Source organism: Vreelandella zhaodongensis (assembly GCF_013415115.1).
GTDB classification, from domain to species: Bacteria; Pseudomonadota; Gammaproteobacteria; order Pseudomonadales; family Halomonadaceae; genus Vreelandella; species Vreelandella zhaodongensis.
The window spans coordinates 1-55,229 of the sequence record NZ_JACCDD010000005.1 but is presented as its reverse complement, the minus strand read 5'-3'; the positions used below and the strand labels follow the sequence as shown (position 1 = coordinate 55,229).

The window sequence follows — 55,229 nt, the reverse complement described above, 5'->3', positions numbered from 1 at the left end:
TTGCCAATGTTGGCCGCTAAAGGGCTTGGTCACTTATGGGGTTCGCGGGATACGCTCGATATACATGTCCACACTAAACTCGGTGTCGCACTTTTCGGAGGAGCCAGTGATGGCGGCAGCACTGTCGGTAGTGGGGGTGGCAGCCAGAGGGATGTGCCCTTCGCCAGCCAACAGTCCCGAGGTGGGGTCCAGGCCTATCCAGCCTGCTCCAGGTAAAAAAACCTCTGTCCAGGCGTGTAGGTCAGCGCGGTCAACGTCTTTGCTATGTGGGTCATCCACGCCTTTTTCATCCACACCTTTTTCATCGGCGGCAAGCTGAATCAAATAACCGGATACAAAGCGAGCGGCTAGCCCTAAATGGCGACAGATTTGCACCAGCAGCCATGCGCTGTCACGACAGGAACCCCTGCCCAGTGTCAATGTCTCTTCACAGCTCTGCACGCCGGGCTCCAGGCGTAACAAGTAGCTGATGTCGTTGTTGAGACGCTGGTTCAGGGCAACCAAAAAATCAACGCTGTTAATAGGCTCTCTAGGAATCTCTTTAAGCCACTCGCTTAGCCGAGGGCCCGCCTCGGTGGCCTCAAGGTAAATCCATAGTGCTTTGCTAAGCTCCCCGGGATAGGCGAAAGGGGTTCTTTGGGCGAATTCTTCCAGAAAAAAATCAAATGGGTTAATCATGGCCATCGACGCAGTGAGCTTGACCGTGATAATCAGTTCGTTACGTGGTTCGGGAAACACGATGCGCGCATTAAAGTTACCAAACGGGTCTTGCTGCCAGTTTAAAAAGTGATCTTCTCCAGAAACGGCAAGTGAGTAATCATCAATATGAGTCCGACATTGGGGGGCAGGGCGTAGACGAGCAATGTGGGGTGACAAATTTACTGGCCGATCAAAACGATAAGTCGTTCGGTGGTGTAAGGCAACACGTGTGGGCATAAGTCACTCTCTAAGGTAAGTCTATGAAACCTCTGATTAACGATGGCGCTTGACTATACTACGTTCAAAATCGCCTCGTGCGCGAAATGCTCATTTGCAGCCCGTAAACTTGAACGCGAGCATGGTCTTTTGTTCGTTGATTTTGCCTTGTCTGATCTGCGCCCATCACATTAAACAGAGGCTCTCTATAACAAACGATCCGCCTTTAAGAAGCCTCGGTTAAGAGAGGTAAGTAACAGAAGTATCGTTGTAGTTAGGTTTTTTTTCAGCTGCAAAATTCACTAAGCCGTTTAAGAAGTGTGAAAAAAATAAAATGCACCATTGGTGTTAGTTGTGCGCGCTATTTTGGTGCTTTTATTTGATGTTTTAAGTTGAACGCCAAAGTGTTAAATAAAAGCAACTATTAAGCAGGAGAGTCGCTTTGGGGGCTCGTCAAGATAATTCTCTTAGCGTTGAAATAGCGAAAAATATGGTATGTATTTTGCGTGCTTATATGTGCAAAGAACTGCGTAGTTCGCGCGGGGGTAGGCCTGCACTACGTTAGAGGAAGTTACTACTTCCACCATATGCGCCAGGAGAGCGCCCATGAGCCAAGTGAATTGGAATAACTATGCGTGCCGTGACTATTACGATGAGTTACTAGCGGCGCCAGGCAAACCACGTGCCTCGGCTGATGAGCTGTGCAATATGTTGGCAAGGTTTAGTGCGGAAGAGTTAGCAGAGCGTAAAACAGCTGCCGAAATTGCTATCAGGACCATGGGGATTACGTTTACTGTTTATTCGGAAGGCGCCATGATTGATCGTGCATGGCCCTTTGATATTGTTCCACGCATCATTTCTGCCAACGAATGGCGTAAAACCGAAGCCGGTTTAAAACAGCGCGTGCAGGCGCTTAATCTTTTTATTGATGATCTTTATCATGATCAAAAAGTAGTTAAAGACAAAGTGTTACCCGCTGAAGTGTTGGCTCAGTCGGCTAACTTCCGACCCCAGTGTGTCGGTGTTAATCCTCCCCATGGTATTTGGGCGCATATTTGCGGATCAGACTTAGTGCGTGGTGGTGATGGCACGCTTTATGTGCTGGAAGATAATTTGCGCATCCCCTCGGGTGTGTCGTATATGCTTGAAAATCGCAACGTAACCAAGCGCGTGCTGCCTGAGTTATTTGCGTCTGGCAAAATTCTTCCCGTGGATGATTACGTTGCCCAGCTATACGACATGTTAGCGTCGATGTCGCCACGCCCCGGCGATGACCCCCAGGTGGTGGTGCTAACACCAGGTATCTATAACTCTGCCTACTTTGAACACGCCTACCTCGCTCAGCAAATGGGTGTAGAGCTAGTGCAGGGTAGCGACTTGCTGGTCGATGATGACGACGTAGTGTATATGCGCACGGTTGAAGGGCTGCGTCGCGTTGATGTGATTTATCGTCGTGTAGACGATGAGTTTCTTGATCCTGAGGCGTTTAATCCAGACTCAATGCTTGGGGTAGCGGGGTTAATGCGCGCCTGGCGGGCGGGAAAAGTGGCACTTGCCAATGCACCAGGAGCAGGAGTCGCCGACGATAAAGTCGTTTATGCCTTTGTACCTGAGATCATTCGCTACTATCTCGACCAAGAACCATTGCTGCCAAACGTGCCTAGCTATTTATGCATGTTTGAAGATGATCGCAACTATGTGCTGGAGCACCTGGATGAACTGGTTGTGAAACCAGCGAATGAGTCTGGCGGTTATGGCATGTTGATCGGCCCACGCTCCACTAAAGAGACCCGCGATGAATTTGCTCGGTTGATTAAAGCCAACCCGCGTAACTATATGGCTCAGCCTACCCTGGCACTTTCCACCACTCCCACGCTGGCGAATGGCTTGCCGCAGCCGCGCCACGTAGACCTTCGCCCGTTTATTCTTTCCGGCCCAGAAACCCATGTGACCACCGGTGGTTTAACTCGGGTTGCTCTGGTGGAAGGCTCTCTGGTGGTGAACTCTTCCCAAGGTGGCGGCAGTAAAGATACCTGGATTGTTGAAACCGACGAGAACGCGGCGGCTGCCGCTGAGCAGGAAGGAGTCTAGCGCCATGCTGTCACGCGTAGCTGAAAACCTCTACTGGATGGCGCGTTACATCGAACGGGCCGAAGACACTGCTCGGCTACTGAGCGTCAATAGCCACCTAATGCTGGATTTGCCGCGCCATTTACCCCTGGGCTGGGCGCCGCTGATTGAAATGACCGGCACGTTGGAAGCATTTAATGAGCGCCATTCAAGCTTTGATGAACGTAGCGTGGTGCACTTTTTGTGTGCCGACTCGCAAAATGGTAGTTCTATTTTGGCTGCCTTAGCGAGCGCCCGAGAAAACCTGCGTACTACCCGCGATGTCGTGCCGAGGGAGATCTGGGAAGAGGTCAATCAACTCTATCTTAGTGTTGCAGAGCATGCGGAAAATGGCGTTAGCCCACGGCGGAGAGATGCCTTTTTGAAAAGCGTGATTCGTGGCTGCCAAACATTAACAGGTTTAATCGAAGGGACACTCAGTTACGGCCCTGCTCGAACCTTTATTAAACTGGGACGCCACTTAGAGCGTGCGGACATGACCACCCGCATTGTTGATGTTCGTTCAGCTAGCCTGCTGCCGCAAAATCCCGAAGAACTGCTGCCATTTGAAAATCTGCAATGGATGAGTGTGTTGAAGTCGCTCACCGCCTATCAGATGTATCGCCAGCAAGTCCGTTTGCGGGTGCGCGGGCCCGATGTACTGCGTTTTTTACTGCAAGATCCTAACCTTCCACGCTCTATCGCTTGCAGTTTGGAAATGGTGGGGCACGAGCTTCAGCTGTTACCCAGGCAAGATCGCGTGGCAGCAACGGTATCGCTTGTACGAGCAGATGTGGTGGACGCCGACATTCAGGCACTAGCCCATTCACCAAGCAAGCTGCACGCCTTTGTGGATGAGCTGCAGATTGGCTTTGCTGCAATTCACGACACCTTAAGCGCAACCTACTTTGTTAATAGTGACGGGCTCCCTCGGGGGCAGATCCAGTCGCAAAACCACGCAGGAGAGAGCGATAACGATTAATTATTACGTTTGGGGATGAGTCATACTCAACCATTAGAACTGTTTTAGCCGCTGTCGCTGCGCCATGTGGTGTTGCAGCGGCAGCAACCACCTCTCCTATGTGCCCTTTCTATTGTTGCCACTCCTTTGCCCGAGTTGTTGTCATTATCATTGTTCCGCCTTGACTCAGCTCTGAGTGAGCTCAGTCGTGTCCGTGGTGTTAATCTTTATTAATCGACATGTTGACGTTTACGTCAACTTGCTGATATACCCTGGGGTTCATATTTGCGTCTCATAACAAACACAACGATGAGGAAGGTAGTCATGTCCGTTCGTGAAATCCCCATGTATATCGATGGCCAGCCAGTCATGTCGCAAAGCCAGGATTGGCGAGATGTAGTAAACCCTGCCACCCAAGAAGTGGTTGCCCGAGTGCCATTTTGTACCGCTGAAGAAGTGGAACGTGCGGTAGCCAGCGCCAAAACAGCCTTTAAAGAGTGGCGCAAAGTGCCGCTTGGCAAGCGCATGCGCATCATGCTCAAGCTTCAGGCGCTGATACGCGAAAATACCGCTGAATTAGCCGCATTGATTACGGAAGAGCACGGTAAAACTCTGCCTGATGCTGAAGGTGAAGTGGGGCGCGGTTTAGAAGTCGTTGAGCACGCTTGTTCTATTACATCGTTGCAGTTGGGTGAGCTGGCTGAAAATGCCGCTAATGAAATCGATGTTTATACCATGCACCAGCCGTTGGGCGTTGGCGCGGGCATTACCGCCTTCAACTTCCCGATTATGCTGCCCTGTTTTATGTTCCCGCTAGCCATTGCAACGGGAAATACCTTTGTACTGAAACCGTCTGAGCAAGATCCCAGCTCCACGATGCGCCTGGTTGAACTTGCCCATGAGGCAGGCATACCAGCAGGCGTTCTGAACGTAGTTCATGGCGGCCCCGATGTTGCCAACCAGATCGCCGACCACCAGGATATCAAGGCACTCTCGTTTATCGGTTCGACCCATGTTGGGTCCTTGCTTTACAACCGCGCCGCTGCTGCAGGCAAGCGTATGCAGTCGATGATGGGAGCTAAAAACCACTGCGTTGTTATGCCGGATGCCAACCGCAGCCAGGCGATTGATAGCCTACTTGGCTCAGCGTTTGGTGCCGCCGGTCAGCGCTGCATGGCTAACTCGGTTGTCGTGCTAGTAGGCGAAGCCCGTGAGTGGCTGAAAGATATTGAAGAAGGCGCGCGTAGCATGAAAGTGGGTCCAGGCACTCAGCGCGATGCAGACCTAGGGCCGCTTGTCTCTCCCCAGGCCAAAGAGCGCGTTGAGCGCTTGATTACGGCGGGTGAAAAAGAGGGCGCTAAACTGCTGGTGGATGGCCGTGGCTGTACGGTAGATGGCTATCCAAACGGTAACTTTGTCGGTCCAACGCTGTTTGCCGACGTTACCGCAGAAATGACGGTGTACCGAGAAGAAATTTTTGGCCCGGTGCTGTGCGTGGTCAATGTGGAAACGTTGGATGAGGCGATCGAGTTTATCAACGCTAACCCTAACGGCAACGGTACGTCGATATTTACCAATTCAGGCTGGGTAGCACGGCGCTTTGAAACGGATATCGATGTTGGTCAGATTGGTATCAACGTGCCGATTCCTGTGCCCGTCGCTTACTTTAGTTTTACGGGGTCGCGAGCTTCCAAGCTTGGCGACCTGGGGCCGAACGGCAAACAGGCGATTACGTTCTGGACGCAAACCAAAACGGTCACCGCCCGCTGGTTTGAGCCAGAAAATGTATCCAGCGGTATCAATAGCACCATTTCGTTGAGCTAACCATGCCCCCAGCTATGGGGGAGAGTACAAAGCCCTGCTGTTTGCGGGGCTTTTTTGATACATCACGGATCAACTGTCTGAAAGCATTAGCTATGTGAGAATAAAGGCAGGCTTTTTTTTAAAAGCTGCTCGATAGGGCCTAGCTGGCTGGCATGTAGCACCAAAATCGTTGGCACTGTTTCCGACTGAGGTTGGGGAGTCAACAGCGCAAACTCACCTTCTTCGATATGGAATTCGTGAAGTTCGCATAGGCCATTGGGTGTTTCGCACTGAGAGCAGCGATAGTTATCGTCTTCGCCGTAAACCAGACGATGATACATCTTGAAAAGCGTGTAAAGCGCTAAGCCGCCTGGCAGCGTAGGCCAGCGAGCAGGCGTATTGCGCGTTGCTTCATTAACGGCGCTGTCTTCAGTCTTGGAGTGGGCAAGAATATTAGCTAACGGTGCCTCAAGAAGCGAGACGTCATGGGCCGGTAGAGGCAGGCGTTGCTGAGAAGCCAGGGAGAATTCGTTGGTTATCCGGTGTAACTCATCCAATGAGGTCAAAGGGTAGTCAATGTGCTTTAAATCGTGTGGCTCGAAACTCCCGTTTTCCCATCCATGAATTACTCGAAGAGTCACTTGCGACTGTTGCAACGGCTGTGCCAAAAGGGCGTGCAACATTATCCGAATATGTAGCTGTCGCTCATCGGTGTCGTTCTTGAACGCACTGTAGGGGTCAGCAAACAGCGTATGCAGGCGCCCAGGCGTATGCTCTTTGGCTTCGGAGTAATGCATTTGTTGTCCCTTTGAGTTGCCGTTTAACGCGTTCATTGCGCGGCTTATATGTTATTGAATAGCTTAGAGTATGGACAGCGTTAGCGGTGATTGAAAGTCACTTTGTTTAGTATTTTGTTACGGATTCGCAATACCCAGCAACGCGCATGTTGAACCAAACAAAAATTAAAACCTAAAACCAGAAAAAGAGGTATAACGATGACCAACCCACTTAGCCGCTTCCATGTGCCAGAAACGCTTGATGAACTGCCTGACGATATCCACGATGCGATACTGAACGTTCAAGAAAAAGCTGGGTTTGTGCCTAATGTGTTCTTAATGCTGGCTCATCGTCCCGAAGAGTTTCGTGCTTTTTTCACCTACCACGATGCCCTAATGGAGCGAGAATCCGACACGCTGACTAAAGCTGAGAAAGAGATGATTGTGGTGACAACGAGTGCGCGCAATCGTTGCCTTTATTGTGTGGTCGCCCACGGAGCTTTGTTGAGAATTTATAGCAAAGATCCGTTGGTGGCTGACAACGTTGCTATTAATCATGTGACAGCGGGGCTGAGTGAGCGCCATCGTGTGATGCTCGATTTTGCAATGCATTGTGGTATTGAAGTCGGTGAGTTAACTTGCGCATGGCAGGCCAGGTTAGAGCAGGTGGGGTTCACGCTTGAAGATTGCTGGGACATCGGTGCAATTGCGGCCTTTTTCGGCATGTCGAACCGGTTAGTTACCATGGCGGGTACTCCCCCTAACGAGGAGTTTTATGTGATGGGACGCCTACCGCGTTAGCATGCAAAAGACGCACACCTAGGTGTTACTCACTGACAAATTTTACTAACGTCCCGCCTTTACTAACGAGCCGCTTTCACCGAGGATAGCGGCTCCATTCACTGTCGCCAGGGGAGCCCTCACCATAATGGGCTGAGAATGCGCACTGCGCAGACCCTGGAACCTGATCCGGTTCATACCGGCGGAGGAAGCGCGACATGCCTTACCTAACGTCAGCCGTACTTGGTGCGGCGCTTTGCTGCTTTGCTTTTTTAGGCCTGCGGGCACGCTATGTACAAGGGTCGCTTGATGACTATGTCACGGCACGAAACTCTCAAACAGCGTCAACGCTTGGGTTCTCGTTTTTAGCCTCAGGCATGGGGGCATGGATTCTGTTTGCGCCGCCTGAAATTGGTGCCTTTGTTGGCCCATTAGCGCTTGCAGGATATGCAATAGGCTCGGCTCTGCCGTTTATTGTGCTGGGGCTGTATGGCCCCAAAATTCGCCGTGCGTTGCCAGAGGGCAGAAGCATTGCTGAATTTGCCGATGCCTGTTACGGCAAGGGGGTTCGACGCTGGGTATCTCTGGTTTCCGTTGCCTACATGGGGTGTTTTTTAGCGGCTGAGCTAACGGCAATTGGCGCTATTACAGCGCTGCTTTCAGATGTGCCGCCCGCATTAGTGATTATTGGCGTTGCGCTCACTACCTTGGTGTATACGGTGATTGGTGGATTACGAGCAAGTCTTGCCACTGATCGCTGGCAGGCATGGCTCTTGCTAGCCCTGTTATTAGCCGTCGGTAGCGTAGCCATATGGCGGCTACCAACCATGCCAAATGACGCAGTAATGCCCTCAGTTCCTATCGGGAGCGCGCTCAGTGTTGCCCTGACACTAGTGATCGCAGTGACTGCCGCCAATCTGTTTCACCAAGGTTATTGGCAGCGTGTATGGGCTGCCCAGGATGATCAAAGCTTAGGTCGAGGTGCTTGGTTAGGCGGCGGAATGACGGTACTTGTCGTGATGGTGATTGGCGGTGTCGGCATTATGGCTGCCATGAGCGGTGTGTCGTTGGGAGAGCCGCCAATGCCCTTTTTTGCCCTGTTAACTGATGCGCCTATGTGGGTAGCATTGCCTGCATTAGTGCTGGCTGTAACGCTGGTGACTTCGAGTGTTGATACGCTGCAAAATGGTATCGCGTCGCTTTGGATCGGACGTGGAGAAAAAAGCCACAGTGACTCGCTAACGACCGCGCGCTGGATAACGGTGGCCATGATGGTGCCGGTGGTGCTTATTGCCTTACAAGGGTTATCGGTACTGCGACTTTTCTTGATTGCAGACCTTCTTTGCGCTGCCATTGTGGTACCTGTGCTGCTTGGCCTATGGAAACGTATGACGCCAGTTGCGGCGATTGGTGGCGGTATGGCGGGGTTAGTGGGGGCAATACTGCCCGGTTGGATAAGCCAGGGCAGTATCAGCGCAGGCATTGTGGCAGCTTCGTTTCCTGGCAGTATACCTACTCTAGGGCCTTTTCTAGGGGCGTTGCTGGCGTCTATTGTCGTCAGTGTGACGCTGGCGTACCTGCTTGGTGCTCGGAGTGTCAGGCAGTAACAGTGGCTGATAAACGGCGTAGCCTTAGGGCGAGTAGTGCCAATCCAGTACCGATGAGTAGCCATAAACTTACTAATAGAAGGGGAAAGGCCTGTTCGCCAAAGGCATCAAGCAGCAGGCCGGTTAGTGATGGCACAATGAGTGCACCGCTGCCAGCCGCGATAAAAATAGCCCCTGTCGTTCGCCCGCGCATGCGCATGGTTTGATTGCCTAATGCATAAAGCGTGGGGAAAATTGCTGAGGCCGCTAAGCCAAATAGCAGTGCTCCCAGGCTTAACGGTAACCAGCTGAAAGAAAGCCCTATCGCAGTAATAAGCCCAACCGATAAGCAGCTACATAAAATATGCCAAGGGGTATAGCGACGTAGTAGTGGAATGGCCAGCAGGCGACCTGCCGATAACGCCAGCCAAAAGAGTGTGACCAGTAACGCCGCCTGGCTGAGCGGTATCCCAGTAAGTACACCGTAAGCGGCTACCCAGCCTGCGAACGTGATTTCGATACCCACATAAAGTGAGAAGAGCAGCATAAATAGCCCGAGTAGCAGTGGGTCTTGGTATTTTTGGTTTTGTTGTTGGTCGGTATTCGTGGTGGCGGTAGGTTCCGTTGGGCTGGAGAAGCGAGAGAGTGGCCACAGCATGCTCACAACAGCTAGGCCAACCAGCCAAAACGTCCAGTGGAACTGCCCTGTAAGTGATAGCACGGCTACTAATAGCAGCGGTGTCAGCATGTTACCCAAGCTAAAGCAAAAGTGCAGGGCACTCACGTTAGGGCCCGCCGCGTCACGGTGTAACCAAAGCAGCAGCGTATTACCACCTGCATTAAGCGAGACTTCAGCAAATCCAAGTAACATAAAGACGCCAATAAGCAGCAGCAACAGCGGGCTTAGCGGCGCAATAGCTAAGCCTAGCGCCGCCAATATCCCCATCCCTATTAATACGTAATGGCCATTGAAACGGTCCATTAAAAGCCCTGTCACGAAGGCGCCGCTCATATTTCCCACGGCACGTGCGGTAAAAAGAATGGCAATTTGGCTCATTGAGGAACCGCTAGCCTGGGCTAAGTGAGGAAGTGCCGGACCCAGAAGGCCCCCAGTCATGCCAATGGCAACAAACAGCCCAAAATACGTCCAGGTGAGACGACGATGATAGGCTGAAGGGAAGTGAAGCATACCTTTCCTTAGTGATAAACGATTAGGGGTGAACGAGGTCAGTGAGCAGTGAATACTGGCAAAAGTTGCCTCACGTGCATGTGGTTTAAGCGTGACTGTGGCATCCTCGCAGGCGACCAACGACTTGCAAACAACCTGGGAGCCACCTTTATGACCATTATGATCATTGGCCTGCTGATTTTTCTTGGTAGCCACTCTGTAAGAATTTTTGCTGAGAACTGGCGTCAGCAGCAAATAGCGAAATATGGTGAAAATACCTGGAAGCTGGCGTATTCCGCAGTATCGGTGATTGGCCTGGCGATCGCAATTTATGGCTTCGGCCAGATGCGTTTAAACCCGATATACGTCTGGTTTCCGCCAATGGGATTACGCCATGCGGTAGCGCTCCTTATGATACCTGCGTTTATTATGTTGGTGGCGGCTTACATGCCTCGCAATGCTATTAAAGCAAAGCTTGGTCATCCGATGATGCTGGCCGTCAAAATTTGGGCATTTTCACATCTGCTGGCTAATGGAAGGCTGGGCGATATTATCTTTTTCACGGCGTTTTTAGTGTGGGCAATTCTGGCCTTTAAAGCAGCTAAAAAACGTGACCGCAACACCCCGCCAGCCACTACCGCCACGTCTGTTCCGGCAACGTTAGCAACGGTAGGAATTGGCCTTGTGGCTTATGTGATTTTCGCACTTTATTTACACACGGTCGTTATTGGAGTGCCTGCATTTGGTTGAGATTGTTAATAAATATTAATGTCATCGACAGTTGGTAGCCGTTGATAGCGTTATATTTTTTAGCTCTTCCATGGCACTGGAAGTTTGTTATTGTCAGGCAGGTTCATCCAGCGTTTTTCATAGGAGCCGAGCTATGGTTGGAACTGCCTCTCAAGTGCCGAAGACAATGTCAGCCATGCTATTAACAGGTCATGGTGGTGTAGAAAAATTACAATATCGGCAGGATGTCCTAACCCCTAAGCCTGGGCTGGGGCAGGTGCTGGTGCAAGTAACGGCAACGGCTAAAAACAATACTGATCGAAAAGCGCGTGAAGGGCTTTACCCTACTAAAGGGAAAGAGGAGGTCACATCGTTTGCGATGGGAGGCTCGCCCACATTGACGTTTCCTCGCATTCAAGGCGCCGATATCGTGGGACGCGTGGTAGCTGTCGGCGATGGGGTGGAGACCTCTCGCATTGGTGAGCGAGGACTGCTCGATTTTAATATCTATGCGGATGAGCGTCGCGATATCAATTTGACGCCAGATTACTACGGCCATGGAGCAGATGGCGGTTACGCCGACTATGTGGTGGTGCCTGCTGATCAGTTTCACCATGTTCCCAACCCTGAGCTGCAAGATGCAGAGCTCGCCGCGATGGGCATGTGTTCTTATCAAACGGCTTATCACATGATGACCTCCGCCAACGTAAGTGCTGGCGAACGTGTGCTGGTCACAGGCGCCAGTGGTGGCGTAGGCACGGCCTTGATTCAACTGTGTCGGATTGTGGGTGCTATTCCTTATGCCGTTAGCCAATTGGATAAGGCCGATGCGCTTCTTACGTTGGGTGCTGAAGCGGTCATCGACCGCGGTGACTTATCGACGTTTGTTGAGCGTGTAATGGCCGAAACCAACGGTAAACCGATAGATGCAGTAATGGACTTGGTCGGTGGTCAGATGACAGACCTGTTTATCGACACCATGATTGTCGATATGCAGGGGCGTAGCAGTTATCCGCGGCTTTCCATTGCAGGTGCAAGCGGCGGCAATCTCAGCGAGATGATGTGGACTCGGATCTACCTCTACCAAGTACAAATTTTTGGTGTTTCCCACGGCACCCGTGAAGAAGCTCAGCAACTGATTGAATGGATTCGCAGCGGAGCATTAAAGCCGGTGCTGCACGCGGCCTTTAAGCTTTCCGACCTGCACAATGCTGAGCGCTACTTTGTGAACCGTGGCAGTAACTACTTGGGCAAAATCGTTATTGTTCCCGATGCGCAGTGGGGAACACATGGCGAACCGTTTGCCCTTACCTCTGCCTAGGAGTAGCACTTATGAAGGAACTGCATACAATCCAGTTGATGGATACCCATGCGGGTGGCGATGTTAGTCGTATAGTGACGGGCGGTATCGACGTACTGCCTGGTGCCACGGTGCGCCAGCAAATGGAGTATCTGCGTGATCATGCCGATGGCCTACGGCGGCTGCTGTTGGAGGAGCCATATGGTATTCCGGAGATGTCAGTAGACCTACTGGTGCCCGCAACACATCCGGACGCTGTAGCGGGCTACATCATTATGGAAGTGATGGGATATCCGATTTACTCCGGCTCTAATACGTTATGTACGGCCACCGCCGTGTTGGAAAGCGGGCTTGTCCCCAAGCAGGAAGGGGTTCAGCGCTTTAAATTGGAGGCGCCCGCAGGTTTGGTGCAAATTGAGGCACAGGTTCGCAATGGAGTAGTGGAGTCAGTTACCTGTGAAGGCCTGCCAAGCTATATCGATACCTATCGCGACACTATCCAAGTACCTGAAATTGGCACAGTCACTTACTCTGTTGCCTACAGCGGCGGCTTTTACGCGTTGGTAGAAGCTGAAGAACTGGGCTTTCGATTAGTTCGTGAGGAAGAGCAAGCGTTGGCCGCCTGTGCTTATAAAATTGTTGAGGCGATACAGGCGCAGCGCGGTTTTTCCCACTATACCCTAGGGGATGTGGGGCCATTGCCATTTTTGCACTTTATGGGGCCGGAAGAGAAAGTGGCAGAAGGCTATATTCGCTCGCGTTCAACAACCTATGTACATCCAGGCGTTATTTGTCGAAGCACTACTGGCACGGGTACCTCCGCGCGGTTGGCGCTGATGAACTACGAAGGTCGGTTGAAGCTAGGTGATAAATTAGAAACAGTGTCACTGCGTGAAACAGGGTTTATCGGCACTTTCACCGGCACACACCAAGAAGGCGCGTATCAAGTGGTGCATAACACCACGACTGGCCGTAGCTATGTGCTGGCAGAATCAAAGATCGTGATTAACTGCGATGACCCGATTGTGGCGTGTGGCGAGCTACAGCATATTCTGAGCGACCGGCATACTGGCGAAGTCTAACGCATCTCCTGGCGTAATGTGACGACATAGCCTTCTTGCTCAATTCTCTTCCATACCGGGGCCTTCTCGGCCTCGGTCATACTGCCCCAGCAGGCAATTTCATCTAGCGTCCGACCACAGCCTTGGCACAATGAAGAGGCCGGTTCAATATTGCATATCTGAATGCAGGGCGACAGCGGGCGGGATGAGACGTTGGCCATGGTGACGAACTCAATGCAATGGTGAAAAAACGACACTCGGTGGAAATTAATCGGTGCACACTTTATGAGATTGGCACTTTACCACGCAGCGACTTCGTTTTTCCTTTACGGGTTTTGTGGTCTACACGACGGCGCTGAGAGCCTTTGGTGGGCTTAGTAGGCCGACGTACCTTCTGCTGCTTGCCTGCACTTTGAATCAATACTTTTAAACGCGCTAGCGCATCTTCTTTATTCAATTCCAGAGTGCGATAACTCTGGGCTTTGATAATCACCACGCCCTCTTTACTAATACGCTGATCAGACAGCGCCATTAATCGCTCTTTGTAAATTGGCGGTAGCGTAGAGCTTTGAATGTCAAAACGTAAATGGACCGCAGAGGAAACTTTATTGACGTTCTGGCCACCCGAGCCTTGAGCTCTAATCTGAGTGATATCGATCTCCCAGTCCGCTATCGTCACGTTACTTGAGATAGTGAGCATTCAGTTCCTCTATGTCGCATGTGGCTCGTAAGGCTAGCACACTTAGCCCAGAGGAACCGACTTTAGGCGTATGACCTGCCACCTGACTGACAGTGACTCTATCGCGTTGGCGTGCCTCAAGGTCTGCATAAGCAGCGCTGCCACCGGTTTGGTTGATGGCATTCACCTCAGACAGACGAGTATTGCCGCTTTTCACATGTACATGTAGTAGCGGTTTACTACCCGCTGCGTAACAGCGCTTGCTACTCTCATCTAACACGCTAAGCGCGTGCTCTGCACCTCTACGAATAACGACAAGGAGAACTGAGATGAGCAGCAAACGTATTTTAATGATTACCGGTGACTTTACCGAAGATTACGAAACCATGGTGCCTTTCCAGGCACTCATGGCGGTTGGGCACCATGTTGATGCGGTATGCCCTGATAAGGCGTCTGGCGATACGGTGGCCACGGCGATTCACGACTTTGAAGGTGACCAAACGTACACTGAAAAACCTGGGCATCGCTTTGCGCTAAACGCCGATTTTGCCAATACGAATCCTGCTGACTATGACGCCTTAGTGATCCCAGGTGGCCGCGCACCGGAATACTTGCGCCTAAACCAAGACGTGCTGGCGATGGTGAAGCACTTCTTTGACACCCAGAAACCGGTCGCTGCCATCTGTCATGGCGCGCAGCTGCTGGCAGCTGCGAAGGTGCTAGAAGGCAAGCAGTGCTCAGCTTATCCTGCTTGTCAGCCAGAAGTGGAGCTTGCCGGTGGCCACTTCGCAAATCTGGAGGTCACCGAAGCAGTAACGGATGGCAACTTGGTAACCGCGCCTGCTTGGCCTGCACACCCTTCATGGTTGGCTCAGTTTATGGCGCTGTTAGATAAGTAGGCACTGACAGGCTAACCCTGTCGCGCCCAGCGATACCAGATCACCTCACGGCTGGGCGCGTTTTCTGTTAGCCGCTATGCTGAAGAGCAGGCCATTTACTCGATAGTAAAGAGAGCATAATGATGTGCAAACTGTTTATTGATGCAGATCCTGAGCTATGGCGAAGTGCCACACACTCGTTGCGTATCGATGGCATGGTGACCAGCGTGCGGATGGAAAACTACTTTTGGCACTTGCTAGAAGAGATGGCGCAGCGTGACGGAATGAATACAGCCCAATTGATCACGCGGCTCTATCATGAGTCGATCGACGCTGGTCACGATCTTGGTAATTTCACCTCATTTTTGCGTGTCTGCGCGCTACGCTACCAAGCGCTCCAGCTTAGCGGTGATATACCACGAAGCACGAAAGTGGCAATTGGCTCATTAGATGCGCAGCAGATTTTGCGAAAAGAAACCGCCACGCGACCAAAGCAGGTCCACTGACGGTATTTTATAGGTAATACAGTTACTCCAATCGCTCACGCAGGCCATTGAGAAATGTCTTAATACGCTGTGCATTGGTACCTACATCGCTGGTTCCCAAGCGAGACGCCGAACGCATGTCTACCTGCACGCCGTTTTGTAGCTCGGTCAGTCGAATGATGACATCATCTTCAAACCCAAACCAACGGGTTGTGGCGGTAGCCTCAATGGTGTTCTCCGTTATCGCTGCGATCTGCCAGCCTGACGCTTCTACTTCTGCTTGAGCCGCCGCAAGAACGGTCGCTTTGGGAGCGGCTACTTGTAAAGGCTGCACATTAGGGTAAGCATTCTGTTGCTGGCGCGCCGTGCTCTCGCCAGGATAATCAACCGCGTTGGGGGCGGCTTCACGGGCGTCTCTAAGCGCGACAAAGGTAGGTGGGCTCTGCATGTCAGTAGTGATGTCATGAATCGCCGGTACTTGTTGAGCAAGTTGCCACTGCTGCCAAGGCATATATAACAAGGCGGCGGTGGCGGCAAGCACGATGATTGCCACTACGCCAGTGCCAAAACGGCGCGTAAACGCGCTAACCAGCAACAGTAGGACGCTTATTGCCACGGCAGCGATTGCGGCATAGACACCATTGCGCATTAGGTTGAAGGCGTCGCCCAGGCCAATTAACTCCCAACGATAGGCGGGGCCAGCGCCAGCCATTAACAGGGCTGATGCTATCAATGCAATGACACTAAGCCAAGCCAATAGCGTTAGCCAAACGCCCCCTTGAAGCGAGCGTTCTGAGCGCTCCTTTGCCATATGTCTTCCCTCGCCGTGTATGATGTTGAGCTACTTAGCATAGGTGGCAGTAGAGCATCTGTCTTGGTTAGACGGGTTGGCCAAGACACACTACTATGCTGCTGTTAGCAGTAATGCCAATAGACCTAGCGTGGCTAGTGAGCTTTTACAGTTTGATAGCTTTAAAATTTGAGAGTTTGGAACAAGCATGACATTAGCATCGCCCTTGCGAGAGCTGCTGGCGTCGACCCCGAGCAGTGCGTTACCGATAACCTACCAGCAAGCGGCGAATGCCCTAGGCCTTTCGCCACCGAGAACTATTCAGCGTGTTGCACAAGCGCTCGAACAGTTAATGAGAGAAGATGCCGCCGCACAAAAGCCCTTTATTGCAACGCTTGTGATTAGCCGGAGCGGTAAAGGCCTTCCTGCGGCAGGTTTTTTTGAGCTTGCCGTGGAGCTGGGACGCTATCCCGCATCCCCCTCGCAACAGGAAGCGTTTTACTACTCCGAGCGCCAGCAAGCCATTAACGAATGGTGCCGCTGTTAGTTTGGGCAGCAAGCTCAGTTTTTGCGCAACGGGTTCAGCAAGTCGCTCAAACCATTGTGGTCAATCTCATGCATTAAATGTAGCAGTTGGCCTATTTCTCCTTTTGGAAATCCTTCCCGAGCAAACCAGTTCAAATAGGGGCCAGGCAAATCGGCAATGAGCCAGCCTTCATACTTACCAAAGGGCATGGTTCGAGTCACTAGCTTCTCAAGGTCTTCGGGGTTCATGCGCTAAGCTCTTTTTAAATTAGTGATCTAAGACGTGTTTCAATAATGGTTAAATAACGATTGATTTTATTTTTGTAAAGCGCGCTCTAGGATGGTTGCACAGTGAAAGCGCAACGCGCTAGCCATAAGACACAATTCAATTGTCTGAATTTTATCAATAACCACGAATCGACAGGAGATACCCATGAGTCTTTCCCCTTTTCATCTAGCTATTCCTGTTTACGACGTCGCCCTGGCTCGAGCATTTTATAACGATGTGTTTGGCTTGGCAGAAGGGCGTTCCAGCGACCACTGGGTCGACTTTAACTTCTTCGGCCATCAGTTGGTGATTCATGAGCATCCAAAAACGCCAGGGCAGGAGAGTGCTCACACTAACCCAGTCGATGGCCATAACGTGCCGGTGCCGCACTTTGGCGTAATTCTAGAGTGGGATGAGTGGGAGGCCTTAGCCGAGCGCTTGAAATCACGCCATACTGACTTTGTGATCGAACCTTACATTCGCTTTAAGGGCGAAGTAGGTGAGCAGGCAACCATGTTCCTGCTCGACCCCTGCGGTAATGCCCTGGAATTCAAAGCATTTAAAGATAAACGCCAGATTTTTGCGACATAGATTGGATTAAGCCCCCTCTGTGCCTAGGTGCTTAAGCACGTAGCGCGGCTGTATTACACGTGAGCAGAGACTCTCAGCCTGACATAGTCAGCGGTCCAGTTACCCTGACCATCGCTTAATGTGTGGGTGAGCAGTTTGATGGTGTTATCGATAATGGCGTTTTGTAGATCCTCGTCCAACCCATGCAAAAAGGGGCTTGCAAAGGTTTCTAGCCAACCAGCGACCCCCGTCGGTAGCGGCGTGGGACGAGGTATCAGCTCAATTGAGTCGACATGAAAGCCAACGGTTTGAAGCAGGTGCGCATACTCTTCAGTGGTGGGAAAGTACCACGGGTGGCGTCCATGAGAGCTGATTCCGCGAAACTGAAGTGAGGCAATGAGAGCCGTGCAAATGGCGGCTACATTGCCGTGTCCGCCAAACTCTGCAACGAATCGTCCACCAGGTTTTAGCGCGCGCTTTACGCCTGCTAGCACTGTTTGTGGATCTAGCATCCAATGCAGTGCCGCATTGCTAAAGACGGCATCAAACTCATGATCGAAGGGTAATTGGTGACCATCGATCACTCGAGCGGTTATGCCACGCTGCTGTGCAGCGGCCACCATGTCAGCTGAGGCATCAACTCCCAGTACATCGGCACCTAGTTGAGCAATGCGCTCGGTCAGCGCGCCGTCGCCACAGCCCAGGTCGAGTATTCGCTGCCCTGGTTGCGGTGATAAAAGTGCCAGTACATCGTTACCTAGCTTGGGGACGAAGTCAGCATGTTTTGCATAGTGGCTGGCATTCCATTCCTGCCCTGGCGGTGTATGAGAGGCGTTTGACATGTCGGCTTCCTACCGTCGTTATTTGTCGTGGGGATTACCCAATGGCTTGATTTAGTATAGCTTGCTATCAATAGCATGCGTTAAGCAACGCGAAATAATGAGGGGTAGGCTGCGCTCGGGTGGGGCGACAGGACATGGCTGCAAACGCTAATGTAATGCCACTCTATTAAGCAACAGGAGACGAGACGCCATGAATGATGTTATCAAACTGCTCCAGTCCCACCGTTCGATCCGCAAATTTACGGAGCAGGAAATCCCCCATGGATTGCTGCTTGAGCTGATCAAAGCCGGGCAAGCTGCTGCCACGTCAAGCCATGTGCAGGCGTATACAGTTATCCATGTGAAGGATGTCGCTAAGCGTGAAAAAATTGCCGAGCTTGCCGGTGGCCAAGGGTATGTGGCAAGCAGTGCTGTCTTTTTAGTGTTCTGTGCCGATATGAAACGCCCGACAGGCGCCTCCGAACGTACCGGCGCTAACGTTGAGCGAGGCATGACCGAACAACTGCTGGTCGCAACAGTGGATACCGCTTTGATGGCGCAAAACGTAGCGGTGGCGGCTGAATCGGAAGGGCTTGGAATCTGTTATATCGGTGGTATCCGCAATAACCCCGAGGCAGTCAGTGATCTGCTGCACTTGCCAGAACATGTCTATCCAGTATTTGGCATGTGCCTAGGCTATCCAGCGCATGATCCGGAAGTAAAGCCGCGCTTGCCGGTAGAGGCGATTTTCAAACAAGATATCTACAGCGATGATAGTGAGTATGTCGAGGCTTTTGACAGTACGATGCAAGCTTACTACCAGACACGCAGCACAAGTAATAAAAATAGTGACTGGTCACACAACCTGACACCGCTATTTGATTCAAAATTACGTCCGCATATGCGTGATTTCCTGGTCAAGCGCGGTTTTGAAATGAAGTAAGCAAGGCGTTATAACATAGCGCGGGCAGGCGTTGAAAAGGATCAACTGACACGATCAGCACGAATACGTGCTTGGATCTATACTGATGACGTAGTAAGACAGGTATTAACAACAATAAAAGGAGCCCTTAATGAATCTTCAGCGTGCCTACTATCTGTTGGCGGCTTTTTATAGCCTACTTCCTCTTATGGGGCTGGTTGCTGTTTTTTCAGGAGGAGGAACGCCCCTGGCGGTTGCTTACATCGCGTTAGGAACGGTCGCTGCAATAGGGCTTTGGGGTTACATTCTTAAACGTGGGTTTATGAATCCACGCATGTGGCGGCCTTTTGCGGCGCTACTGGCGGTTGGTGCCGTTGCGCAGCTAGTTATAATTTTAACGATGTCGGTTCCCAACGTTGCTTTAACTTGGATGCTAACAAGCAGCATTTTTTCGGTAATGATGGTGATCTTGTTATATCACTATGGTGATCGTGACCAACCGCTGTGGGCTACAACGGAAGAAGCCGATGCTGCTAGACAACTAACGGCATTATTAGATACCACGTCGCCGCTTATTGCGGTTCGTCGAGAAGGCGATCATGAAAATAGCGTGAATGTGGACAGGGTGGACGGCCAATATTGCGCCCGAGTGACTCGGCGTAGCAACAAAGGTCAGGAGGCATTTGAGAGGCGCTTTCAACACCCTGAAACGCTTGTGTTTTTTCTGGAGAAATTCGCCAATGTCACTGTCCAGGACTTTAAAACAAGTCGCTAAACAGTCGGTGCAAAAAGCGGGTGCGAGAAAATCGTAGAAAACCAAATAGGGGGCTATGGCTAGTGGAATCTATGTAGTAGCCATTTGGCTAAGCGCTAGCAAGTCCGGTTACAACTTAGTTCAGAAACAGAGGGACGTGAGCGACCTGGGGGTTTAAGGTCTTTACGATATGCTCGTAGAGAGGATACAGGCGCTCACTCATTTCTTGCTCGGCGACGTGATAGTCAATGTAGTAAGCATGGCGAATACCATGATAAACAATGGGGGCACTAACGTTGGTAAAACGGAAGCCTGATATCGCCAGTAATCGAGGCAGGCGAGGTTCCATCATGGCAAATACATGCCGACGGTGGGTCAAGCCTACGATGGAGTAGGTGCAAAGAAACAGGCCTAGTGCGATCAAGGAAAACGTCTTTGCTTCATCTTGCGAGAAGAATACAATTCCTTCGCCCGCCGCTTCTTCAGGTGTAGCACTTTTGCGCGTTCTAAAACGCTTAGAAATGGCCAGACGAGATACTTCGCACGTTTCAAGCTTGGGGAGTTTAGATGGCGTTAAGGTAGGATGGTTAAGCAGCTGAGCGCCTTTGTCTTGAACAGGTAAATGGTCTGGCGAGGTGGGGCTCTCGTTGGTCGGCATGACCAAACGAACACAACCTGCAAGCATACCGCTGCGCTTATGCTCTATAAGGCAATGAACCGAGTAGTTATCGTACGTATCGGATTCATAGACCTTTGACTCATCTTCATGCATTTCATAATTGAACTCTTTTAAAAATACATCGTGACGTAGTCTAAAGGCACGTTGCTTCTCCTCGTTGGTGGTCGCGATAAAGAAACGGTATTCATCAATGAGTTTATCAGTCACTCCTCTCTGGTGTCTTAAGTCATCAAACTCATGAGTGTTGAGCGAATTAGCTACCAGCATTTGTCGCTTCCTTTTGAGGGCGGCTATTTAATGAAGTCGAATTTTTTCAGGCTTTCCGAGGTGAAACCCTTGTCCATATTGAATGCCGTATGAAAGAAGCACAGGAACAAGTGCTTCCTGGTCTACAAATTCCGCAATAGTCTGTTTTCCAAAGCCATTGGCGATATCTGCTATCGCTTTGACGAGGGTGTGGCTATCTGCATCGATCAGCAAGCTGCGAATAAATGAGCCATCAATTTTAATATAGTCCACAGGGAGCTGACTCAGATAGTGAAAACTACTAAATCCAATTCCAAAATCGTCTAAAGCAGTTCGGCAGCCTAGCTCTCGAACAGCTTGGAGTACGTTTCGCGCCGTCGTGAAATCCGTGATAGCAGCGGTCTCTGTGACTTCTAAAATAAGGTGATAAGGATCAGCTCCACTGATTTTTAGCTGGTTTGCTAGGTACTGTTTCAAACTTAAATCATGTAAAGACTGGCCTGATAAATTCACCGCCAATGACATGCCTTTTTTTTGCAGCGCTGTTAGCACTTCTAGGCTATGACGTATAACCCAGCGGTCGACTTGGACAATTAAGCCACTCTGCTCAGCCACTGGGATAAATTGGGCAGGAGGAACGAGACTGCCGTCATCATTGCGCATCCGAAGCAGCACTTCGTAGTGCTTTATGTCTCGATCTTTTAAGCGCACGATGGGCTGTGCCCAGAGTTCAAACTCGTCGTTTTCTAGTGCTTTATGCAGCCGTTCTACCCAGTAGACACGTTCCTGCAGTTCGTCTTTGGCATTTTCAGTCTGCCTGAGCAAATACCAGTGCTGGCTACTACTCTCTTTTGCTTTGTACATGGCCATATCGGCACTGGCCAGCAAGTCTGCTGGTGTTTGCCCATTAATGGGAAATAGCGCGATACCAATGCTGGCCGAGACATGATGTTTTCTTCCCGCTGCCGTAAAACCAATACCGTCCAAGAGCTGGGAAATATATTCCGCGACGTTAATGGCCTGTTCAGAGGTAATGTTTTCGAGAAGCAAGGCGAACTCATCACCGCCAAGCCGAGCGATAATACTACGTTGGCTGAGGTTCAAAAATAGCGTGTTGGCAACCTCTCTTAGCAGACGATCGCCAACATAGTGCCCGCTAAGCTCATTAATCTCTTTAAACTGATCAAGATCTAGCAGTAATACCGCGCCCTTAGCCTGACCGATAATTGCCCGTTGCAGCGCATCTTGAAAGTAGTGCCGGTTGTATAGCTCGGTTAACGGGTCGTGTTCTGCTAACCAGGTTAAGCGTGACTCAGCAGCTTTGCGCTCAGTAATATCCAGCCCCACTGATATTTTCGAGGCGTTGAGGTCGTGGCTGTTGGCCAGTGGCGCATGGAACCAAGCGACGGTGAACAACCGCTTATCCTGGGTTTGGAACGTTTTCTCTTCCTGGCTAGGAGCACCTAAGTGCTGTACGAGGTCGTTGGGTGTGTCAGCCTCTTGATCATGCTCATGTCTGCTGTCACTAGACGATGGAAAGTCAGCGTTTTGATCAAAAAGGTCGGAAAAGTGTCGGCCGATAAGGTCAGCATCTCTAAGGCCTAGCCTTTCCCGGGTGTAGTCGTTAATTAATTGAATGCGCCCGGCACTATTTTGCACCACAATAAATACCCGCGCGGTGTCGAGGAGGCTGTTAACAAAGTCGCGCTCTTTGGCCAGTTCATCAACGCGTTCAGCGAGTTGGCCGCTGTGTTCCTGGACGACGATTTCTAGCGTTTCTAGCTGCTGGGAAAGCTCACGAGTAGAGTCTTCCAGCACATCAATTTCATCAGAGAAGTGTGGGTGATTGACAGGTAGCTTGTCACGTACGCGACTAAACTCGCCTCGTGAAAGCGCTGGTAGCAAGTCAGCAACACGGCGAAGTCGTGCCATTGGCCCTAACAAAATAACGAGCATTAATAGCTCGGCAGCTAGCCAGCCAGTAATGCCGACAATGAGTAATGTCTGAGTGGCTGATTGGATAGCGGCGATTTGGGCGGTGATATCGGAAATAATCAGGAAATACCCAGTGCTGCGCCAATCAGCATCTTCCTCCATATAAACAGCGCTTAACTCGAAATGGCGGTCTGCGAATTCGAGGCTAAAGGGTATGTCGATGAGTTGGTGTAGGCGAGTATTTGACGATGAAAGCGTAAGCAGGGGAAGCATTTTATCCCGGTTTGTCAGCGCTAAAATATAACCGTTCCAGCCATCTAAACGTGGCACTTCAGCCGTTGTTTGCTCTGCAATGGGACCGGTAACCATCAATGCAATTTCGCTGCCAGAGACTTCTCTCGCTTGTCGAGTGACGTCGGCAAGAGACCTTGATAACACCACCATTCCGATACTAACTCCCTCCATGAGCACCGGAACCGCTGCGAATTGCTGGCACGTCACTGCACAGCGCAGTGCGGTGATGGGCGATTCCGTGCTAAGTACATCACCTATCCAGCCTTGAATGGGTAAATGGGCGACCGATTCGCTGATGCCGGAATAGCCAACTCTTACCCCTTGGGCATTAAAGACGAAGACTTCGTCGACCCCAGCTTCCAACTGAAGCGATGGCCATTGCGCGCTTAGTACTTCGGCTAGCTCGTTTCGGCTACTGTTTTGTAAAGCGCTTCCTAGCTCTGGGGCAGCAGCCGTTAAGCCCGCAAGCTGACGTAAATTGTCGGCCGAGCGCTGCATGGCGAGGCGTATTTCGCGCTGCTGGCGCTCGTGGCTTTCCACACGGCTGCTTTCTAACTGTTGTGTTAAATGGTGTTGGCCTAGCCAAATAAAGAGTGCAACAAGCAAAAGTAGCAGCAGGCTGCTAAGGGCAATGACACGCCATGTCAGGCTGAGCCGCCGCTGCGTTTTAGGAGGGGAAAGTGCGGTCATGTCGGCATCTACCGTTTAAAAGCGCAGAGACAGTTGGAACAGCAGCATATTCCAGTGCCGGCTTGTCTCTGACGCGCTGGCATCAGTGTTCAGAGGAAGCCATCCTGTGCCGTCTACATGATGGTATTCACCTGCCAGCATAATATTTGGCCTGGGCATCCATTGAACGCCAACGGTAATATCATCGGCAAACTGTGAATGAGCAGGGCCCAGGCCACTCTGCTCATAAGCACTGCCTGAGCGATCGTTGCGGTCGTTGATTAAGCGATCAAAACGAACTAGCCACTGCCAGTCACTAGCAACACGCCGCGTATATTGCACATACCAGCTTTCGCCGGTTTTCTTCTGATCAATGCCAGGATTAAACCCATCAAGCTCAATCGTTCTTAACGCATATTCAGATGTTAAGCTCCAAAGTTCATGGTTGTACTGCAATGAAAAGACCCAGGGCAGGAACTGAAAACTACCATTATCCAGAGGCGGCTGTGAGCCTTGATAGTTGGCGTTGGCGCTAGCAGTGCTAACCGCCATCAAAAAGCGCCCGCTATTGTCTTCAAAACGCACCTGTCCAATGGCAGAAGAGCCCGCTTGTAATGTGCCAGGAAAGCGGTCAAGCCCCAGTGCGAGATCTACATCGTCTTCTATACGTGCTTTTCCTACTCCAGCCTGAAATCGAAAGACGCCCGCTTGAGTTCGTTCTTCGTGATAAAGGCTGGCTCCGTCTCCCGCCATGCCCAGTGAGCGAGTGCGGTCAAAGTAGATCGACTGAGGCAATAAAATGCTGGGGCGTGTGAAGGCCACGTCGCGGGTTTGGTTGTACAGACCAAAAGGATTTTTAAACCGACCTAGTTGTAAGCCTATCGTTCGCTGTTGATTCGACACCATCTGATAGTCAACAACGCCGTAATCCAGCGTTGGTATTGCATCGCTCGTTTCTCCTCCTGCGCGACGGCTAAGTACCTGCGCCGCAACCAGCAGGTTGGAGTGTGGCCGAATAGAGGCATTGAGCCCTAGTTCGGTATATTCCAGGCTACCGGCATTTTTGCTGCTATTACCAAAAAAGTTGTTGTCATCTGTGATAACAAGCGCTTGGCTCAGAAACCCATGCACCTGCAAAGTGTCCAGCATACTGTCGTTCGCCCAAGTAGGTGCAAACGGATAGATAGCCAGCAGGCTCACCCAAAACCACTTAGTGTGCTTGCATGCAATCGATATGCCTTCATTCCATTGAAATGACATGGACACTCTCATCAATATACTCCCTTTCAAGATAGCCCAGTGCGCCGGGGGTATTCGCTACTTTTTCACGCATTTCGAGCTGGTTACTAACGCGGTTGGGTGCTTGTCCCATGCCAGAGAACACCATGCGGTCCCAGGCGAGCTGCAATTGATGTGGATAGACAGCGAGCTGCTCTTTGGCAAAGCGAGCGTGGACAGGATCACGATTCGGCAGCACAAATACTTGTACTGCCTCTCCATCAGGCCACGTACGCTGACGCATAGCGAAAATGGCCCGCGTCGTATCACGGTTCAGCCAGCTAGTCGCTACCGTGGGGTGTGCCACCAGTCGTATCGCTGCATGCTGCTCGGGAGATTGAGCATTTGCTGGCCCAGCCATCAAAGCCAACATTAGTGCTGCTAATACCACAGTGCGAATAGCGCTAGGAATCAAACAAAAAAGCGGCATAGTGCGAATCTTAACCGATGCCTGTTGGATAGCAGGTTTATGAGCCATGCAGCCCGTGCCTGAGCTAAATATGCGTATAAGGTGATGACGCGTACTCCTCTTGAGTCTTTAGAGGCAATCTATTGTTTTAGCATTTCTTTTTATTAATGAGCTTGGCTTTTTCGTTCGCTGCTACACACGTTTAAAGCGGAGCGACATAATTTTCAAACCTACATCAATTCGGTTGAACTTGCCTGGAGCTGAATCAACGTAATCGCCCATGGCGAAAACGCAGGTGCTCTGTCAGTGCCATACAAAAAGTTTACCAATAATGATGCAGGGTGATTGCGATTGATGCGCCAAATAGATGTGCTCAACAGACTTACTTCGAGACTTGATGCCTGCTTGTCCGTACCGTTATCGCAAGTTCGACCAACGCGAAAACGCCCGGCTTTGGCCGGGCGTCAGAGCAGTTAACGAGAGGCATTACTCAACGAGTTCAAGCAACCGATCGGGGTAATCGGTAAACAAACCGTCGACGCCCCAATCGATCAAACGCTGCATATCGTCTGTTTCGTTGATTGTGTAAATATGCACCGGCAAACCGTTTGCTTGAGCCTGGCGCATAAAGTCCGCATCGATGACATCCTCGCCTTCATACGTCGCGTTAGTGCCGATACCTACGGCATACTCGGCAACTGCCTGGAAGTCTTCATCGGTGATTTGTGCTGGCCCCGGCGTAACATTGGTCCACTCTTTAAGCTGCGTGTCATCTTCCTCATCGGTGTGGTACCAGACTAACTGAATGAGCGGCACGTTCTCATTGAGCTCACGCATCTTGAGCAGGCTATCCTGCTCGAAGGACTGCACAAGTACCCGACCATTTTCAATCATATCGTGGGCTTCTAAGGTCTCTACCAGTGCCTCTTCCAACCCTGGGTTAAGGTGGGGCGATTTGGTCTCAATGTAATATCGGGTTTCATTGCCAAACCGTTCAAACAGGTCGTCTAACGTGAGAATCTGAGCGCCTTCAAAGGCGGCATCAGCTTTATCAGCATTGGCTTCATTGAACCACGTGCCGATATCCAGCGCCTTGAGCTCTTCCAGGGTGTAATCATTGATCTTGCCTTCACCGTCACTCGTGCGGTCAATCGCATCATCATGAAACGCCACTAACTCGCCGTCGGATGTGATTTGAATGTCCAGCTCTAAGTAATCGACACCCCATTCATGCGCTAGCTCATAAGCGGCCATGGTGCTTTCCGGTGCATGGCCGCTTGCTCCTCGGTGAGCGATCACTTGGAACGATTCCAGATCTTTTAGCTGCTGCTCCAGTGGCGAGGTTTCTGCCTGCGCAATGGTGGCGGTAGCACCTGCGAAAAGACCCAGTGACATAGCGACAATCAACGGATGACGTTGCATAGGAATTCCTTAATTGAATGGTTGTTCAATTATCCTACATGCCCCAATGCCTAAATGACAAACGCACACCCCCATGGCATGGCCGTCAGTATCGAATCATAAAGCAGGGAAGGCACAGGTCTGGCGACTTTCTTAATGTGCCTTCACTACCTATGCTTTATATCTACTTCTAGTGAGATTCCGTCATGACACAACAGCCAAGCTGGGTAATGGTAATTCTGCGCTTTCTAATTGCGTTGCTGGTTGGCGTCGTGCTGGGCAGCATTGTGCAAACCCAGTTCAATTTGGCGGCGCTTCAGTCGATGGGGGTGGAAATACCGCTAGGGCTAAGAATTGTCTCGACGCGGGAGGACTTGATTCACTTTGGACCTGTGTATGCCGTGCTGTTTTCGGTGGGATTCGTGCTTTCTCAAGCAGCTGCCATGCTGGTATCTCGCTGGATAGGTAGAAAGTGGCTGGCACCGTTATGTGCTGGCGCTGGAGCGATAGGGCTTCTAATAACGCTGCTACTGGTGAACCGCATTGCGCCAATGCCTACCCTGATTGCCGCTACTCGCGAAACGACGGGGTTACTGGCCATGCTAGTGACTGCAGGTATCGCTGGTTTGCTGTTTGGTTTGCTATGCAGTCAAACCGCTAGCAGTGCCAGCTTACGTGGGTTTGCCAGCATGACGTTGGCCGTGGGAGGAGTCGGCCTATCTGGCTATTTTCATGAAGCACAAGCTCAGTCTCAGTCCGCGTCCGCAAGTGAGCTGCCGTACCGCATTGAAACTGTTGCCGAAGGGCTGGAGCACCCATGGTCGCTAGCGTTTCTGCCCGATGGGAGAATGTTGGTCACTGAGCGCCCTGGGAGGCTGCGGCTGTTAAGTGCCGAAGGCGATACTCTGGTGGAGTCACTGAGTGGCTTGCCGCCGGTATATGCTTCTGGGCAGGCGGGACTATTTGAGGTGCTGCTTTCCCCTCAGTTTGAGCAGAACCAGCAACTCTTCATCAGCTATGCTTGCGGTGACTGGGATGCTAATCACACATGTCTTGCCTATGGAACGTTGACTGATAGCGGTCTGGAAGCGGTCACTGAAATATTCCGTATGAAGCCCGCCAAACATGGCGATGCCCATTATGGTGGGAGGTTGGCTTGGCTACCCGACGATACCTTGATGCTTACCCTGGGCGATGGGTTTGACTACCGCGAGCAGGCGCAGAGTCTAAAGAATCATATTGGCAGCATCGTGCGTTTAAATGCTGATGGCAGTGTACCCGACGATAATCCTTTGGTTGGCCGTGAGGATGCCCAGTCGGAAATTTACAGCTATGGCCACCGCAATGTACAGGGGCTAGTTTTTGATGAAAATAATCAACGCCTTATTGCCCATGAGCATGGCCCTCGTGGTGGTGATGAGCTGAATATCATTGAAGTAGGTGCGAATTACGGCTGGCCCATTGCCACAGGGGGATTGGACTACACCGGTGCAAGGGTGACGCCATTCAGCGAGTACCCAGGCACCGTGTCGCCTATTCTTGAATGGACACCCTCCATCGCTCCCTCTGGTATGGCGCTTTATAATGGCGAGCTATTCCCATTGTGGCGGGGCGACTTGTTAATAGGTGCGCTAGTCAATAAAGAAGTGCGACGCGTACGCTTATCAGATGATGGGGCTCACGCGGAAGACGTGGAGGGCTTGTTTGGGGAGCTTGAGGAGCGCATAAGAGATGTGCGTATAGGTCCCGAGGGTGCCGTTTACCTTCTCACCGATAGCCCCGAGGGCAGGGTGCTTCGGGTGTTACCCCAGGAAAACAGAACATAAGAGGTGGCGATAATGATTGCTTACACCATGGTAGGCACGAATAACTTAGAGCGCGCTCTTCACTTTTATGCTCCTCTGTTCAATACAATGGGTCTGGACGTGTGTTGGCAAAACGATGTTTGTGTTTCGTTCGGTGACCCCGATGATGTCAACGTACCAAGATTTTTCGTTGGCTACCCCTTTGATGGCCATAATGCCTGCGTGGGAAATGGCACTATGACTGCCTTTCAGTTCATCGACCCGAAAGAGGTAGATGCGCTCTATCAACTAGCCATGCATAACGGCGGCCGCGATGAAGGTCCACCAGGATACCGCCCGCAGTATGGTGAAGGCTTTTATGCGGCATACGTACGAGACCCTGACGGCAATAAGCTGGCGTTTGTGGTCTATCCTCACCGGTAATTCCGTCTACCTGTTTTGTAGAAATCCTCATGTGGGTGGGAAAGTCCTCTATACCTTGGCCTCCTGGCGTAACGTATCGACAAAGCGTGCTAAAGCGGGAGACCAAGTGGCGGGTTCTGGTGTGACAAAGTAAGTGTCAATGTTGGCAATATCTGAGGGCAGTTCCATCGTGTGAATACCGAAGCGGTGCCGGTGTGCCTCAACGGTAATGCGTGGCAGCACAGTGTAGCCCATCCCCGCGGCGACGCAGCCAAGCATGGCATCTAGCGTGCCAAATTCAAAAACACGAACCGCATTAATTCCCTGAGATGCCAGCAGCAATTCAATACGTTGGCGATAACTACACCCCTGGCGAAACGCCAGAAAGGTTGCTGTCAGTAATTCTTCAGAGCTGGGTACGCTTGCCATGGGGGTTGGGCTTACCAGCACAAGCTGCTCGCTAAAGACCTTGAGCGAATGATAGCGATGATGATCGATAGCGCCTGCCACGAATACGCCATCCGCCTGTCCGGCCATGAGTTTCTCGATCAGGCTGGCGGTGGGGCCGGTCGACAGCGTCATATCAACGTCAGGGAAGTTAGCATGATAGGCCGCCAGTATCGGGGGGAGACGCAGTGCCATGGTGGTTTCCATCGACCCTAAGCGCAGCTGACCAGCGGCGTTCTCTGGGCTTTTAAATAGTGCTAACGCTTCATCATGAACCGCCAGCAACCGTTCCGCGTAATCCAGTAATGCCAGCCCGGCAGAGGTAAGACGCACGCCACCAGCGCGATGAACCAACTGCGCGCCTAACTCTTCCTCAAGCTTTTTAATATGGGTGGTCACGTTAGATTGCACCGTGTGCAGTTGCTTCGCAGCGGCCATAAAACTGCCGGTTTCAGCCACGGCCATCAACAACCGCAACGATTTCAACTGCATTCCCATCTCCTTTAGGTATCTTTTATCTCAAAATGAGATAGCTACTATCATTATAAATCGTTTTTAAAGAATTGCTGGTGTGCGTAGGCTACTAGCAAATACGCCCGTCGCCAATCTTGCCGCACAGCGATTCAGTAAGGACGCAACATGATCAACAGTAAAGATTTGCCTGCCCTGGTTACCGGCGTGATGGCAACCTTGGCAGGAATAGGCATCGCCCGCTTTGCCTACACACCGCTATTACCGGCGCTGATTCAAGAGGGATGGTTTACCGCCAGCCAAGGGGCTTACCTGGGGGCCGCCAATCTTTTGGGCTACTTTATCGGTGCGCTTTCTGCTCACGCGCTGAGTGAGCGCTTTCCAGTTCGCGCAGTGTTGGCGGCAAGTTTCGTGGCGATTGCTCTGAGCTTTTTTCTCTGTGCTGGGGCTGGCAGTTTCAGTTGGTTCCTCTTTTGGCGATTAGTCTCAGGTATTGCTGGCGCTATTCTCATGGTGGTTGGCCCATCGATGGCTCTGTCGGCAACACCCCCTGAAAGGCGAGCCGGTGTCGGTGCACTGGTTTTTACTGGCATTGGTCTTGGTGCACTGCTTTCAGCATCGGTAGTGCCTATGCTTTTGGAATTAAGCCTAACAGCGACTTGGGGGGCGCTTGGTCTGCTCTGCATCTTGGCGGGGTTGGTAGGTGTCCGTGGTGTCGTGCGACTGGCTTCACCCCCGGTGACAGGTAACGAAGGGGCGGAGAGTCAGAAAGGGTATGCAGGGGTAAAGGTCGCCGTGCTACTGGTAATTGGTGCGTATGCCCTGGACGCCATCGGGTTTGTTCCGCATACCGTATTTTGGGTGGATTATCTTGCCAGGGAAAATGCGCTAGGCAATCAAGCGGCTTCTCTACAGTGGGGCATTTTCGGCTTGGGTGCCGTGTGCGGGCCGCTAATGGTAGGAGCATTGGCGCGACAAGTGGGCTGGCACCATGGCCTAACCATCGCCTTTTTAGCCAAGGCTGCCGCTGTATCCCTACCCGTATTTTCTCTCGCACTTGTTAGCCAGTCAGTTTCCTCGTTTGTGGTGGGCGCGATGATCCCTGGCATTGTGGCGTTGACCTCTGGGCGTCTTGCTGAATTAGTCGGCCCCACCGCCCACAAAAAGCTCTGGGGGAAAGCCACTGCCGCCTTCGCTGCCGCTCAGGCGCTTTCTGGCTACGCGATGTCCTGGCTATATGTGGCGTGGGGCACGTATTCACCGCTATTTGTGGTTAGTGGCTTGATGTTGGTAGGCGGCTTTTTTCTGGTGCTGCTTAGCCGTGGCGTGGAGCAGCGTCATGCTCCTCTCTCTACTGTTCCTCTCACTACTGTTTCTCTCACTACTAAGAAACGGAGGTAATAATGCAGCTTTTCCTGAACGCAACCTCACCCTATGCGCGCCTAGCGCGGATTATCTTGCTGGAGAAAGATCTGCTGGATGAGGTTACCTTGCGCTGGTGCGACCCCTGGGCAGATGACAAAGCGCTGCTAGAAGTTAATCCCGCTGGGCGAATTCCTGCGCTAGTGACTAATGATGGCACGACACTTAGCGAGTCGATGCTAATGGCTGTTTACCTTGATAGTGTCAGCTCTCACGTGCCCATGTTGCCAGCCTCCCATTTGGCTGATGTGCTGCATTTGGCGGGGCTTGGTCAAAACCTAATGGACGCCGCCTTCACAACGGTTATCGCTAGAAAACACTATGGCACTGAGATTGATCAAAGTGAGCTTGGGCGCAGGCGTCGGCGGGCTATCCAGCGCATAACACAGCAGCTCGACAGCGAGCTCCACGAAAGTCAGCTGGCGCCGTCGATTACTCTTGGTGAAATTGCCTGCGCTGTTGCGCTAGATTACTTGGCCTTCAGGCTGCCAGAAGTGCACTGGAAGGAAGCGTACCCACAGCTCAAAGCATGGCATGCCGCAGTAATTGCTAGGGATAGTTTTCAACAGACAGCATTTATGTAGCCGCCACCGCGAGTGCGCTGACGCCGCGCAACAATATATTAAAGTTCAATGGCTTGGGTTCTGTAGCGTGGCGTAACGAATCTTGCGAGGGACGAGCAAATGAGACACCCGCGAATAGAGGCGCAGCCTCCCGGTAAGGCTGGGGGTCACTCGTTAAGCGCCTGCTTAAACCACTCTGCCAGCGGCTCGCTGCGGCGAACGTTGGCGTGTTTAGGTAGTAACAGGCAGAGCCGCGCGGGCGTTTCGATACTTCCCCACGGGGCAATTAGCCTCCCGCTGCTCAAATCATCCTCTACCAACAGTTTGGGTGCAATGGCGACTCCCAAACCGGCCACTGCTGCTTCAATCAAATAGTAAAGATGGGCAAAGCCTTGACCTTGTTGAAGGGCGTCCTCCAATGCACGTTGCTCCAGCCCTTTAGCATTGGCCCACTGCGGCCAGGCCTGAGGCCGCGAAGCGGTCACTAACAGCTTGTTAGCAAACAGCGATGCCGGTTTGGCGGAATCGATTTGCGCTGCCAGCGCTGGGCTCACCACTGCACAAATCTGTTCGGACATCAGCGGTATAACCGCCATATCAGCAGGCCAGGGCGGTTCAGTAAACGCCAGTGTGGCGCTGGCATCACTAGGCTTACCGAGCTGTTCGGTGTCACTCACCACCACCTGCAATTTTAGTTCGGGTAGCTCACGGTGAAGGCGATCAAGCCGAGGAATCAACCAACGCGCTAGCAGGCTGCCAGGGCAAGCCAGGGTAAAGGGCGTCTCTTCCACCTCATGCTTGAGCGCTGCGCAACTATCACGCAGTCGTGAGAACGCCTCGCCCACGCCGCTTTGCAACTGCTCACCGTGGTGAGTCAGCACCAACCCACGCCCCACTTTGGCAAATAGCGCCACACCAAAATGTTCATCCAGACTTTTTAACTGGCGGCTAACCGCACCATGGGTAACGTTGAGCTCATTTGCTGCAGCGGTCACGCTGCCCAGCCGAGCAGTCGCTTCAAAGGCACGCAGGGCGCTTAACGGTGGCATGCTGTGTTGCATAGTTTTTCCTGCATAGTTTTTCCTGCATAGCTTTTCCTGCATGGTTTGTGCTGTGTTAACAGTTGACTATATCTCACATGTTGCAGCCATCTTATCGATTTTTATCCCCGACTGCCTGCGCTACCTTCAATGCATTCCAAAATTCTATACCGCACTCAGAGGTCGTGATGAACCAATTCGTGAACCTGCCCGATGCCAACGGACTATTTGGCAGCTTCGGCGGCCGCTTTGTCGCTGAAACGCTCATGCCGCTCATTTTAGAGCTGCAAGACGAATACGCCGCCGCTAAAAATGACCCCGAATTTCAGCGCCAGCTCGCCTACTTCCAAGGGGATTATGTGGGGAGGCCAAGCCCGCTCTACTTCGCTGAAAGGCTGACCGAACACTTCGGCGGGGCGAGTATTTATCTCAAGCGCGAAGAGCTAAACCACACCGGCGCGCACAAAATTAACAACTGCATCGGCCAAGTACTGCTGGCCAAGCAAATGGGCAAAAAGCGCATCATTGCGGAAACCGGCGCCGGTATGCACGGCGTGGCCACCGCCACGGTGGCGGCGCGTTTTGGCTTGCCTTGTGTTATCTACATGGGCGCGACCGACATTGAACGCCAGCAGCCTAACGTGTTCCGCATGAAGTTACTGGGGGCTGAGGTGATTCCTGTTACCTCCGGCACCGGCACACTCAAAGACGCCATGAACGAAGCGCTGCGAGACTGGGTAACCAATGTCGATGACACCTTCTACATTATTGGTACCGTGGCTGGGCCACACCCGTACCCCGCTATGGTGCGCGATTTTCAAGCGGTGATTGGTCATGAAACCCGCAGCCAAATGCTCGAAAAGCAGAGTCGTCTGCCGGATTCATTAGTGGCCTGCATTGGTGGCGGCTCAAATGCTCTAGGGCTATTTTACCCGTTTCTAAACGACCCAGACGTGAAGATGATTGGCGTTGAAGCGGGCGGCAAAGGCGTTAAAAGCGGCCTGCATGCAGCCAGCTTGAACGGCGGCACGCCAGGAGTGCTTCACGGCAACCGCACCTACCTACTGCAAAACGAGGATGGCCAGATTATTGATGCCCACTCAATTTCAGCGGGGTTGGATTACCCCGGTATCGGCCCAGAACACGCATGGCTCCACGAGCAGGGGCGGGTAGAGTACGTTTCCGCCACCGACGACGAAGCACTCGAAGCTTTCCAGATCTGCTGCCGCCAGGAAGGCATTATTCCCGCCCTTGAAACAGCCCATGCTCTGGCCGAAGTGGCCAAGCGTGCACCGACGTTGCCCCGCGATCACCTAATGGTGATCAACCTAAGTGGGCGGGGTGATAAAGATATGATGAGCGTGGCCCATCACCTGGGCGACAAATTTGGCGTTAAAAACCCATGAGCGTGCACAAGGAGCTTTCCATGAATAATCCTTCTCGCCTTGAGCACTGTTTTGCAGCGCTCAAACAACAAAATCGCCCAGCCCTGGTCAGCTACCTTACCGCTGGGGATCCAGATGCCGACACCTCACGCCGTCTGCTGCGTGGGCTACCCGAGGCAGGAGTGGATATCATCGAGCTTGGCATGCCGTTCAGTGATCCCATGGCCGATGGTCCCGCGATTCAAAAAGCCGCGCTACGTGCCCTGGAAGGCGGTCAAACTCAAGCTAAAACGCTAGAGATGGTGCGCAGTTTCCGCGAACAGAACAGCACCACGCCGATCGTACTGATGGGCTACTACAACCCGATTTATTGTTACGGCGTTGAGCGTTTTCTTACCGATGCCGCCAGGGTTGGGGTAGATGGCCTGATTGTGGTGGATCTACCTCCAGAGCACGATGAAGAGCTCTGCCAGCCGGCGGCCCAGCATGGCATTGATTTTATTCGCCTAGCAACGCCGACGACTGATGCCAAACGGTTGCCCAAAGTGCTGGGTAACGCCTCTGGATTTATCTACTACGTATCTGTCGCGGGCGTAACGGGCGGCAGCGCACCCACACCGGAGCGTTTAGAAAGTGCGGTGAATGATCTACGAAAACACACCGAGCTACCTATTGCCGTTGGGTTTGGGATTCGCACTGCCGAGCAAGCCGCCACCATTGGTCGCTTCAGCGATGCGGTGGTGGTCGGCTCCGCGCTTGTTGACTGTATCGAACATGCCAACACGCCAGATGAAGCCGTTGAACGAGTACATGGCTTAGTCAGTGAACTGGCAGAAAGTGTCAGGGTGTGCCGAGAGGAGGGCTACAAACAGCTTCAGGTGGATACCGTTACATACTAATAGACAAAAAAAAGAACTAATATAAGGGCTATATAGAGCACTTAACATAGCCCTTATAGGAACCTAGGAAACCTCTGATTAACTATTACGCTTGGCCATACTGCGTTAAAAATCGCCTCGTGCGCGAGTCCGATCAAAATGCTCATTTACAACCCGTAAACTCGAACGCGAGCCCGGTCCTTTTTTCGTTAATTTTTGCCTTGTCTGGCCTGCGCTCATTACATTAACCAGAGGCTCCCTAGTATTCACCGAGTATTAGCAGATTTTTCGGTAAGTAACTCTGAGCTGAAGAAAAATCCATCGTCGTTGCTTGCCCAGACCAGTAGCTCCCCTATTACCGTACTGAACCACAATAAACCAAACCAGCAGCTTATCTCATTCCCGCTGAAACCTATGCAGCCATGATGGATATGTTGGAAGACCTCGAACTGGCTAAATTGGTGTATGAACGCCGACATTAAAGTAATCGGCGATTGATCGTCTAGACTATAAATTGAAAACGACTACGCAATGTTAGTTTGTAAATAATGTTCATTTTTGAGTGCTTGTAGCCACCCCTTACCGCAGGCATTATCACCGCTCACGGTTGCCTGCCGAAGGCGGCAACCATAAGGCTTTAGTCACCCTGGGGGGAATCGAATGGGAAAGCTTTTTTCACTGATCGTACTACTGGCAATTGGCTACGTGGGCATCTATATCTATTACGGAGTCGCTGTAAAACAAGAAGTGCAGCAGCAGCTAAATGATCGCGGCCTGTCTTCGGTAAGTGTTGATAACGTTGAGTATGGTGTATTCGCGCCTATTAGCACCTCTGCCGAGCTGACAGTGACCGTCACCTATCGCGGTTCGCAGGCAGCCGTGAACATGGTGGTAGAAGGGCACCCAGTGTTTTCTGACGACGTAAGTGTTGAGTTCGATGGTCTTCAAGCGCTGCGCTTGGGAATAGGCTTCGGGCAGTAGATTTCACAACGCTTGTTTTCAATTACTAACACCATGTGGCAGTGCGTTTGCCACTCGGTCAGAGGCACGTGACTAACCTATGCTTTCCAAAATTATAAGTGGCGGTCAAACAGGCGCTGATAGGGCAGCACTAGATGCTGCATTAACGCTGAACTTCCCCATCGGCGGTACTTGCCCCGTAGGCAGAATGGCCGAAGACGGGCCGATGAGTAGCGTCTACACTCTCGAAGAAGTGAGCGGCGATTACCGTCAGCGCAACCATCAAAATGTACAGAACGCGGATGGCACCGCCATCTTCTATGCGTCTTATCTTCAAGGGGGAACAGAAGCCACCGCACTCTTCTGCATTCAGCAATCAAAGCCCTATAAACTGATTGATATTGAGCTGATAGACCCGCTTCATGCCGCGATGCTGCTAGCCGACTTTGTGCACGATCACCACATTACCGTGCTGAACGTGGCAGGCTCAAGAGCCAGCACTTGTCCAGTCATGTACGATTATGTCAAGCAAGCGGTTGAGCTGGTTATTAAGCAGTCACGTTAGACTAAGCTTAAAGGAACAAGCCGATGCACCAGCATGAAAAACTTAATTACGTAGAGTTCGCAGCGAAAGAGTTAGCGGCGACAAAAACGTTTTTCACGGCGGTGTTTGGCTGGGAGTTTGTCGATTACGGCCCTGAATACGCAGCGTTTTCTAACCAAGGGTTAGATGGCGGCTTTTATCATTCAGATGCCTGCAACCGAACTGCTAATGGCGGTGCATTGTTGGTGTTTTACAGCGCAGATATAAACGCAACGCTCAGTAAAGTAAAGAAAAACGGTGGTGAGGTCATTCAGCCTATTTTCGAATTTCCAGGCGGCTTTCGTTTCCACTTCCTAGAACCCAGTGGCAATGAGTTTGCTGTTTGGTCAGAGGTGCGCACATAAAGTGCCAATATCGTTTTACCCTTCTTAAAATAGGTAAAGAGGATGACATAAGTGGCCTTTACTGATGCTGAAAGGGATGCACTTTTGAGTGTCAAAGGCGTAGGCCCCACCGTTCTTAAGCGTTTTGAAGAGGTTGGTATCGACTCATTCAGCGAGCTTGCCGAGTGCCAAGTAGATGAGATAGCAGAAATGGTGGCTGCTATGCTGCACACAACCTGCTGGAAAAACAGCCCGCAAGCAAAGGCAGCTATTTCTGCCGCTATTGCCAGAGCGCAAGAAGGGTTATAAAACTGGGAAGACATTTCATTAGGATCATTCACTATGTTCACCGGTCTGAGCGCATTTCCACTAACTCCCATGAACGAGCAGGGCATTCATAAGCATGAGTTTACTCGTTTGGTGGAGCGCCTGGTGGAAGCACGGGTGGACTCAATTGGCGTGCTGGGGTCGACGGGCAGCTACGCTTATTTGAGTGGTGAAGAACGCGCCCGTGTTGCCAAGCTTTGCGTTGAGCATGCTGCTGACGTGCCAGTGGTGGTGGGCATAGGCGCGCTACGCACCCGCGATGTGCTGGTCAATGCCGAAAATGCCCAGAAAGCTGGGGCAAGTGGCGTATTGCTGGCACCGGTTTCCTATCAAAAGCTTACCGAGGATGAGGTATTTAGCCTTTTCGAGACGGTTTGTCGTTCGCTGAGCGTGCCACTATGTGTCTATGACAACCCTGGCACTACGCACTTTGAATTTAGTGAGGAACTGCATGGGCGCATCTCCCAACTGCCCCAGGTTCGTTCGATTAAAATTCCCCCAGTGCAGAATGATATAGCCGCCGCACAGGCGCGCGTGGCACGGCTGCGCGGATTGATTTCCAACGACGTGACAATCGGCATTAGCGGCGACCCAGCCGCTGCCACGGGGCTACTTGCTGGCTGCGATGCTTGGTACTCAGTGATTGGTGGGCTATACCCTGACACTGCGCTGGCGCTAACCCGTGCCGCCCAAACGGGAGATGAGCAACACGCCAATGGGCTTTCCGCTGCGCTTGAACCGTTATGGGCACTCTACCGGGACTTCGGCGGCAGCCTGCGAGTAGCCGCTACTATTGCAGAACTTACCGGAAAAGTAAGCCAGCCTTGTTTGCCCCAGCCATTACAAACGCTGCAGGGCGATGCGCGGAAAAGGGTGGCAGCAGCGATTGACGCGCTTGAGCTAAGCTAAAGCGTTGAAGAATGGCCAGCCCTGGGAAATGCGCTGCTTTCCCCAGGGCCAGTTGCAAATGCGAATTAAAGCCCTTGAGCACCGCGCCGCAACCAATTATGCACGAAGGCTAGCTTGCGCATTGCCGGATCGGAAAGCACAAACGGATAAAGATCCGAAAGCCCCATCGAGCGGTTCACATGGTTAACACCGGCGACTAATGATGCCGCAATGTGGATCAGGCGCTCAGCATCCGGTTCTGCGTAAGCATCCCAACCATAGGTGTTGGGCAAGGCTGGAGAGGTCATACCCGCCGACACAAAGCTATCGGTGATATCGGTCAGGTGCAGCAGGTGCGAGGTAGTTTCCGCCCAATCTTCATGGGGGTGGGAGGACGCATAGGTGGAAAGAAAACGCTGCCGCCAATCCGCAGGTGGGCCATTGTGATAATAGTGCTGCAACGCTGCTGGGTAATCCTCCCGCTCATCGCCAAACATCTCACGAAACTCATCAAGAAAGTCATCCCGTAAGCTCAGCCGCCACCACAGCATATGGGCGATTTCATGGCGCATATGGCCAATCATTGTGCGGTAAGGCTCTGCCAATGCCTCTTTGCGGGTCGTGCGCAGCACTGCATCCGCTTCCGCGACACTGATGGTCACTACGCCACCCACATGCCCCATGGGCACCGGCGTTCCTCCTTCCGCCAGCATATGAAATATCGGCGGTGTACCGGGGTCTTCTGGGCGAAACCAGTTCCAACGGCCAAGGTTATCGATCACCCAGCGCTTCGCCGCCTCCGTTTGTGCCCAGTTGGGCATGGCATCAGCAATAGAAGGATCTGGTGCAAGGGCAGTCATTGCGCAGGCACGGCAGAATTCACCTTGCTTAGGCGCAATCCAGTTGCAACCGATCACTTCGCGGTTGGCACAATAGGGTGGCATCGGCAGAAAGGCGCGCGCTTGCGGGTCGTAAGCCACAGGAACGCCGTCGGCGGTCACCAAATTATCAAACCAGAGTGAACCGGCACCGACCGGATTAGAAAACACACGCATAGGTCGGTAACTCAAAAGAAATGAGCTTTCAGTCTAGGAGCCGAGGCGCGGATAAGCGAATCACATCTACCTTCATTTCTGCGTGGTTGGGAAAAGCAGGATAGGAGGTGGCTGTAGTTTTGCGGTAAGGTCGTAGCCCGCAACTGTTTAAGGGTATCCAGAGGATAAAGAGTGGTGTAAAAATAGCCAGTTAGGTAGCTTCAATAATACGTATGGTCGATAAGCAATAGGCTGATAGTGTCCGCAGGTAGTTAGATGGCACTCGAGAGGCTGAGGTGGCTAGTGGTTCAGTTAAAAGAAGTATTTGTTGGTCAATAAGTAACATCTGAGGTATGAGTGCTGCTTTCCCTCTAGAGTGAAAGCAGAGCGAGCTGTTTCGGTTTAAATGAACTTCTAGAGGGGCAATGGGCTCGTTACAAGTTGGAGAGGAATGGTTTAATGCTAAAGAGATTGAGTGATGAATGATGCACTTAGCAGGCTAGCTGAAATCATAGCCGAGCTTCTAAAGTTGCTCGTTATGGTGCTGCTTATCCAGATTGTATTTTTTAATCTGGGGCGCCTATCCCTCTGGTTTCTCACTATTGGTCGATACCCAAGAGGAGCGTTAACTCAGCGGGATGTCAATTGGGTTACCATTTTTGGTTTTATTACCTTTGTGATGTTTGTTCTTGCTATGGGCTTTTATAATGCATCCTTTGGTGCGCATTCGATGACATAACAGATATTTGCTGGCGTACGGCCCATGCAGCTTTCGGAACTCGACTCGTTACCGGTAGCTTGGCTATGGCGCATTTTTCGGTGTTTAATCAGTTTCCAGGGCGATGGCGTGAAGCTGGTCGAATGAGCTTAGTGACTTCATTTCTTCTAATTTTTGATTAGCGCATTCATCATAAACGGCCATCGCGCCGTCGTAATAGTGTTCCTCTGATGCAAATACGCTAGCGATAGTTTCCACAGACCTTGGGTCACTTGAAAACATACTTAGCAGCTCTTCTTCCGACTTATGTTGCTCATCTTTGAGTTGGCCAATATGAAAATAGAAGATGCTATCCAGGTGGCAAACACGAATTTTATTGTATAAGGCAGAAAGCGATATTCTGGAAAAGAGCGCGATATGCCGCATAGCCTCAGCTTCTGTATATAGCTCTTCATCAGCAGCCCAAGCAGTTTGCTGATTAATCACCGGCATCGAAGTGGTCAGGAGGGTAAGGTTGAATAGAACTAAACGAAGGAATTGCATTCGTAATGCCTTATGTGTATTAACGTAAGAGTACCATCCTACCATTAATTTTCATGTGGTTGCTTTCAAAGCAAAAGGATTGCTTGTGTGGGCTAGTTCTCGCTAAAAAAGCTGGGTATCAGGATTGGGAGAGACCTTTCCCTAAAGTGAACAAGTGTGTCAACGGTGCTGGTTTACCGCTAGGTGTCATGCAATCAGGAGGAAGGTGTGTATACAGTAGAAAGAGCAACGTTTCCCGCTGACTTAAATGCTGTACTTGATTTGTATCGAGAATATATAGCGAACACGTCAGTTGACCTTGCTTTTCAAGGTAATGATGAAGAATTTAATAGCTTATCTGAAAAGTATAGCTCGGATGAGTCAAAGATATTTTTAGCAACAATTAATAAGATACCGGTGGGGTGTGCTGCATTTCGCAAGGTGAACGATAATACCTGCGAAATGAAGCGGGTTTATGTTCGTCCAACTGCTCGTGGAAGTAAGTTGGGCGCTAGGTTGGTAGAGCGAATATTGCAGGAAGCCATCAGCAGTGGGTATAAGAAAATATGCCTTGATGTACTACCTGAGTTCGAAACGGCCTTGGCGCTATACCAGTCATATGGGTTCGTTCCACACACACCCGTGACGAATAACCCTGTCCCAGGAACCCAATTTTTGGGATTGGATCTGGAATGGTATAACCACGCATCTTCTGAGCCTAAAACGCGCTACGCCCCAAGCTCATGAGGAATGGGTCTCAACAAGACGTTTGAGCTGCTCACTCAAAGGGTTGCCTACTTTGCGGGCTAGCAGTAGCGGCTGGGAAGAGCCTTCATCGGCAAGCGGTATGGCAATCAGGCTGTGAGCCATCGACGCGGCGCTGGCAGGCAGAATCGTGATACCAATGCCGGCGTCTACAAAGCACAGCATACTTCCGATATCAGGCACTTCTAATGCATGGCCGAGAGGAACCCCCGCTTTATCGGCCAGTGTTTCCAGTTGGCGTCGTAGGAATGTCCTTTGGGTAGCTGGCTGGAGTAAGAGCCGCTCGCTGGCTATTTCGCTAAAATTGATGGAAGACCTTGCCTGCAGCCGATGGCCTGGGGGGAGAAGCACGAACAGCGGTTCATCTCCCAACCTGGAAACCGATAAACCCGTTAGAGCGTTCTCGTCCAGGTCGGCTCGTAGTACCGCAGCGTCAAGCTTACCCGCTTTCAGCGAGGCGATATGCAAGAGGGCATTCCCTTCGCACAGCTGCAGTTCGAGCAGTGGGCGATCGGCGAGCAGTTTAGCTAGGGCAGAGGTGAGGGTTTTGGAGAAGATCGCACTGGCCGAATAACCAATGCGCAGCGTGCCGACTTCACCATGAGCCGCTTGCCTTGCAACGCTGACACTTCGCTGCGCAGCTCTCAGTATTTCCAGGCTCTCACCAAGAAAGGCCTCGCCTGCTTTGGTGAGATGGACGCCTCGGGTATTGCGCTCGAACAGCTTCACACCCACCGTCTCTTCCAGTGCTTTGATGCTCTGGCTCAGCGGTGGCTGGGTAATATGCAATCGCTCGGCAGCGCGCCTGAAGTTAAGTTCCTCAGCAACGGCAACAAAATGCTTTATCTGCTTAAGCTCGACCATTTCGTAGCTCCTCACTTGAGCACAACATACGCTGATTTCGGACGCAGTGCTCTGTCGCATCACGTATCACTGAGATACCGAATCCGACCTTCATTCTAACCCTGCCTACACGTATGGTGAGGCCTACCTAAACGGGGGTAAGCCATGCGTACGGCCTTAATGATCGGATCGCTCGGCGCTTTTTTTAATTTGTACCAGCTTCAGGCGCTGTTTCCAGCGTTAGTAGAGCGGTTCGGAACAACGGCCACTGGCGCTGGCTGGTTAACGATGGCGTCGCTGCTAGGAATGATGATAACCGCGCCAATAACGGGTGCTGTAACAAAACGCGCCAACCCATCGACCTTATTGATAGCTGGCTTTCTCACATTGGCTGCGATTAATGCTTCGATTGCATTTACCACTCGCCAAGATGTGCTTTTTGCAATGCGGCTCGGCCAGGGCATTGTCATTCCCTCTCTATTAACCGCAACAATGAATCTGGTTTCTCAGCACCCCAGGAGCTTCGTGCCTCTGTACGTGACCGGAACCATTGTTGGCAGTACGCTCAGCCGGTTTTATCCCGCTTGGTCAGTTGATGCCATTGGTTGGAAGCTGGGATTCTTAAGCTCCGCATGCCTGATGGTGCTGGCTGCGGTGGCGATTTGTCTTCTTCCGAAAGCGACTCTTCCGAGAACTACTCTTCCGGAAACAACTCTTCTGAAAACTGCGGGTGCCGGACCAACGCAGTGTGCGGAAAGGCATCAAACGCCGGTGACATATATAAGGCGCGCGCTTACTGACAATACGCTGCTTATTGCCTATCTCGCTGGTTTTGCTCTTCTTTTCACGCAAAGCGCTGTGTTTACCGCGCTTGGTTTATGGCTTTCTCAAGAACCCTATCATTGGGATTCACAGCAGATCGGCACGATCTATCTAGCATGTCTGCCAGCGCTTTTTTTCGTACTCACTTCCAGCGTATTGAGGCGCTACCTCAGTGAAATAGCGATTGCCATATTACTGATGGCGTTGATCTGGGGATCGCTGTGGCTGATTAGCGCAATGCACATGTCTATTCCGGTGGGCGTTGCACTATTTGCCATAGGAACCTATATGTTCCAAACAGTGACGACCCAGTTATTAAGCAGCTCGCGCCGCGTACCCGCTGGTGTTGCTGCGGGCATATACCTCACTTGCTACTATTTAGGCGGCGCAATGGGCGCAAGCCTTGCGGCGTATGCCTTTGCGATATGGGCCTGGAGCGGGGTAGTTGCCTGTATAGCGATAACCCAGGTATTCATCTTTTGCCTGATAATGGGAGGCCGATATTGTCGAAGGAGCGGTAAGCGAAAATCCCCCTAACACCTCATAGCTAGCGAGTGTTATTTGTATTATTGTTTATGCCTTCCCACGTTTAGCAGAGGTATTTGTCCAATGAACCATTGATGCCGCCGTTGCAATAACGGCCAGTCTCCACCAGCCCCCAGTAGCAAGGATAGTCCTTGGCATAGTTCTTGGAATAGTTCTAGGGATGGTCCTTGGAATAGTTCTTGGGAGGGGGTCTAGAGAGAGTTCTTGGCATCGTTGGAATCACACATGACAAATACCTATCTCACCTTAAAAGGTGTTTCCTACGTTCTGTCGGATGGCAGAACGCTTTTCACTGACCTTTACGAGCAGTTCGATAACCGCCCAACCGGGTTGGTGGGGCGTAATGGTGTCGGCAAAACAGTCCTAGCCCAAATCCTCGCGGGTCTATTGCAGCCAACCACTGGCGAGTGCCAGCGCCCCGATAGCGTCCATTACCTTGCCCAGCAGATAGCACAGCCGAAGGGTGCTTGTGTCGCTGATCTTGCCGGTGTTCGAACAACGCTGGATGCGCTAGCCCGCATTGAGGCGGGCAGCACAGCGCCTGAGGATTTTGAGGCAGTTGATGATCGCTGGGACATGTCCCAGCGATTTCGCCATGAACTCGAACGCAATGGCCTGGGCTATCTTGAGGCCAGCACACCAGCGAACACATTGAGCGGCGGTGAAGCCATGCGCGTGGCCTTAATGGGCGCCATGCTCTCGGAGGCGGATTGCCTGATTCTTGATGAGCCAAGCAACCATCTCGACCGACCAAATCGGCAGGCGCTTATCGAACAGCTGCAGCGCTGGCCGCGTGGGCTGATTGTGGTTAGCCATGACCGACAACTACTGGAAGCCATGGAGCGTATCGTGGAACTGTCGCCCGTAGGGCTGCACAGCTACGGCGGCAACTATACGTTCTATGCCCAAGCGAAAGCGCATGAACAGCAGGCTGCCCTTGATCAGCTCAGCCAGCGAAAGCTCGAACGCCAACGCGAAGAGCGAACGATGCGCAAGCAGCGTGAACGTCAGGAGAAACGCCAGGCTCGCGGCAATCGGCTGGGCAAGGAAGCCAACCAGGCCAAGATCCTGTTAGACCGCCAGAAAGAGCGCAGCGAAACCTCGGCGGGCGCGCTGCGCCAAAAGCAGGTGACCAGTCAGGCGCAGCTAAATCAACGTGTGCGTGACGCCGCAAAGCAGGTTGAAAACGAGCGACAAATCAACCTGCATGAAATACCTATTACTCAGGCCGCCAAGCGCTGTTTGGCTGAGTTAGAAAGGGTTGAGCTACCGTTCGTCATGGGAGCCACTCGGCACATTAATCTAATGCTGAAAGGGCAGCAGCGACTAGGCATTGTCGGGCCGAATGGCTGTGGTAAATCTACGCTGCTCCGCGTGCTGGCGGGCCAGATTGAGCCCTTATCAGGAACCTACAACATTACGCCTGAAAGCGCCTATCTTGACCAGCAACTGGGGAATCTAGACCCAGCAAAGACGCTACTCGAACAGCTGCAACGGGCCAACCGAACCGCGAGTGAAGGAGACCTACGCATGCGGTTAGCCCAGTTAGGCCTAGGCGCGCAAAAAATCACCACACCCAGTGGATTGCTAAGCGGTGGTGAGCGCCTGAAAGGAGCGCTGGCCTGCATCCTTTATGCCGACTCCCCACCGCAACTATTGCTACTGGACGAGCCAAATAACCACCTTGATTTGCCTTCAGCACAAGCACTGGAAACCATGCTGCGCAGTTACCAAGGCGCGTTAGTGGTGGTATCCCACGACGATGCCTTTCTGGAAAACCTAGCGCTAACAGACCGCCTGCTAGCAACCGAACAAGGTTGGCACCTGGAGCCGGTTTGATCTAAGTATTCGAGGTGTGATGCATTACTAAAAAACGGCGTAAGTCTAAACAGCTTGTTGGGGACAGCTATACAGGGAAGCCATGATGACTTCCATCGGGAAGTTCTATATCGACACGGACTCGGCCGCCTAGCGCTTCGACGTAGCGTTTGAGTGAACTAAGGCGCATATCCTGGCCAACTTTCTCAAGTCCTGCGACGGTGGGTTGTTTTACTCCCATCGCAATAGCTATGTCTGCTTGGGTTTTCTCCGCTAGCTGACGAATTTCGGCAAGCCTGATCTCGAATAACATATCGTTGGCTTTCGCCTCGGCTGCCGCAACGATCTCTGGCTTTTCTCTTGCTAACAAGTCTTCCAGTTTACGTGCCATGGTTACCACCTCACTTTAGTGTTTCCAGGTGAGCCGTATATTCTTTATCGGCGACTGGAATCATCTCATTATAGAAGCGCTTGTCATTTCCACCTTTATCGCCTGCGCATAGCAAGATGCCTGTGCGACGTGGGTCAAACGCAAAAAATACTCTAATAGGACGTCCCTGGCACTGAACACGCAATTCCTTCATGTTGGAATGCTGCGAGCCATTTACAGTGTCAGCGTGCGGCCTTGAAAGCATCGGGCCTCGTTCACGTAGAAGAAGTACAGAAGCCAGAACGTTCTCACGTTCAATTTCTTCCAATGAGAAGAACCACGCTTCAAATGTGTCTGTTTGCTCGATAGACCACATGGAGACCTCTTTTTTATAGGTTTTATCCTATATAGGCTATGCCCTATTATCAAGAGATTTTCTAAAACTAGGAAGAGGGCAAAACAGCTAATCAAATTATGCCTATCTTCAGGTAGCCAACCCATCATCCCCAACTATAAAAACGCCCTGTAGGAGGTGGCTTTAGCCCGCGACGATTCAAACACTGAGCCATCAACAGGCACCGCTTCCCAGTGAACCTGCCTGGATGCATTCGCCAAAGCTGCAAAGGCTCAGTATCATAAGCAGCCAACCAAATCACAGAAGTCACCTTCCATGTCATGCCCACCTTGCCCCAATTGCCAATCTGAATTCGTCTACCAGGATCAAAGCCTGTTCATCTGCCCGGAATGCGCCCACGAATGGAACCCCTCCGAGGTTGAAGCGGAAGACACCGTCACGGTGAAAGATGCCAATGGCACCCTGCTTGCTGAAGGCGATAAGGTAACGCTAATCAAAGACCTCAAGGTCAAAGGCAGCTCAATCGTGCTTAAGATTGGCACCAAGGCGGTTATCAAGCGGCTTAAGGAAGGCAAAGACCACCAGCTCGACTGCAAGGTTGATGGCGCTGGCGACATGATGGTCACCGCCCAGTTTGTGAAAAAAGCATGAATAAATAGATGGCAATTTGTGTTAGCACAAAGCGTTCATAATAATTGTTTTTATTGGAAATTAAGATATTGGAGAGGGCATTAACTAGGCTGCATGTGGTTGATCCATATGCTGGCGTACTCACCCCACCATAGAACGTACCATCCAATATCTGTTAGGAGATTTATAGTGATCTCATATCAACCAACTACTGATTTTGCGAAGTCAGCAGAGATGACATACGACAATATGCGTTCGTACTATGAGCATTACTCTGTTGATTGGGATCAAGCCAGAATATTGGAACAGATTCTAAAGCTGAAAAACTGGGACATTTTGCTGAATGGTGAAATGGTTGGTGTAATTCGCCTAGAATTCGACCATGAGAGCTGTTATTTACGAGATCTTCAAGTTCGTGACAAATTTCAAAATAAAGGCATTGGTGCATCTGCCCTGGACGAGTCTTTAAGGCTGGCGAGAGAGTCCGAGGCAATACAGCTCCGGCTAAGGGCGTTTAAAATTAGTCCAGCGCATCATCTTTATAAGCGGCTTGGTTTCAGAGTGGTTGCAGAAGACGATAGGTTTTTCTGCATGGCTAAAGAGCTCTCCTAACACCCTGTTTAAGAAGAATTTCAAACATTTGGTATTTTTAGTTAAAGCTGGCATTAGGGGTTGTGCGTTTTCAGCCTCACAGCAGTGTGTTAAGTAGGTAATAGCATGGTCTTAGAAGGCTGGGATAGAGTCGCCAACCAAGTTAACTTTAACCTGGAAATAGATAGGGAACGATTCTGTAGCTTAGTCGATTTGCAGGCCAAAGTGCTTGATGTTGGGTGTGGTTATGGCCGAATCGTTAAGGAGTTAACTGAGAGCGGATACACCAATGTGATCGGTATAGACCCGTCTTCTATGATGGTTGAGCGCGGGCTCAAAATATTCCCAGAGCTTTCTCTATTGCATTCATCTACGGCAACACTGCCCTTTGATGACTGTTCGTTCGATGCGGTCGTGGTTTGTGCGGTTTTTACGTGCATTCCTTCATTGGTGGAGCGTGTCGAAGTAGTTGCGGAGATTATGCGTGTATTGAAGCCAGGAGGGCTCCTTCACATTGCTGAGTTCTGTTCAGAAGAAGAGGCGGTTTTTACGGCAGGTCTAGGCATACCTATGTGTTACAGCAGGCCCGAGGAGCTGCGAGAGCTATTTGGTGGCTTTCAGTATTGTTACGATGAGGTTGTTAGCGCAAGTACCATGAGCGGCAAGGATGTGCAAAGCTACCGTGCCTTTGTCCAAAAAAACACTTAACAAGGTCAGTCTCGACGATGGTAGCTTCAATAGATCAAGACTAATGGTTGTGTAGCGCGTGGTAAGCCTCCGGCGCACCCGCGAGGAGGGCTGCAACAGGCTATATACTCAATGGAGTTCTCTACTATATAACTAAACGAACCTAACCTAACAATACCGTTCCTAACCACCACCTGAGCAGGAAGTCCCGCTGGCGATGACGTTCGGTTACAGGTAGAAGGAGATGACATGTTTCCACTAGAGGTGTTGGCTACATATACACTGGCATGTTTGCTGTTAGTGATTTCCCCTGGGCCAGATAACATGCTGGCGATAGGACGAGGCTTAAGCCAAGGCAGATTGGCCGCAACCGTTTCTGGTTTATCGTCTGGAATGGGAATTCTATTTCACGTGCTAGCGGCGACATTTGGGCTGACTCTTCTAATTCAAACGTCCGAGCTAGCCTTCTATGTGGTCAAGATTATTGGTGCGGGCTATCTCATTTGGTTAGGCGTTAAAGTCCTTCGCTCTCGAAATCTATTTTCCTTAGAGCCTGCAAAAAGACAGTCTTTAAAAACCGTATTTTCAACGGGCTTCCTTTCAGCGGCACTCAACCCTAAGCCGGGTATGTTTGTGCTCGCGTTTGTCCCTCAATTCGTAAATCCTAATCTGGGCTCTGTGACCTGGCAAATGATTGGCTATGGGGTTTGGTTTGCGGTTTTAACAGCGGCAGGTTTCAGCCTTATGGGCGTGTTTTCATCTAGGTTATCAGAATGGCTGAGAAACAAACCTAAATTGGTTTCCGGGTTAAATATTGGAGCAGGCGTTACGTTTGTATCGTCGGGTCTGGCTGTGGCGTTCATGAAGCAGAGGTAAAAAGCGCGCTTCATGGAACCATCACAAGCTCCACTACTAGCGGGATGAGCGGATCTGAATCAGTCACTGGCCGCTGAGGTATAGAGAAAATCGCAAAAACCTGCCCGAGGTCATTTCCGTAGCCTAAAGTGTTATGGGGCAAGCGTAGGACTCAACGGATTTAACTGCTAAGCTAATTTTACTAGAGCGAAAAAAAGCGCCGCAGGAAACAACCTAATGCAAAATGCCCCACGCATTGAGCTTCACCCTATTAGCCAACGCGTGCAGGCGCATGTTGATGGCACGTTAATCGCCGACTCCACCAATACGCTTGAACTCCGCGAACGCGGCTACCCGCCACGCCACTACTTCCCACGCGAAGACGTGCGGATGGATTTACTCAGCGTTTCAGAAACCACCACATTTTGCCCGTTTAAAGAGCATACGGTGACTTTATCGCTGGGTGAGGTTCAGGATATTGCTTGGAGTTATGAGCATCCAATTGAAGGTATGGAAGCTATTGAGGGAAGGGTGGCGTTTTATAAGGAATTGAGCGAATGACTCTTTTCGACCCTGGGCTGACATTCTCTAAAACCATATATTTACAGAGCGCACAGCTCACAATGAACGCTTTTCTGATGGCGGTTATGATACGAGTGCGCATATTCCTGGGAAAATGTGCTGTAAGTTTTGGTAAAACAATAGTTTATAAAAAGGCGTTGTATGCTTATGTGCCATTTTGAAAAAATGATCATAAAGTTAGCGCGCATGCGAATTTTTCTAACGAGGCTTACGAGAAAAAATAGTATTCAACCCTTTTCGGTCAGTAAGTTAGGTGCCTGTTGGCAGGGTGCGGCTTGCCAGAAAAACGCGCATGCGCATAAATAAAACTGTTAAATTCTAAAGGAGATAGCCATTACATCAATAGTGTGTTGGAGAAACCAAGAAGAGTCCGATGCAATCTGGGCCGTTGGTGATTCTCGAGTGACCGGTAATAGTGGCAGTGTCATGACAGACAACTGCCCGAAGTTGTTTAAGATTGATGTTAACGCTTTTGTACAAGATGACTACCTAAAAATCAGCCCGATCAGATTGCTAAGCATAGGTTTAGGGTTCTCTGGTAGCACCCTTATCGGTACGAACGTAAAAGAGATGTTGAGCACGTTTCTCGGAAGTCTTAATGAAGTCCCTTTTACGGATGCCCCAGACTATCCGTTTGACCAGCGGATACCGACTTTAAGGGAAATAGCAGAGCTAGCAAAGAAGATCGGCGAAAGGTATATAAAAAGTTTAGGCCAATATTATCCGGGAAGTGCAAGATGTGAAATATCCCTGTTCGGTTACTGCAGAAGATCGGGACTATTGAGTGCATACAAACTCTCGAACTCACCAGAAAAACCAAAGACCATAGTGATAGAAGAAGCCGATATATCTAATGGCGCATTTTTGATAATCGGAGACCGAAAAAGCGAAATATCTGATTTGATCGAAAAGAAAAGATCGAAGTTCGAAGAGGCCTCACTGAACTGGTGGAGATCGCCATTTATAACGCTTGCCAACATTGTACGGAATGAACAAATATCAACAGTTGGTGGATACTTACAATTCTGCATTTCATCTCATGTGGACACAAGAATGTTTTTCGTAACTCCTTCCGAATCTTCTGAGGCAAGTATCGTCGGCTTTGACATATTCACTGATATTGGCATGGTTGGTGGGTTCATGCCGGGAATAAACGCAGGCATGTTGATGCCGGGTGAAGATGGCTGGAATTTAACAAAAGGGTCCAGGTGACGCCGTGGGCGCACCGGACCCTAGGCGTTATGAGCTACGGGAGGCCGTGGATGGAACATGAGATTAGTCCAAACTACAAGCACGATAAGCTCGACGATCCCACGCATGAGGATTTAGTAGATGTCGTTGAGGATACGTGGAGGCATTATGTTTTCGCGCCGGTCCATGTGTTACTGGACCAGCCGCATGGTGATATTGCCGCAATGACCTTGCTTTCGTCATACTTTGAGGCGATTTGGAGCTATGTATCAGGAGAGAGTAGCGAGGGTAAGTCCAGAGTGTTTTTTAAAAATGGTTTTTGCGAGGTATTCAAGGCGGATGGCGAATCTTGCGAAATTGCTGCGAGAGCTATCTACAAAAATCTTCGGTGCGGTGTGGCACACGCGGGCCTTCCCAATCATAAAGTCAGCTATAGTCGTGAAGGCATTTTACCTTACATATCCGAAAAAATCGGATGGGTCGCTGGATACATCAGTTCCCCCTCGTTCAATCGTTGCCAACCCCATACGCATGTTTGATGGTGTGAAACAGCATTTTCAAGCACTTATGGTGAAACTGAGAATGGCTGACGATCAGGCCCTAGTTGAAGCCTTCGGTAAGTCAGTTAGGCGCCTTTGGGGGATCGGGGCAGAAGAAAATATTATTGGCATGACGGAGGAGGAGTTTCTTGGTCGCTCATAACCAGTGGCAGCAGTTGGAACGTTTTTTCCGCTCCTGCGTCGCTCCAAAACGTCTGCTGTGCCAAGCGTTATGCACTTAATGGAGGCATTCAGAGTAGATGATGCTAAAGATTGAGCCAGACTGGGTTTCGGCAGCAGCTACGTTCTTTGCTGGAATCGCCACAATTGCGGCTGCGTTGACTGCTATTTTCGCATATAGACTGCAGCGAGCTATGGCTAAGAGCAGGCAGCAACTTTTGAAGGGAGAAAACCTGCTGAAAAACATTCAGTCGTTGATTGCCACTTTTGCGGATATTCATGCAACGGCCAAACAAGACTGGTCTCCAGACAGAACAGAAAAGCTTCGCTTGCTCTCAGAAGATATTCGCTATACCGAGACTGTTATAAAATCGTTGAATCTCGGCATAGGTGCCAAGATCGAAGAGTGGCGGATTTCTTCAGATAGTCAAGGGGATAGTATCCCCCGAATTGTGGATTATATTCTTGGTGGGGCTGGCGCAATCATCGGAGATAGTTATGACAACTTCCTATTCTCAAAGGCGTCAGAACTCAGAATAATTCAGGACGAAATGTTCAAAGAGATAGGTGCATAACCATGCAATGCACGCGACAGGCGCGTGCATTTTGGCGTTAGCGGCGTAAGGAGATATCCATGTACTCAGACAAAGGTGGATTTTCAAATGATCCATTTGGTTATAGTGCTCTGGCATGGCATAAATGGGGTATGCTTGCCACCGCGAATGGCTTAGAAATAGATATCACCAAACCGCCAACGGTGGAAGATCTAAAAAATCCAGTTCTCTGGTTAAGCCACGCTAATGCACTAAGCGAAGCAGCTGTTTGCTTAGCACGGAGTTCCCAGACCTTTGAAAGTATGCCTCCAAGTATTCGTACTATATGTCACAGTCAATATCATGCTGTTGTACTAATGTTGGTTGGCTATAGTCTTGAGGTTTGCTTGAAAGCCATGATCTTAATGCGGCTTGGAGTTGAGGAGTTTACAAGACAGGAAAAGAAACACTTCCACCACCAGTTAGATGATTTAGCTCAGTTTATTTCCAACTTAAGTGAGAAAGAACTAGCGATATTGAAGGGGCTTACTCATTTTGTACGTTGGGCTGGTCGCTATCCTGATCCAGGATCACGGCGAGTGAAGGATGCCGAAGAAGTATTTGAGATCTCCGAAGCGTATGAGATAAGCGCTAAAGATCTTTTTGAGTTATCCACAAAAGTGATGAAGCATGTTAACACTGTCGTCGATTAGGGCCGCTAACAAATTACTGCACCGGAAAAATTACTCGCTGCGCTCCCAATTTTCCGGTGAGTTAGGCGTTGAGCCTGTAGAAAAACTCCGCTGACGGCTAAGTTTTGGTAGGATTGAGGAAACAGACGAGGAGTGGTCAGCATGCCGCGCTTCAAAGCTTATAACTACGACCAGAACGCTATGGTGGTGATCAACTACCAAGATCAGCTCCATCCAGGCACCTTTGAACACGCTGTGCACTACCTGATCGAGCACAAGCTCGACTTGTCCGTTTTCCATCCCCAGTACCGCAACGACGCGACCGGTCGGCTGGCCTATGATCCGGCCATCCTGTTGAAGATCATCCTGTTTGCCTACTCTAAAGGCATCACCTCCAGTCGTGAAATGCAGTGGTGCTGCGAGACCAATATTATTTTTAAAGCTCTTTCCTGCGATACCGTTCCCCACTTCACCACACTGGCCAGCTTCGTCAGTCGCCATGCCGATGAGATTGAAGCGCTGTTCGAACAAGTGCTGCTGGTGTGCTACGAACAAGGCTTGCTGGGTAACGAACTCTTTGCCATTGACGGCTGCAAGATGTCCTCCGATGCCTCCAAAGAGTGGTCGGGCACGTTCAAAGAATTGGGCGAGAAACGTGAGAAACTGAGAGGCCTGATTCGGCATCACCTACTAGAGCACTACGCGCGTGATGAAGCCGAAACGGAAGCCGATCTGGATCGGGATATCCGACGGACCAAGACGATTCTCTCGCTAGATGCTGCCATGAACAAAGTGGATTGCTTCCTAAAGACGCACAGCCCAAGGATGGGCCGGGGGAAGCGAATCAAGGAAGTGAAGAGCAATCTGACCGATAACGAAAGTGCCAAGAAGGCAGGTTTTTTGCTCCTGCAAAACCTGCATTCCCCACATCCCTGTGGGTCAACGACAAGCAAGGGCACGATCCAGGGCTATAACGGTGTAGCCACGGTGGATAAGAAACATCAGATCGTCATTGACGCTCAGGCCTTTGGCGAAGGCCAAGAACAAGAACATCACACCCTGAGGCCAGTTCTGGAGAAGGTTGAAGCGCGCTTTAAAAGGCTGGGCATCGCTGAGAACATCTACCAAAAAGGCACCGTCGTCACTGCCGATACCGGTTTCGCGAATGAAGCCAATATGAAGTACCTTCACGAGCGACGGATATAATGGCTATATCCCTGATAATCAGTTCCGCAGCCGAGACCCGAAATTCACCGACCAGAAAAACAAATACGGCAAGCGCCACCAGAATTTACCAGATAAAGGCTGGCGAGAGACGACACCCGCCAGCGCGTTTCAGTTTGACCCAGTAGAGCTGACGTGTATCTGCCCAACGGGCGAAAAGTTGACCTATAGAGAGCAACGGGAAACCGATAATGGCCAGATCCGGGTACACTTCGAAGGGCGTTTGCTGCAATGTCGGCATTGCCCAAAGAAATACAGCTGTATGCAGAACCCGAGTTCTGCCGACCATCGCAACGGCGCAGGTCGACAAGTGTCTTTTATTATCGAGAACAAACGCTTACCCAATTATACTGACTGGATGAAGCACCGAGTCGATAGCCCCAAGGGCAAAGAAATTTACAGCCATCGTATGTCAGTCGTGGAGCCCGTCTTCGGCAACATTGGCACAACGAAAAGACTGAACCGCTTCAGCCTTCGGGGTAAGAAAAAAGTGCAAGGCCAGTGGCAGCTATACTGCTTGGTACACAATATTGAGAAGTTGGCGAATTACGGCCATTTGGCCGCCTCATGAAGGGCTTAGAGCGTGGTAAGTTGCTTTTTAAGAGCAAAAGGCCGTCTTCGACAAGCTTTAGTTGGGTGCCCAAGTGGCTAAATGCCGATACTAAGATGACTCAGCCAGATGACCGGCTGGGTACATGAATAAGGACAACAGGCGGTGGAGACGGCTCGAAATCGGGTTTTTCTACAGCCTCGTTAAATGCCTATGAAAATTATTGAGTATGACGGAAAGCACCGAGAATCAGCTATTGAGCTGATGTGTTTACTACAGGAACATGAGCGCCGATTAAGCAGCGATCGGCCACCGTCCAATGAGATTTCAGCGGGCCAACTCGACTATTTAGTGGCTGCAGTTGGGAACTCAATAGGAAAAATATTTCTCGCTATTGAGTCAGCTCAGGCTGTTGGTCTGATCGTAGTATTCCGTGACAATGAACATCCGGGCACGCAGCACGTATATCCAGAATATCTCCAGTACGGCCTAATTACAGACTTTGTTGTGGCAGAGTCTCATCGTGGCTCAAGCGTCGCTTCTGAGCTTTTACAGCACGCAGAGGATTTCTGCCATTCCCATGGATTATCCATCGTTAAACTATCGGTGCTACACACAAACGCAGTTGCTCGTAGCTTTTATGAGAAAAAAGGTTATCTGCCCTATGAAATGGTATACCGAAAGGTCATTTAACCAAGCGCTTTTGCCGGACAATTTCTCCACCGCTTCGCAGCTCCAAGCCGGCGCGTGAGCCGGGCGTTGAGCCTGTAGAAAAACTCCGCTGACGGCTAAGTTTTGGTAGGATTGAGGAAACAGACGAGGAGTGGTCAGCATGCCGCGCTTCAAAGCTTATAACTACGACCAGAACGCTATGGT

The 55,229-nt window shown here is 51.0% G+C and carries 62 protein-coding genes and 1 riboswitch; of the genes, 41 read left to right on the top strand and 21 right to left on the bottom strand.

The genetic code is table 11. The features are described 5' to 3' along the window. Positions 1-33: 33 nt before the first annotated feature. Positions 34-936, bottom strand: a complete 903-nt coding sequence (locus tag HZS79_RS09985; protein WP_179927783.1) for a transglutaminase family protein — start codon at positions 934-936, stop codon at positions 34-36. Between the two features lie 585 nt (positions 937-1,521). Between HZS79_RS09985 and HZS79_RS09980 the strand changes: the two genes are divergently transcribed. From HZS79_RS09980 to HZS79_RS09970, 3 genes are all read left to right on the top strand, one after another. Further along, positions 1,522-3,006, top strand: a complete 1,485-nt coding sequence (locus tag HZS79_RS09980; RefSeq protein WP_179927782.1) for a circularly permuted type 2 ATP-grasp protein — start codon at positions 1,522-1,524, stop codon at positions 3,004-3,006. Between the two features lie 4 nt (positions 3,007-3,010). Then, a complete protein-coding gene (locus tag HZS79_RS09975) occupies positions 3,011-4,006 on the top strand; it encodes an alpha-E domain-containing protein (RefSeq protein ID WP_179927781.1) in 996 nt (331 codons plus the stop codon). A gap of 303 nt (positions 4,007-4,309) precedes the next feature. Continuing rightward, a complete protein-coding gene (locus tag HZS79_RS09970; protein WP_179927780.1) occupies positions 4,310-5,809 on the top strand; it encodes a CoA-acylating methylmalonate-semialdehyde dehydrogenase in 1,500 nt (499 codons plus the stop codon). An 86-nt stretch (positions 5,810-5,895) separates the two neighbouring features. Here the strand turns inward: HZS79_RS09970 and HZS79_RS09965 are convergent, their stop codons facing one another. Beyond that, the gene (locus tag HZS79_RS09965) at positions 5,896-6,585 is read right to left on the bottom strand and encodes a hypothetical protein (RefSeq protein WP_179927779.1); all 690 of its coding nucleotides are present in this window, start codon (positions 6,583-6,585) and stop codon (positions 5,896-5,898) included. Between the two features lie 198 nt (positions 6,586-6,783). Here HZS79_RS09965 and HZS79_RS09960 point away from each other — a divergent pair, with 198 nt between their 5' ends. Together HZS79_RS09960 and HZS79_RS09955 are read left to right on the top strand one after the other, a co-directional pair. Beyond that, entirely contained in the window at positions 6,784-7,365 is a 582-nt protein-coding gene (locus tag HZS79_RS09960; protein WP_179927778.1) for a peroxidase-related enzyme, read from the top strand. Between the two features lie 99 nt (positions 7,366-7,464). Continuing rightward, positions 7,465-7,573: riboswitch (TPP riboswitch) on the top strand. After that, entirely contained in the window at positions 7,563-8,951 is a 1,389-nt protein-coding gene (locus HZS79_RS09955) for an SLC5/6 family protein (RefSeq protein WP_179927777.1), read from the top strand. Its footprint overlaps the riboswitch before it by 11 nt. On the opposite strand, the gene HZS79_RS09950 is transcribed toward HZS79_RS09955, so the two are convergent. Next, on the bottom strand, positions 8,941-10,119 hold the full coding sequence (locus HZS79_RS09950) for an MFS transporter (protein ID WP_179927776.1): 1,179 nt from the start codon (positions 10,117-10,119) through the stop codon (positions 8,941-8,943). The two genes, HZS79_RS09955 and HZS79_RS09950, sit on opposite strands and share 11 nt — an antisense overlap. Before the next feature lie 150 nt (positions 10,120-10,269). On the opposite strand from HZS79_RS09950, the gene HZS79_RS09945 reads away from it, so the two are divergent. The 3 genes from HZS79_RS09945 to HZS79_RS09935 all read left to right on the top strand — a co-directional run bounded on the left by HZS79_RS09945 (position 10,270) and on the right by HZS79_RS09935 (position 13,209). Beyond that, entirely contained in the window at positions 10,270-10,848 is a 579-nt protein-coding gene (locus tag HZS79_RS09945; protein WP_179927775.1) for an NnrU family protein, read from the top strand. A 133-nt stretch (positions 10,849-10,981) separates the two neighbouring features. Then, on the top strand, positions 10,982-12,148 hold the full coding sequence (locus tag HZS79_RS09940; protein ID WP_179927774.1) for a zinc-binding dehydrogenase: 1,167 nt from the start codon (positions 10,982-10,984) through the stop codon (positions 12,146-12,148). Between the two features lie 11 nt (positions 12,149-12,159). Continuing rightward, positions 12,160-13,209, top strand: coding sequence for a proline racemase family protein (locus tag HZS79_RS09935; RefSeq protein ID WP_179927773.1), 1,050 nt, complete (start codon positions 12,160-12,162; stop codon positions 13,207-13,209). Here HZS79_RS09935 and HZS79_RS09930 read toward each other — a convergent pair. The 3 genes from HZS79_RS09930 to HZS79_RS09920 all read right to left on the bottom strand — a co-directional run bounded on the left by HZS79_RS09930 (position 13,206) and on the right by HZS79_RS09920 (position 14,147). Next, entirely contained in the window at positions 13,206-13,409 is a 204-nt protein-coding gene (locus HZS79_RS09930) for a DUF1289 domain-containing protein (protein ID WP_179927772.1), read from the bottom strand. The two genes, HZS79_RS09935 and HZS79_RS09930, sit on opposite strands and share 4 nt — an antisense overlap. Before the next feature lie 62 nt (positions 13,410-13,471). Further along, complete coding sequence (gene arfB, locus HZS79_RS09925) at positions 13,472-13,888, bottom strand: alternative ribosome rescue aminoacyl-tRNA hydrolase ArfB (RefSeq protein WP_179927771.1); 417 nt, start codon at positions 13,886-13,888, stop codon at positions 13,472-13,474. Beyond that, a complete protein-coding gene (locus HZS79_RS09920) occupies positions 13,869-14,147 on the bottom strand; it encodes a hypothetical protein (RefSeq protein ID WP_179927770.1) in 279 nt (92 codons plus the stop codon). Before HZS79_RS09920 ends, arfB begins: the two co-directional genes overlap by 20 nt. A gap of 49 nt (positions 14,148-14,196) precedes the next feature. Here HZS79_RS09920 and HZS79_RS09915 point away from each other — a divergent pair, with 49 nt between their 5' ends. Both HZS79_RS09915 and HZS79_RS09910 read left to right on the top strand, forming a co-directional pair. After that, positions 14,197-14,766 carry a DJ-1/PfpI family protein gene (locus tag HZS79_RS09915; protein WP_179927769.1) on the top strand — a complete coding sequence of 190 codons (570 nt, stop codon included), beginning with the start codon at positions 14,197-14,199 and terminating at the stop codon, positions 14,764-14,766. 122 nt (positions 14,767-14,888) lie between these two features. Further along, positions 14,889-15,251, top strand: a complete 363-nt coding sequence (locus tag HZS79_RS09910; RefSeq protein WP_162218727.1) for a ribbon-helix-helix domain-containing protein — start codon at positions 14,889-14,891, stop codon at positions 15,249-15,251. Between the two features lie 22 nt (positions 15,252-15,273). Here the strand turns inward: HZS79_RS09910 and HZS79_RS09905 are convergent, their stop codons facing one another. Further along, positions 15,274-16,041 carry a DUF1499 domain-containing protein gene (locus HZS79_RS09905; RefSeq protein WP_162218641.1) on the bottom strand — a complete coding sequence of 256 codons (768 nt, stop codon included), beginning with the start codon at positions 16,039-16,041 and terminating at the stop codon, positions 15,274-15,276. 187 nt (positions 16,042-16,228) lie between these two features. On the opposite strand from HZS79_RS09905, the gene HZS79_RS09900 reads away from it, so the two are divergent. Continuing rightward, positions 16,229-16,567 carry a hypothetical protein gene (locus tag HZS79_RS09900; protein ID WP_162218640.1) on the top strand — a complete coding sequence of 113 codons (339 nt, stop codon included), beginning with the start codon at positions 16,229-16,231 and terminating at the stop codon, positions 16,565-16,567. Positions 16,568-16,581: 14 nt separating this feature from the next. Here HZS79_RS09900 and HZS79_RS09895 read toward each other — a convergent pair whose 3' ends face one another. Then, complete coding sequence (locus HZS79_RS09895; RefSeq protein WP_038477229.1) at positions 16,582-16,794, bottom strand: DUF3820 family protein; 213 nt, start codon at positions 16,792-16,794, stop codon at positions 16,582-16,584. Between the two features lie 184 nt (positions 16,795-16,978). On the opposite strand from HZS79_RS09895, the gene HZS79_RS09890 reads away from it, so the two are divergent. Beyond that, entirely contained in the window at positions 16,979-17,404 is a 426-nt protein-coding gene (locus tag HZS79_RS09890) for a VOC family protein (protein ID WP_162218639.1), read from the top strand. Positions 17,405-17,457: 53 nt separating this feature from the next. Here HZS79_RS09890 and HZS79_RS09885 read toward each other — a convergent pair whose 3' ends face one another. Continuing rightward, complete coding sequence (locus HZS79_RS09885) at positions 17,458-18,225, bottom strand: class I SAM-dependent methyltransferase (protein WP_162218638.1); 768 nt, start codon at positions 18,223-18,225, stop codon at positions 17,458-17,460. Between the two features lie 190 nt (positions 18,226-18,415). Here HZS79_RS09885 and nfsA point away from each other — a divergent pair, with 190 nt between their 5' ends. Next, positions 18,416-19,147: an oxygen-insensitive NADPH nitroreductase gene (nfsA, locus tag HZS79_RS09880; RefSeq protein WP_162218637.1), complete on the top strand. Its 732-nt coding sequence runs from the start codon at positions 18,416-18,418 to the stop codon at positions 19,145-19,147. A gap of 130 nt (positions 19,148-19,277) precedes the next feature. Further along, positions 19,278-19,901 (top strand): hypothetical protein, encoded by a 624-nt coding sequence (locus tag HZS79_RS09875; protein ID WP_162218636.1) that lies wholly within the window; start codon positions 19,278-19,280, stop codon positions 19,899-19,901. Between the two features lie 115 nt (positions 19,902-20,016). Here the strand turns inward: HZS79_RS09875 and HZS79_RS09870 are convergent, their stop codons facing one another. The 5 genes from HZS79_RS09870 to HZS79_RS09850 all read right to left on the bottom strand — a co-directional run bounded on the left by HZS79_RS09870 (position 20,017) and on the right by HZS79_RS09850 (position 26,812). After that, positions 20,017-20,826, bottom strand: coding sequence for a PEP-CTERM/exosortase system-associated acyltransferase (locus tag HZS79_RS09870; protein ID WP_162218635.1), 810 nt, complete (start codon positions 20,824-20,826; stop codon positions 20,017-20,019). A 27-nt stretch (positions 20,827-20,853) separates the two neighbouring features. Beyond that, a complete protein-coding gene (locus tag HZS79_RS09865; protein ID WP_179927768.1) occupies positions 20,854-23,724 on the bottom strand; it encodes a bifunctional diguanylate cyclase/phosphodiesterase in 2,871 nt (956 codons plus the stop codon). A 15-nt stretch (positions 23,725-23,739) separates the two neighbouring features. Next, positions 23,740-24,963 carry a putative porin gene (locus tag HZS79_RS09860; protein ID WP_246311449.1) on the bottom strand — a complete coding sequence of 408 codons (1,224 nt, stop codon included), beginning with the start codon at positions 24,961-24,963 and terminating at the stop codon, positions 23,740-23,742. After that, entirely contained in the window at positions 24,944-25,459 is a 516-nt protein-coding gene (locus HZS79_RS09855; protein ID WP_238401445.1) for a hypothetical protein, read from the bottom strand. The genes HZS79_RS09860 and HZS79_RS09855 overlap by 20 nt, the downstream gene beginning before the upstream one ends. 417 nt (positions 25,460-25,876) lie before the next feature. Then, a complete protein-coding gene (locus tag HZS79_RS09850; RefSeq protein ID WP_179927767.1) occupies positions 25,877-26,812 on the bottom strand; it encodes a glycerophosphodiester phosphodiesterase in 936 nt (311 codons plus the stop codon). A gap of 185 nt (positions 26,813-26,997) precedes the next feature. Here HZS79_RS09850 and HZS79_RS09845 point away from each other — a divergent pair, with 185 nt between their 5' ends. Continuing rightward, entirely contained in the window at positions 26,998-28,617 is a 1,620-nt protein-coding gene (locus HZS79_RS09845) for a PQQ-dependent sugar dehydrogenase (protein WP_179927766.1), read from the top strand. Between the two features lie 12 nt (positions 28,618-28,629). Further along, a complete protein-coding gene (locus HZS79_RS09840) occupies positions 28,630-29,019 on the top strand; it encodes a VOC family protein (RefSeq protein ID WP_162218631.1) in 390 nt (129 codons plus the stop codon). Between the two features lie 48 nt (positions 29,020-29,067). On the opposite strand, the gene HZS79_RS09835 is transcribed toward HZS79_RS09840, so the two are convergent. Beyond that, positions 29,068-29,937 carry a LysR family transcriptional regulator gene (locus HZS79_RS09835; RefSeq protein WP_162218630.1) on the bottom strand — a complete coding sequence of 290 codons (870 nt, stop codon included), beginning with the start codon at positions 29,935-29,937 and terminating at the stop codon, positions 29,068-29,070. Positions 29,938-30,084: 147 nt separating this feature from the next. Between HZS79_RS09835 and HZS79_RS09830 the strand changes: the two genes are divergently transcribed. Both HZS79_RS09830 and HZS79_RS09825 read left to right on the top strand, forming a co-directional pair. Further along, complete coding sequence (locus tag HZS79_RS09830; protein WP_179927765.1) at positions 30,085-31,317, top strand: YbfB/YjiJ family MFS transporter; 1,233 nt, start codon at positions 30,085-30,087, stop codon at positions 31,315-31,317. Between the two features lie 2 nt (positions 31,318-31,319). Then, the gene (locus tag HZS79_RS09825; RefSeq protein WP_179927764.1) at positions 31,320-31,922 is read left to right on the top strand and encodes a glutathione S-transferase N-terminal domain-containing protein; all 603 of its coding nucleotides are present in this window, start codon (positions 31,320-31,322) and stop codon (positions 31,920-31,922) included. A gap of 146 nt (positions 31,923-32,068) precedes the next feature. Here HZS79_RS09825 and HZS79_RS09820 read toward each other — a convergent pair whose 3' ends face one another. Continuing rightward, positions 32,069-32,962: a LysR family transcriptional regulator gene (locus HZS79_RS09820; RefSeq protein ID WP_179927763.1), complete on the bottom strand. Its 894-nt coding sequence runs from the start codon at positions 32,960-32,962 to the stop codon at positions 32,069-32,071. Positions 32,963-33,129: 167 nt separating this feature from the next. Between HZS79_RS09820 and trpB the strand changes: the two genes are divergently transcribed. From trpB to HZS79_RS09780, 7 genes are all read left to right on the top strand, one after another. After that, a complete protein-coding gene (gene trpB / locus HZS79_RS09815; RefSeq protein WP_179927762.1) occupies positions 33,130-34,347 on the top strand; it encodes a tryptophan synthase subunit beta in 1,218 nt (405 codons plus the stop codon). 20 nt (positions 34,348-34,367) lie between these two features. Then, positions 34,368-35,225, top strand: coding sequence for a tryptophan synthase subunit alpha (gene trpA, locus HZS79_RS09810; protein WP_179927761.1), 858 nt, complete (start codon positions 34,368-34,370; stop codon positions 35,223-35,225). Positions 35,226-35,864: 639 nt separating this feature from the next. Beyond that, on the top strand, positions 35,865-36,185 hold the full coding sequence (locus HZS79_RS09800) for a hypothetical protein (RefSeq protein WP_162220061.1): 321 nt from the start codon (positions 35,865-35,867) through the stop codon (positions 36,183-36,185). Positions 36,186-36,264: 79 nt separating this feature from the next. After that, a complete protein-coding gene (locus HZS79_RS09795) occupies positions 36,265-36,729 on the top strand; it encodes a YpsA SLOG family protein (RefSeq protein WP_179927760.1) in 465 nt (154 codons plus the stop codon). Positions 36,730-36,752: 23 nt separating this feature from the next. Next, positions 36,753-37,112, top strand: a complete 360-nt coding sequence (locus HZS79_RS09790; RefSeq protein WP_162220063.1) for a VOC family protein — start codon at positions 36,753-36,755, stop codon at positions 37,110-37,112. 51 nt (positions 37,113-37,163) lie between these two features. Further along, positions 37,164-37,400, top strand: coding sequence for a helix-hairpin-helix domain-containing protein (locus tag HZS79_RS09785; RefSeq protein ID WP_162220064.1), 237 nt, complete (start codon positions 37,164-37,166; stop codon positions 37,398-37,400). Between the two features lie 33 nt (positions 37,401-37,433). Beyond that, positions 37,434-38,327: a dihydrodipicolinate synthase family protein gene (locus tag HZS79_RS09780; protein WP_179927759.1), complete on the top strand. Its 894-nt coding sequence runs from the start codon at positions 37,434-37,436 to the stop codon at positions 38,325-38,327. Positions 38,328-38,392: 65 nt separating this feature from the next. Here HZS79_RS09780 and HZS79_RS09775 read toward each other — a convergent pair whose 3' ends face one another. Beyond that, positions 38,393-39,361, bottom strand: coding sequence for a zinc-binding metallopeptidase family protein (locus HZS79_RS09775; RefSeq protein WP_179927758.1), 969 nt, complete (start codon positions 39,359-39,361; stop codon positions 38,393-38,395). 457 nt (positions 39,362-39,818) lie between these two features. Between HZS79_RS09775 and HZS79_RS09770 the strand changes: the two genes are divergently transcribed. Continuing rightward, positions 39,819-40,079 carry a hypothetical protein gene (locus tag HZS79_RS09770; RefSeq protein ID WP_179927757.1) on the top strand — a complete coding sequence of 87 codons (261 nt, stop codon included), beginning with the start codon at positions 39,819-39,821 and terminating at the stop codon, positions 40,077-40,079. Between the two features lie 84 nt (positions 40,080-40,163). Here the strand turns inward: HZS79_RS09770 and HZS79_RS09765 are convergent, their stop codons facing one another. Next, a complete protein-coding gene (locus tag HZS79_RS09765; protein WP_179927756.1) occupies positions 40,164-40,601 on the bottom strand; it encodes a hypothetical protein in 438 nt (145 codons plus the stop codon). 207 nt (positions 40,602-40,808) lie between these two features. Here HZS79_RS09765 and HZS79_RS09760 point away from each other — a divergent pair, with 207 nt between their 5' ends. Beyond that, positions 40,809-41,327, top strand: coding sequence for a GNAT family N-acetyltransferase (locus HZS79_RS09760; protein ID WP_179927755.1), 519 nt, complete (start codon positions 40,809-40,811; stop codon positions 41,325-41,327). Here HZS79_RS09760 and HZS79_RS09755 read toward each other — a convergent pair. Beyond that, the gene (locus HZS79_RS09755) at positions 41,322-42,209 is read right to left on the bottom strand and encodes a LysR family transcriptional regulator (protein WP_179927754.1); all 888 of its coding nucleotides are present in this window, start codon (positions 42,207-42,209) and stop codon (positions 41,322-41,324) included. The two genes, HZS79_RS09760 and HZS79_RS09755, sit on opposite strands and share 6 nt — an antisense overlap. A gap of 144 nt (positions 42,210-42,353) precedes the next feature. Between HZS79_RS09755 and HZS79_RS09750 the strand changes: the two genes are divergently transcribed. Continuing rightward, complete coding sequence (locus HZS79_RS09750; RefSeq protein ID WP_179927753.1) at positions 42,354-43,547, top strand: MFS transporter; 1,194 nt, start codon at positions 42,354-42,356, stop codon at positions 43,545-43,547. A gap of 234 nt (positions 43,548-43,781) precedes the next feature. Beyond that, positions 43,782-45,395, top strand: coding sequence for an ABC-F family ATP-binding cassette domain-containing protein (locus tag HZS79_RS09745; RefSeq protein ID WP_179927752.1), 1,614 nt, complete (start codon positions 43,782-43,784; stop codon positions 45,393-45,395). A 67-nt stretch (positions 45,396-45,462) separates the two neighbouring features. On the opposite strand, the gene HZS79_RS09740 is transcribed toward HZS79_RS09745, so the two are convergent. Together HZS79_RS09740 and HZS79_RS09735 are read right to left on the bottom strand one after the other, a co-directional pair. Continuing rightward, on the bottom strand, positions 45,463-45,765 hold the full coding sequence (locus tag HZS79_RS09740; protein WP_095603867.1) for a helix-turn-helix domain-containing protein: 303 nt from the start codon (positions 45,763-45,765) through the stop codon (positions 45,463-45,465). A gap of 10 nt (positions 45,766-45,775) precedes the next feature. Beyond that, positions 45,776-46,120 carry a type II toxin-antitoxin system RelE/ParE family toxin gene (locus HZS79_RS09735; protein WP_095603866.1) on the bottom strand — a complete coding sequence of 115 codons (345 nt, stop codon included), beginning with the start codon at positions 46,118-46,120 and terminating at the stop codon, positions 45,776-45,778. A gap of 294 nt (positions 46,121-46,414) precedes the next feature. On the opposite strand from HZS79_RS09735, the gene HZS79_RS09730 reads away from it, so the two are divergent. From HZS79_RS09730 to HZS79_RS09680, 12 genes are all read left to right on the top strand, one after another. Further along, positions 46,415-46,750 carry a zinc ribbon domain-containing protein YjdM gene (locus tag HZS79_RS09730; protein ID WP_038477126.1) on the top strand — a complete coding sequence of 112 codons (336 nt, stop codon included), beginning with the start codon at positions 46,415-46,417 and terminating at the stop codon, positions 46,748-46,750. Between the two features lie 168 nt (positions 46,751-46,918). Further along, positions 46,919-47,341 (top strand): GNAT family N-acetyltransferase, encoded by a 423-nt coding sequence (locus HZS79_RS09725; RefSeq protein ID WP_179927751.1) that lies wholly within the window; start codon positions 46,919-46,921, stop codon positions 47,339-47,341. 105 nt (positions 47,342-47,446) lie between these two features. After that, positions 47,447-48,028: a class I SAM-dependent methyltransferase gene (locus HZS79_RS09720; protein ID WP_179927750.1), complete on the top strand. Its 582-nt coding sequence runs from the start codon at positions 47,447-47,449 to the stop codon at positions 48,026-48,028. Positions 48,029-48,256: 228 nt separating this feature from the next. Next, complete coding sequence (locus tag HZS79_RS09715) at positions 48,257-48,883, top strand: LysE family translocator (RefSeq protein WP_179927749.1); 627 nt, start codon at positions 48,257-48,259, stop codon at positions 48,881-48,883. 216 nt (positions 48,884-49,099) lie between these two features. Continuing rightward, on the top strand, positions 49,100-49,423 hold the full coding sequence (locus tag HZS79_RS09710) for a DUF427 domain-containing protein (RefSeq protein WP_179927748.1): 324 nt from the start codon (positions 49,100-49,102) through the stop codon (positions 49,421-49,423). 447 nt (positions 49,424-49,870) lie between these two features. Beyond that, the gene (locus tag HZS79_RS09705) at positions 49,871-50,656 is read left to right on the top strand and encodes a hypothetical protein (protein ID WP_179927747.1); all 786 of its coding nucleotides are present in this window, start codon (positions 49,871-49,873) and stop codon (positions 50,654-50,656) included. Between the two features lie 50 nt (positions 50,657-50,706). After that, complete coding sequence (locus tag HZS79_RS09700) at positions 50,707-51,174, top strand: hypothetical protein (RefSeq protein WP_179927746.1); 468 nt, start codon at positions 50,707-50,709, stop codon at positions 51,172-51,174. 260 nt (positions 51,175-51,434) lie between these two features. Beyond that, a complete protein-coding gene (locus tag HZS79_RS09695) occupies positions 51,435-51,929 on the top strand; it encodes a hypothetical protein (protein WP_179927745.1) in 495 nt (164 codons plus the stop codon). Between the two features lie 59 nt (positions 51,930-51,988). Further along, on the top strand, positions 51,989-52,600 hold the full coding sequence (locus tag HZS79_RS09690) for a HEPN domain-containing protein (RefSeq protein ID WP_179927744.1): 612 nt from the start codon (positions 51,989-51,991) through the stop codon (positions 52,598-52,600). Between the two features lie 141 nt (positions 52,601-52,741). Next, a complete protein-coding gene (locus tag HZS79_RS16830) occupies positions 52,742-53,785 on the top strand; it encodes a transposase (RefSeq protein WP_246311448.1) in 1,044 nt (347 codons plus the stop codon). Between the two features lie 178 nt (positions 53,786-53,963). Continuing rightward, positions 53,964-54,374 (top strand): transposase, encoded by a 411-nt coding sequence (locus tag HZS79_RS16825; RefSeq protein WP_246311447.1) that lies wholly within the window; start codon positions 53,964-53,966, stop codon positions 54,372-54,374. Between the two features lie 192 nt (positions 54,375-54,566). Continuing rightward, positions 54,567-55,046, top strand: coding sequence for a GNAT family N-acetyltransferase (locus tag HZS79_RS09680; RefSeq protein WP_179927743.1), 480 nt, complete (start codon positions 54,567-54,569; stop codon positions 55,044-55,046). Positions 55,047-55,229: the final 183 nt, after the last annotated feature.

Coding starts and splice junctions, on each gene's coding strand:
- HZS79_RS09905 (WP_162218641.1), bottom strand. CDS start 16,041: ATGGCAAAGGAGCGCTCAGAACGCTCGCTTCAAGGGGGCGTTTGGCTA.
- HZS79_RS09715 (WP_179927749.1), top strand. CDS start 48,257: ATGTTTCCACTAGAGGTGTTGGCTACATATACACTGGCATGTTTGCTG.
- HZS79_RS09740 (WP_095603867.1), bottom strand. CDS start 45,765: ATGGCACGTAAACTGGAAGACTTGTTAGCAAGAGAAAAGCCAGAGATC.
- HZS79_RS09705 (WP_179927747.1), top strand. CDS start 49,871: ATGACAGACAACTGCCCGAAGTTGTTTAAGATTGATGTTAACGCTTTT.
- HZS79_RS09850 (WP_179927767.1), bottom strand. CDS start 26,812: ATGCAACGTCATCCGTTGATTGTCGCTATGTCACTGGGTCTTTTCGCA.
- HZS79_RS09855 (WP_238401445.1), bottom strand. CDS start 25,459: ATGGCTCATAAACCTGCTATCCAACAGGCATCGGTTAAGATTCGCACT.
- HZS79_RS09935 (WP_179927773.1), top strand. CDS start 12,160: ATGAAGGAACTGCATACAATCCAGTTGATGGATACCCATGCGGGTGGC.
- HZS79_RS09970 (WP_179927780.1), top strand. CDS start 4,310: ATGTCCGTTCGTGAAATCCCCATGTATATCGATGGCCAGCCAGTCATG.
- HZS79_RS09780 (WP_179927759.1), top strand. CDS start 37,434: ATGTTCACCGGTCTGAGCGCATTTCCACTAACTCCCATGAACGAGCAG.
- HZS79_RS09835 (WP_162218630.1), bottom strand. CDS start 29,937: ATGCAGTTGAAATCGTTGCGGTTGTTGATGGCCGTGGCTGAAACCGGC.
- HZS79_RS09825 (WP_179927764.1), top strand. CDS start 31,320: ATGCAGCTTTTCCTGAACGCAACCTCACCCTATGCGCGCCTAGCGCGG.
- HZS79_RS09750 (WP_179927753.1), top strand. CDS start 42,354: ATGCGTACGGCCTTAATGATCGGATCGCTCGGCGCTTTTTTTAATTTG.
- HZS79_RS09860 (WP_246311449.1), bottom strand. CDS start 24,963: ATGTCATTTCAATGGAATGAAGGCATATCGATTGCATGCAAGCACACT.
- HZS79_RS09830 (WP_179927765.1), top strand. CDS start 30,085: ATGATCAACAGTAAAGATTTGCCTGCCCTGGTTACCGGCGTGATGGCA.
- HZS79_RS09775 (WP_179927758.1), bottom strand. CDS start 39,361: ATGCGTGTGTTTTCTAATCCGGTCGGTGCCGGTTCACTCTGGTTTGAT.
- HZS79_RS09950 (WP_179927776.1), bottom strand. CDS start 10,119: ATGCTTCACTTCCCTTCAGCCTATCATCGTCGTCTCACCTGGACGTAT.
- nfsA (WP_162218637.1), top strand. CDS start 18,416: ATGAATGATGTTATCAAACTGCTCCAGTCCCACCGTTCGATCCGCAAA.
- HZS79_RS09765 (WP_179927756.1), bottom strand. CDS start 40,601: ATGCAATTCCTTCGTTTAGTTCTATTCAACCTTACCCTCCTGACCACT.
- HZS79_RS09770 (WP_179927757.1), top strand. CDS start 39,819: ATGAATGATGCACTTAGCAGGCTAGCTGAAATCATAGCCGAGCTTCTA.
- HZS79_RS09965 (WP_179927779.1), bottom strand. CDS start 6,585: ATGCATTACTCCGAAGCCAAAGAGCATACGCCTGGGCGCCTGCATACG.
- HZS79_RS09680 (WP_179927743.1), top strand. CDS start 54,567: ATGAAAATTATTGAGTATGACGGAAAGCACCGAGAATCAGCTATTGAG.
- HZS79_RS09695 (WP_179927745.1), top strand. CDS start 51,435: ATGATGCTAAAGATTGAGCCAGACTGGGTTTCGGCAGCAGCTACGTTC.
- HZS79_RS09730 (WP_038477126.1), top strand. CDS start 46,415: ATGTCATGCCCACCTTGCCCCAATTGCCAATCTGAATTCGTCTACCAG.
- HZS79_RS09845 (WP_179927766.1), top strand. CDS start 26,998: ATGACACAACAGCCAAGCTGGGTAATGGTAATTCTGCGCTTTCTAATT.
- HZS79_RS09755 (WP_179927754.1), bottom strand. CDS start 42,209: ATGGTCGAGCTTAAGCAGATAAAGCATTTTGTTGCCGTTGCTGAGGAA.
- HZS79_RS09960 (WP_179927778.1), top strand. CDS start 6,784: ATGACCAACCCACTTAGCCGCTTCCATGTGCCAGAAACGCTTGATGAA.
- HZS79_RS09895 (WP_038477229.1), bottom strand. CDS start 16,794: ATGAACCCCGAAGACCTTGAGAAGCTAGTGACTCGAACCATGCCCTTT.
- trpA (WP_179927761.1), top strand. CDS start 34,368: ATGAATAATCCTTCTCGCCTTGAGCACTGTTTTGCAGCGCTCAAACAA.
- HZS79_RS09820 (WP_179927763.1), bottom strand. CDS start 32,962: ATGCAACACAGCATGCCACCGTTAAGCGCCCTGCGTGCCTTTGAAGCG.
- HZS79_RS09720 (WP_179927750.1), top strand. CDS start 47,447: ATGGTCTTAGAAGGCTGGGATAGAGTCGCCAACCAAGTTAACTTTAAC.
- HZS79_RS09945 (WP_179927775.1), top strand. CDS start 10,270: ATGACCATTATGATCATTGGCCTGCTGATTTTTCTTGGTAGCCACTCT.
- HZS79_RS09735 (WP_095603866.1), bottom strand. CDS start 46,120: ATGTGGTCTATCGAGCAAACAGACACATTTGAAGCGTGGTTCTTCTCA.
- HZS79_RS09915 (WP_179927769.1), top strand. CDS start 14,197: ATGAGCAGCAAACGTATTTTAATGATTACCGGTGACTTTACCGAAGAT.
- HZS79_RS09690 (WP_179927744.1), top strand. CDS start 51,989: ATGTACTCAGACAAAGGTGGATTTTCAAATGATCCATTTGGTTATAGT.
- HZS79_RS09985 (WP_179927783.1), bottom strand. CDS start 936: ATGCCCACACGTGTTGCCTTACACCACCGAACGACTTATCGTTTTGAT.
- HZS79_RS09890 (WP_162218639.1), top strand. CDS start 16,979: ATGAGTCTTTCCCCTTTTCATCTAGCTATTCCTGTTTACGACGTCGCC.
- HZS79_RS09875 (WP_162218636.1), top strand. CDS start 19,278: ATGAATCTTCAGCGTGCCTACTATCTGTTGGCGGCTTTTTATAGCCTA.
- HZS79_RS09865 (WP_179927768.1), bottom strand. CDS start 23,724: ATGACCGCACTTTCCCCTCCTAAAACGCAGCGGCGGCTCAGCCTGACA.
- HZS79_RS09790 (WP_162220063.1), top strand. CDS start 36,753: ATGCACCAGCATGAAAAACTTAATTACGTAGAGTTCGCAGCGAAAGAG.
- HZS79_RS09700 (WP_179927746.1), top strand. CDS start 50,707: ATGGAACATGAGATTAGTCCAAACTACAAGCACGATAAGCTCGACGAT.
- HZS79_RS09795 (WP_179927760.1), top strand. CDS start 36,265: ATGCTTTCCAAAATTATAAGTGGCGGTCAAACAGGCGCTGATAGGGCA.
- HZS79_RS09910 (WP_162218727.1), top strand. CDS start 14,889: ATGTGCAAACTGTTTATTGATGCAGATCCTGAGCTATGGCGAAGTGCC.
- HZS79_RS09710 (WP_179927748.1), top strand. CDS start 49,100: ATGCAAAATGCCCCACGCATTGAGCTTCACCCTATTAGCCAACGCGTG.
- HZS79_RS16830 (WP_246311448.1), top strand. CDS start 52,742: ATGCCGCGCTTCAAAGCTTATAACTACGACCAGAACGCTATGGTGGTG.
- HZS79_RS09885 (WP_162218638.1), bottom strand. CDS start 18,225: ATGTCAAACGCCTCTCATACACCGCCAGGGCAGGAATGGAATGCCAGC.
- HZS79_RS09840 (WP_162218631.1), top strand. CDS start 28,630: ATGATTGCTTACACCATGGTAGGCACGAATAACTTAGAGCGCGCTCTT.
- HZS79_RS09745 (WP_179927752.1), top strand. CDS start 43,782: ATGACAAATACCTATCTCACCTTAAAAGGTGTTTCCTACGTTCTGTCG.
- HZS79_RS09975 (WP_179927781.1), top strand. CDS start 3,011: ATGCTGTCACGCGTAGCTGAAAACCTCTACTGGATGGCGCGTTACATC.
- HZS79_RS09955 (WP_179927777.1), top strand. CDS start 7,563: ATGCCTTACCTAACGTCAGCCGTACTTGGTGCGGCGCTTTGCTGCTTT.
- HZS79_RS09800 (WP_162220061.1), top strand. CDS start 35,865: ATGGGAAAGCTTTTTTCACTGATCGTACTACTGGCAATTGGCTACGTG.
- HZS79_RS09870 (WP_162218635.1), bottom strand. CDS start 20,826: ATGCTGGTAGCTAATTCGCTCAACACTCATGAGTTTGATGACTTAAGA.
- arfB (WP_179927771.1), bottom strand. CDS start 13,888: ATGCTCACTATCTCAAGTAACGTGACGATAGCGGACTGGGAGATCGAT.
- HZS79_RS09940 (WP_179927774.1), top strand. CDS start 10,982: ATGGTTGGAACTGCCTCTCAAGTGCCGAAGACAATGTCAGCCATGCTA.
- trpB (WP_179927762.1), top strand. CDS start 33,130: ATGAACCAATTCGTGAACCTGCCCGATGCCAACGGACTATTTGGCAGC.
- HZS79_RS09930 (WP_179927772.1), bottom strand. CDS start 13,409: ATGGCCAACGTCTCATCCCGCCCGCTGTCGCCCTGCATTCAGATATGC.
- HZS79_RS09900 (WP_162218640.1), top strand. CDS start 16,229: ATGACATTAGCATCGCCCTTGCGAGAGCTGCTGGCGTCGACCCCGAGC.
- HZS79_RS09980 (WP_179927782.1), top strand. CDS start 1,522: ATGAGCCAAGTGAATTGGAATAACTATGCGTGCCGTGACTATTACGAT.